The sequence below is a fragment of the Nocardioides panacihumi genome (assembly GCF_039530925.1).
Lineage (GTDB): Bacteria > Actinomycetota > Actinomycetes > Propionibacteriales > Nocardioidaceae > Nocardioides > Nocardioides panacihumi.
In genome coordinates this window covers 871,040-927,485 of the sequence record NZ_BAAAPB010000002.1, presented here as the reverse complement: position 1 = coordinate 927,485, position 56,446 = coordinate 871,040, and the positions used below count along the sequence as shown (strand labels likewise).

At 70.4% G+C, this 56,446-nt stretch carries 54 protein-coding genes and 1 tRNA gene (2 of these 55 cut by a window edge); 27 read left to right on the top strand and 28 right to left on the bottom strand.

What is annotated here, in order from left to right:
* The 10 genes from meaB to ABD205_RS13655 all read left to right on the top strand — a co-directional run.
* A protein-coding gene (meaB, locus tag ABD205_RS13700) for a methylmalonyl Co-A mutase-associated GTPase MeaB (protein WP_344045536.1) crosses the window boundary here: on the top strand, positions 1-391 show its final stretch. The gene continues 593 nt to the left of window position 1, outside the view; only the last 391 of its 984 coding nucleotides appear in the window; its start codon lies beyond the left edge, outside the window; the stop codon is at positions 389-391.
* Between the two features lie 10 nt (positions 392-401).
* The gene (locus ABD205_RS13695) at positions 402-1,592 is read left to right on the top strand and encodes an amidohydrolase (RefSeq protein ID WP_344045534.1); all 1,191 of its coding nucleotides are present in this window, start codon (positions 402-404) and stop codon (positions 1,590-1,592) included.
* Positions 1,593-1,748: 156 nt separating this feature from the next.
* On the top strand, positions 1,749-2,807 hold the full coding sequence (locus ABD205_RS13690) for a BMP family lipoprotein (protein WP_344045532.1): 1,059 nt from the start codon (positions 1,749-1,751) through the stop codon (positions 2,805-2,807).
* A gap of 101 nt (positions 2,808-2,908) precedes the next feature.
* Positions 2,909-4,435: an ABC transporter ATP-binding protein gene (locus ABD205_RS13685; protein ID WP_344045530.1), complete on the top strand. Its 1,527-nt coding sequence runs from the start codon at positions 2,909-2,911 to the stop codon at positions 4,433-4,435.
* Positions 4,432-5,529, top strand: coding sequence for an ABC transporter permease (locus ABD205_RS13680; protein WP_344045528.1), 1,098 nt, complete (start codon positions 4,432-4,434; stop codon positions 5,527-5,529). The genes ABD205_RS13685 and ABD205_RS13680 overlap by 4 nt, the downstream gene beginning before the upstream one ends.
* Positions 5,526-6,770, top strand: a complete 1,245-nt coding sequence (locus ABD205_RS13675) for an ABC transporter permease (protein WP_344045526.1) — start codon at positions 5,526-5,528, stop codon at positions 6,768-6,770. The genes ABD205_RS13680 and ABD205_RS13675 overlap by 4 nt, the downstream gene beginning before the upstream one ends.
* Before the next feature lie 10 nt (positions 6,771-6,780).
* Entirely contained in the window at positions 6,781-7,170 is a 390-nt protein-coding gene (locus ABD205_RS13670; protein WP_344045524.1) for a cytidine deaminase, read from the top strand.
* Complete coding sequence (locus tag ABD205_RS13665; RefSeq protein WP_344045522.1) at positions 7,142-8,296, top strand: cytochrome P450; 1,155 nt, start codon at positions 7,142-7,144, stop codon at positions 8,294-8,296. The genes ABD205_RS13670 and ABD205_RS13665 overlap by 29 nt, the downstream gene beginning before the upstream one ends.
* Entirely contained in the window at positions 8,293-9,576 is a 1,284-nt protein-coding gene (locus tag ABD205_RS13660; RefSeq protein ID WP_344045520.1) for a thymidine phosphorylase, read from the top strand. The genes ABD205_RS13665 and ABD205_RS13660 overlap by 4 nt, the downstream gene beginning before the upstream one ends.
* A gap of 1 nt (position 9,577) precedes the next feature.
* Entirely contained in the window at positions 9,578-10,642 is a 1,065-nt protein-coding gene (locus tag ABD205_RS13655; protein ID WP_344045518.1) for an adenosine deaminase, read from the top strand.
* Positions 10,643-10,939: 297 nt separating this feature from the next.
* Here the strand turns inward: ABD205_RS13655 and ABD205_RS13650 are convergent, their stop codons facing one another.
* Genes ABD205_RS13650 through deoC form a run of 5 tightly spaced genes read right to left on the bottom strand, consistent with a single transcriptional unit; the run spans position 10,940 to position 15,365 of the window.
* A complete protein-coding gene (locus ABD205_RS13650; RefSeq protein ID WP_344045516.1) occupies positions 10,940-11,467 on the bottom strand; it encodes a hypothetical protein in 528 nt (175 codons plus the stop codon).
* Position 11,468: 1 nt separating this feature from the next.
* The gene (locus ABD205_RS13645; protein ID WP_344045514.1) at positions 11,469-12,077 is read right to left on the bottom strand and encodes a uridine kinase family protein; all 609 of its coding nucleotides are present in this window, start codon (positions 12,075-12,077) and stop codon (positions 11,469-11,471) included.
* Entirely contained in the window at positions 12,074-12,943 is an 870-nt protein-coding gene (locus tag ABD205_RS13640; protein ID WP_344045511.1) for an aldehyde dehydrogenase family protein, read from the bottom strand. The genes ABD205_RS13645 and ABD205_RS13640 overlap by 4 nt, the downstream gene beginning before the upstream one ends.
* On the bottom strand, positions 12,940-14,367 hold the full coding sequence (locus tag ABD205_RS13635; RefSeq protein WP_344045509.1) for an aldehyde dehydrogenase family protein: 1,428 nt from the start codon (positions 14,365-14,367) through the stop codon (positions 12,940-12,942). Before ABD205_RS13635 ends, ABD205_RS13640 begins: the two co-directional genes overlap by 4 nt.
* A gap of 11 nt (positions 14,368-14,378) precedes the next feature.
* Positions 14,379-15,365 (bottom strand): deoxyribose-phosphate aldolase, encoded by a 987-nt coding sequence (gene deoC / locus ABD205_RS13630; protein WP_344045507.1) that lies wholly within the window; start codon positions 15,363-15,365, stop codon positions 14,379-14,381.
* Between the two features lie 36 nt (positions 15,366-15,401).
* Between deoC and ABD205_RS13625 the strand changes: the two genes are divergently transcribed.
* The gene (locus ABD205_RS13625) at positions 15,402-15,953 is read left to right on the top strand and encodes a hypothetical protein (RefSeq protein WP_344045505.1); all 552 of its coding nucleotides are present in this window, start codon (positions 15,402-15,404) and stop codon (positions 15,951-15,953) included.
* Positions 15,954-15,962: 9 nt separating this feature from the next.
* On the opposite strand, the gene ABD205_RS13620 is transcribed toward ABD205_RS13625, so the two are convergent.
* On the bottom strand, positions 15,963-17,594 hold the full coding sequence (locus tag ABD205_RS13620) for a phospho-sugar mutase (RefSeq protein ID WP_344045503.1): 1,632 nt from the start codon (positions 17,592-17,594) through the stop codon (positions 15,963-15,965).
* A 42-nt stretch (positions 17,595-17,636) separates the two neighbouring features.
* On the opposite strand from ABD205_RS13620, the gene ABD205_RS13615 reads away from it, so the two are divergent.
* Positions 17,637-18,077 carry an SRPBCC family protein gene (locus ABD205_RS13615; RefSeq protein ID WP_344045501.1) on the top strand — a complete coding sequence of 147 codons (441 nt, stop codon included), beginning with the start codon at positions 17,637-17,639 and terminating at the stop codon, positions 18,075-18,077.
* Here the strand turns inward: ABD205_RS13615 and ABD205_RS13610 are convergent.
* Positions 17,988-18,674 carry a lysoplasmalogenase gene (locus tag ABD205_RS13610; protein ID WP_344045499.1) on the bottom strand — a complete coding sequence of 229 codons (687 nt, stop codon included), beginning with the start codon at positions 18,672-18,674 and terminating at the stop codon, positions 17,988-17,990. The genes ABD205_RS13615 and ABD205_RS13610 overlap by 90 nt on opposite strands.
* A gap of 152 nt (positions 18,675-18,826) precedes the next feature.
* Here ABD205_RS13610 and ABD205_RS13605 point away from each other — a divergent pair, with 152 nt between their 5' ends.
* On the top strand, positions 18,827-20,113 hold the full coding sequence (locus ABD205_RS13605; protein ID WP_344045497.1) for an HNH endonuclease: 1,287 nt from the start codon (positions 18,827-18,829) through the stop codon (positions 20,111-20,113).
* Between the two features lie 160 nt (positions 20,114-20,273).
* Here the strand turns inward: ABD205_RS13605 and ABD205_RS13600 are convergent, their stop codons facing one another.
* The gene (locus ABD205_RS13600) at positions 20,274-21,077 is read right to left on the bottom strand and encodes a hypothetical protein (protein ID WP_344045495.1); all 804 of its coding nucleotides are present in this window, start codon (positions 21,075-21,077) and stop codon (positions 20,274-20,276) included.
* Positions 21,070-22,752, bottom strand: a complete 1,683-nt coding sequence (locus ABD205_RS13595; RefSeq protein ID WP_344045493.1) for a hypothetical protein — start codon at positions 22,750-22,752, stop codon at positions 21,070-21,072. The genes ABD205_RS13600 and ABD205_RS13595 overlap by 8 nt, the downstream gene beginning before the upstream one ends.
* A 304-nt stretch (positions 22,753-23,056) precedes the next feature.
* Here ABD205_RS13595 and ABD205_RS13590 point away from each other — a divergent pair, with 304 nt between their 5' ends.
* Positions 23,057-23,260 carry a hypothetical protein gene (locus ABD205_RS13590; RefSeq protein WP_344045491.1) on the top strand — a complete coding sequence of 68 codons (204 nt, stop codon included), beginning with the start codon at positions 23,057-23,059 and terminating at the stop codon, positions 23,258-23,260.
* Between the two features lie 173 nt (positions 23,261-23,433).
* Here ABD205_RS13590 and ABD205_RS13585 read toward each other — a convergent pair whose 3' ends face one another.
* Positions 23,434-23,862, bottom strand: coding sequence for a hypothetical protein (locus tag ABD205_RS13585; RefSeq protein ID WP_344045489.1), 429 nt, complete (start codon positions 23,860-23,862; stop codon positions 23,434-23,436).
* The gene (locus ABD205_RS13580) at positions 23,859-24,317 is read right to left on the bottom strand and encodes a hypothetical protein (protein WP_344045487.1); all 459 of its coding nucleotides are present in this window, start codon (positions 24,315-24,317) and stop codon (positions 23,859-23,861) included. The genes ABD205_RS13585 and ABD205_RS13580 overlap by 4 nt, the downstream gene beginning before the upstream one ends.
* A 307-nt stretch (positions 24,318-24,624) precedes the next feature.
* Here ABD205_RS13580 and ABD205_RS13575 point away from each other — a divergent pair, with 307 nt between their 5' ends.
* Positions 24,625-25,113 carry a hypothetical protein gene (locus tag ABD205_RS13575; RefSeq protein WP_344045485.1) on the top strand — a complete coding sequence of 163 codons (489 nt, stop codon included), beginning with the start codon at positions 24,625-24,627 and terminating at the stop codon, positions 25,111-25,113.
* A gap of 248 nt (positions 25,114-25,361) precedes the next feature.
* On the opposite strand, the gene ABD205_RS13570 is transcribed toward ABD205_RS13575, so the two are convergent.
* The gene (locus tag ABD205_RS13570; protein ID WP_344045483.1) at positions 25,362-26,381 is read right to left on the bottom strand and encodes a toll/interleukin-1 receptor domain-containing protein; all 1,020 of its coding nucleotides are present in this window, start codon (positions 26,379-26,381) and stop codon (positions 25,362-25,364) included.
* A gap of 477 nt (positions 26,382-26,858) precedes the next feature.
* A complete protein-coding gene (locus ABD205_RS13565) occupies positions 26,859-28,250 on the bottom strand; it encodes an NAD-dependent malic enzyme (protein ID WP_344045481.1) in 1,392 nt (463 codons plus the stop codon).
* Between the two features lie 137 nt (positions 28,251-28,387).
* On the opposite strand from ABD205_RS13565, the gene ABD205_RS13560 reads away from it, so the two are divergent.
* A complete protein-coding gene (locus ABD205_RS13560; RefSeq protein WP_344045479.1) occupies positions 28,388-29,053 on the top strand; it encodes an adenylate kinase family protein in 666 nt (221 codons plus the stop codon).
* Between the two features lie 157 nt (positions 29,054-29,210).
* On the opposite strand, the gene ABD205_RS13555 is transcribed toward ABD205_RS13560, so the two are convergent.
* The gene (locus ABD205_RS13555; RefSeq protein WP_344045477.1) at positions 29,211-30,038 is read right to left on the bottom strand and encodes a purine-nucleoside phosphorylase; all 828 of its coding nucleotides are present in this window, start codon (positions 30,036-30,038) and stop codon (positions 29,211-29,213) included.
* 10 nt (positions 30,039-30,048) lie between these two features.
* Positions 30,049-30,507, bottom strand: a complete 459-nt coding sequence (locus ABD205_RS13550) for a gamma-glutamylcyclotransferase family protein (protein WP_344045475.1) — start codon at positions 30,505-30,507, stop codon at positions 30,049-30,051.
* 95 nt (positions 30,508-30,602) lie between these two features.
* Between ABD205_RS13550 and ABD205_RS13545 the strand changes: the two genes are divergently transcribed.
* The gene (locus tag ABD205_RS13545; protein WP_344045473.1) at positions 30,603-31,568 is read left to right on the top strand and encodes a nitroreductase family protein; all 966 of its coding nucleotides are present in this window, start codon (positions 30,603-30,605) and stop codon (positions 31,566-31,568) included.
* 76 nt (positions 31,569-31,644) lie between these two features.
* The gene (gene lpdA, locus ABD205_RS13540; RefSeq protein WP_344045471.1) at positions 31,645-33,045 is read left to right on the top strand and encodes a dihydrolipoyl dehydrogenase; all 1,401 of its coding nucleotides are present in this window, start codon (positions 31,645-31,647) and stop codon (positions 33,043-33,045) included.
* A 75-nt stretch (positions 33,046-33,120) separates the two neighbouring features.
* Here the strand turns inward: lpdA and ABD205_RS13535 are convergent, their stop codons facing one another.
* Together ABD205_RS13535 and ABD205_RS13530 are read right to left on the bottom strand one after the other, a co-directional pair.
* Entirely contained in the window at positions 33,121-35,397 is a 2,277-nt protein-coding gene (locus ABD205_RS13535; RefSeq protein ID WP_344045469.1) for an ATP-binding protein, read from the bottom strand.
* Positions 35,398-35,466: 69 nt separating this feature from the next.
* Positions 35,467-36,213, bottom strand: a complete 747-nt coding sequence (locus tag ABD205_RS13530; protein WP_344045467.1) for an RNA polymerase sigma factor — start codon at positions 36,211-36,213, stop codon at positions 35,467-35,469.
* A gap of 110 nt (positions 36,214-36,323) precedes the next feature.
* Here ABD205_RS13530 and ABD205_RS13525 point away from each other — a divergent pair, with 110 nt between their 5' ends.
* Together ABD205_RS13525 and ABD205_RS13520 are read left to right on the top strand one after the other, a co-directional pair.
* Positions 36,324-37,730, top strand: coding sequence for an NAD(P)H-quinone dehydrogenase (locus tag ABD205_RS13525; RefSeq protein ID WP_344045464.1), 1,407 nt, complete (start codon positions 36,324-36,326; stop codon positions 37,728-37,730).
* 109 nt (positions 37,731-37,839) lie between these two features.
* Positions 37,840-39,036, top strand: a complete 1,197-nt coding sequence (locus ABD205_RS13520; protein ID WP_344045462.1) for a SpoIID/LytB domain-containing protein — start codon at positions 37,840-37,842, stop codon at positions 39,034-39,036.
* Positions 39,037-39,053: 17 nt separating this feature from the next.
* Here ABD205_RS13520 and ABD205_RS13515 read toward each other — a convergent pair whose 3' ends face one another.
* The gene (locus ABD205_RS13515) at positions 39,054-42,431 is read right to left on the bottom strand and encodes a pyruvate carboxylase (RefSeq protein ID WP_344045460.1); all 3,378 of its coding nucleotides are present in this window, start codon (positions 42,429-42,431) and stop codon (positions 39,054-39,056) included.
* A 44-nt stretch (positions 42,432-42,475) separates the two neighbouring features.
* Positions 42,476-43,399 carry an NAD-dependent epimerase/dehydratase family protein gene (locus ABD205_RS13510; protein ID WP_344045458.1) on the bottom strand — a complete coding sequence of 308 codons (924 nt, stop codon included), beginning with the start codon at positions 43,397-43,399 and terminating at the stop codon, positions 42,476-42,478.
* A 127-nt stretch (positions 43,400-43,526) separates the two neighbouring features.
* On the opposite strand from ABD205_RS13510, the gene ABD205_RS13505 reads away from it, so the two are divergent.
* Positions 43,527-44,222 (top strand): TetR/AcrR family transcriptional regulator, encoded by a 696-nt coding sequence (locus ABD205_RS13505; RefSeq protein WP_344045456.1) that lies wholly within the window; start codon positions 43,527-43,529, stop codon positions 44,220-44,222.
* A 3-nt stretch (positions 44,223-44,225) separates the two neighbouring features.
* On the opposite strand, the gene ABD205_RS13500 is transcribed toward ABD205_RS13505, so the two are convergent.
* A complete protein-coding gene (locus ABD205_RS13500; protein ID WP_344045454.1) occupies positions 44,226-45,266 on the bottom strand; it encodes a DNA polymerase IV in 1,041 nt (346 codons plus the stop codon).
* A 23-nt stretch (positions 45,267-45,289) separates the two neighbouring features.
* Positions 45,290-46,153: a LysR family transcriptional regulator gene (locus tag ABD205_RS13495; protein WP_344045452.1), complete on the bottom strand. Its 864-nt coding sequence runs from the start codon at positions 46,151-46,153 to the stop codon at positions 45,290-45,292.
* An 83-nt stretch (positions 46,154-46,236) separates the two neighbouring features.
* Here ABD205_RS13495 and ABD205_RS13490 point away from each other — a divergent pair, with 83 nt between their 5' ends.
* Complete coding sequence (locus ABD205_RS13490; protein WP_344045450.1) at positions 46,237-47,154, top strand: EamA family transporter; 918 nt, start codon at positions 46,237-46,239, stop codon at positions 47,152-47,154.
* Between the two features lie 195 nt (positions 47,155-47,349).
* Here ABD205_RS13490 and ABD205_RS13485 read toward each other — a convergent pair whose 3' ends face one another.
* Entirely contained in the window at positions 47,350-49,131 is a 1,782-nt protein-coding gene (locus ABD205_RS13485; protein ID WP_344045448.1) for an acetyl/propionyl/methylcrotonyl-CoA carboxylase subunit alpha, read from the bottom strand.
* A gap of 113 nt (positions 49,132-49,244) precedes the next feature.
* Here ABD205_RS13485 and ABD205_RS13480 point away from each other — a divergent pair, with 113 nt between their 5' ends.
* Together ABD205_RS13480 and ABD205_RS13475 are read left to right on the top strand one after the other, a co-directional pair.
* Complete coding sequence (locus ABD205_RS13480; protein ID WP_344045446.1) at positions 49,245-50,423, top strand: acyl-CoA dehydrogenase family protein; 1,179 nt, start codon at positions 49,245-49,247, stop codon at positions 50,421-50,423.
* A gap of 20 nt (positions 50,424-50,443) precedes the next feature.
* The gene (locus ABD205_RS13475; protein ID WP_344045444.1) at positions 50,444-50,953 is read left to right on the top strand and encodes a GtrA family protein; all 510 of its coding nucleotides are present in this window, start codon (positions 50,444-50,446) and stop codon (positions 50,951-50,953) included.
* Here ABD205_RS13475 and ABD205_RS13470 read toward each other — a convergent pair.
* The 3 genes from ABD205_RS13470 to bcp all read right to left on the bottom strand — a co-directional run bounded on the left by ABD205_RS13470 (position 50,943) and on the right by bcp (position 52,280).
* Positions 50,943-51,548, bottom strand: a complete 606-nt coding sequence (locus ABD205_RS13470; protein ID WP_344045442.1) for a Maf family protein — start codon at positions 51,546-51,548, stop codon at positions 50,943-50,945. The genes ABD205_RS13475 and ABD205_RS13470 overlap by 11 nt on opposite strands.
* A gap of 1 nt (position 51,549) precedes the next feature.
* Positions 51,550-51,622, bottom strand: a tRNA-Leu gene (locus ABD205_RS13465).
* A gap of 193 nt (positions 51,623-51,815) precedes the next feature.
* The gene (bcp, locus tag ABD205_RS13460) at positions 51,816-52,280 is read right to left on the bottom strand and encodes a thioredoxin-dependent thiol peroxidase (RefSeq protein ID WP_344045440.1); all 465 of its coding nucleotides are present in this window, start codon (positions 52,278-52,280) and stop codon (positions 51,816-51,818) included.
* 30 nt (positions 52,281-52,310) lie between these two features.
* On the opposite strand from bcp, the gene ABD205_RS13455 reads away from it, so the two are divergent.
* Together ABD205_RS13455 and ABD205_RS13450 are read left to right on the top strand one after the other, a co-directional pair.
* The gene (locus tag ABD205_RS13455; protein WP_344045438.1) at positions 52,311-52,565 is read left to right on the top strand and encodes a DUF3618 domain-containing protein; all 255 of its coding nucleotides are present in this window, start codon (positions 52,311-52,313) and stop codon (positions 52,563-52,565) included.
* On the top strand, positions 52,562-52,885 hold the full coding sequence (locus ABD205_RS13450; RefSeq protein ID WP_425572992.1) for a GroES family chaperonin: 324 nt from the start codon (positions 52,562-52,564) through the stop codon (positions 52,883-52,885). Before ABD205_RS13455 ends, ABD205_RS13450 begins: the two co-directional genes overlap by 4 nt.
* On the opposite strand, the gene ABD205_RS13445 is transcribed toward ABD205_RS13450, so the two are convergent.
* Positions 52,876-53,532, bottom strand: a complete 657-nt coding sequence (locus ABD205_RS13445) for a class F sortase (RefSeq protein WP_344045436.1) — start codon at positions 53,530-53,532, stop codon at positions 52,876-52,878. The genes ABD205_RS13450 and ABD205_RS13445 overlap by 10 nt on opposite strands.
* Positions 53,529-54,797 carry a hypothetical protein gene (locus ABD205_RS13440; RefSeq protein ID WP_344045434.1) on the bottom strand — a complete coding sequence of 423 codons (1,269 nt, stop codon included), beginning with the start codon at positions 54,795-54,797 and terminating at the stop codon, positions 53,529-53,531. The genes ABD205_RS13445 and ABD205_RS13440 overlap by 4 nt, the downstream gene beginning before the upstream one ends.
* A gap of 167 nt (positions 54,798-54,964) precedes the next feature.
* Here ABD205_RS13440 and ABD205_RS13435 point away from each other — a divergent pair, with 167 nt between their 5' ends.
* Complete coding sequence (locus tag ABD205_RS13435) at positions 54,965-56,245, top strand: hypothetical protein (protein WP_344045432.1); 1,281 nt, start codon at positions 54,965-54,967, stop codon at positions 56,243-56,245.
* A gap of 19 nt (positions 56,246-56,264) precedes the next feature.
* Here ABD205_RS13435 and ABD205_RS13430 read toward each other — a convergent pair whose 3' ends face one another.
* Positions 56,265-56,446: the end of a PPOX class F420-dependent oxidoreductase gene (locus ABD205_RS13430; protein ID WP_344045431.1), read on the bottom strand. 238 nt of this gene lie beyond the right edge of the window; 182 of the gene's 420 nt are visible here — the last part of the coding sequence; the start codon falls outside the window, past its right edge; the stop codon is at positions 56,265-56,267.

Below are 56,446 nucleotides of genomic sequence, written 5' to 3'. Positions count from 1 at the left end.
CGTCGCCGTGAACAAGGCCGACGGCGATCGGGAGGGGGAGGCCCGGGCGGCGGCCCGTGAGCTGGCCGGTGCGCTGCGCCTGGTCAGGGGCCGCGGGGAGTGGGCGCCGCCGGTCGTGACCGCGAGCGGACTGCAGGACATCGGCGTCGACGGGGTCTGGGACCAGGTGCTGCGCCACCGCGAGCACCTCGGCGACGAAGGGCTCCGCGAGAAGCGGGCGCGCCAACAGCTCGACTTCACGTGGGCGCTCGTGCGCGACGAGCTCGAGCAGCGGCTGCGCCACGACCCCGCCGTGCGCGCGGTCCGGACGGAGATCCGGGAGCAGGTGCTGGCCGGTGAGCTGCCCGCCACGGTTGCAGCCGACCGCATCCTTCAGGCCTACGACGGATAACCTGCAAGGGATGGACACCGCTGCACTGATCACCCAGATCGTCGACGAGAACGCCGACGAGCTCGTGCTGCTGCGCCGTGACCTGCACGCACATCCGGAGCGCTCCTGGGAGGAGCAGCGGACCACCCGGATCGGCGCTCACCACCTCGACCGGCTCGGCTGGAGGGTGACGCCGATGCCGCGCTCGGGGCTGGTCGCCGAGCTGGGCCTGGAGCCGGGTCCGGACGTGCGGACGGTCGCGCTGCGCGCCGACATGGACGCCCTGCCGGTCCAGGACGAGACCGCCGACCCCTGGTCGAGCACCGTCGACGGCGTTGCTCACGCCTGCGGGCACGACGTGCACGTGACGTCGTTGCTCGGTGCCGCGCACGCGCTGACCGAGCTGCACCGCAACGGGATGCTCGGGGGTCGCGTCCGGCTGCTGCTCCAGCCGGCCGAGGAGTCGATGCCCGGCGGTGCGCTGCACCTGATGAACCAGGGCGCCCTCGACGGCGTCGAGCGGATCTTCGCGCTGCACGCCGATCCGACGGTCGACGTCGGACAGGTCGGCCTGCGCCCCGGGCCGATCACGAGTGCCTCCGACCAAGTCACGGTGCGGGTGAGCGGGCCCGGCGGCCACACCAGCCGTCCCCACCGCACCGGCGACATCACCTTCGCGCTGGCCAACCTGGCCACCACCCTGCCCGGCATCCTGTCGCGGCGGCTCGATCCGCGGGCCGGGGCGAGCATGGTGTGGGGGATGATCCGGGCCGGCTCGGCCGCCAACGTCATCCCGCAGGAGGGGCTGCTGAGCGGCACCCTGCGCATCCTCGACGCGGTCGCCTGGGCCGAGGCCGAGCCGATCGTGCGCGAGGCGGTCGCCGACATCGTCCACCCGTACGCCGTCGAGGCGGTCGTCGACTACCAGCGCGGCGTGCCCCCGGTGGTCAACGACGACGCGTCCCACCAGGTGCTCGTGCGGGCGGTCATCGACGTGCTCGGCCCGGCCGGCCAGGTGGCGACCCACCAGAGCCTCGGGGGAGAGGACTTCGGCTGGTACCTCCACCGGGTCTCCGGCGCGATGTTCCGGCTCGGCACCCGCACGCCGGGCGGTCCGACGTACGACCTGCACCAGGGGAACCTGCGCGTCGACGACCGCGCGGTGGCGGTCGGCGCCAAGGTCCTCGCAGCCGCGGCCGCGGAGGCACTGGCGAACGCCTGAGCCGCCAGGCGGTCGTCGAGCCACGTCGGCCGCCAGGCGAAGCTCAACCGCTAGGTAACAACTTGATTGCGGCTCTGCGCGGTTCGGGCGAATCCCCCTAGGGTTCGTCCATGCGTCCCCGCCTCAGGGGGTGCCAGGAGGATCCAAGGAGGCGTCTTGCGACGCAGCACGAAGTTTGCGGCAGTGCTGACTGCCGGCATCCTGTCCCTCGCGCTCACCGCGTGCGGCGGCAGCGACAACAAGAGCGCCAACGAGCCCAGCGGCTCGGCGACCGGCGGCAAGTCCGACATCAAGGTGGGCATGGCCTACGACATCGGTGGCCGTGGTGACCAGTCGTTCAACGACATGGCCGCTACCGGTCTCGACAAGGCCAAGTCGGAGTTCGGCATCAAGACGTCCGAGTCCGAGGCGACCCCCGACGAGGCCGAGTCGGCCAAGGAGGACCGCCTCATCCAGCTCGCCGACGGTGGCTACAACCCGGTCATCGCGGTCGGCTTCGCATACTCCGAGGCGGTCGGCAAGGTCGCCAAGCAGTACCCGAAGATCCAGTTCGCGATCATCGACGACACCGCCAACACCGACGCCAACGTGACCAACCTGGTCTTCGCCGAGGAGCAGGGCTCGTTCCTGGTCGGCGCCGCGGCCGCGCTCAAGTCCAAGACGGGCCACATCGGCTTCGTCGGTGGCGTCAACGTCCCGCTGATCAACAAGTTCGAGGCGGGCTACGACGCGGGTGCCAAGGCGGTCAACCCGAACATCAAGATCGAGTCGCAGTACCTCACCCAGCCGCCGGACTTCACGGGCTTCAACGACCCCGGCAAGGGCAAGACCGCTGCCGGCGGTGAGTTCGACGCCGGTGCCGACGTCGTCTACCACGCCGCCGGTGGCTCCGGCCTCGGCGTCTTCCAGGCCGCCAAGGCCGCCAAGGGTCTCGCCATCGGCGTCGACTCCGACCAGTACAAGACGGCCTCGGCCGACCTGCAGCCGTTCATCCTGACCTCGATGATCAAGCACGTCGACGTCGCGGTCTACAGCATGATCAAGTCGTTCGTCGACGGTAAGCCGCTGACCGGCACCCAGACGTTCGACCTCAAGGTCGGCGGCGTCGACTACTCCACCAGCGGTGGCCAGGTCGACGACATCAAGTCGAAGCTGGACGACTACAAGAAGCAGATCATCGACGGCACCATCAAGGTCCCGACGACGGTCAAGTAACACACCCCTGCATGATCCCGGGCCCGGGCCGGACGCGGTAGCGTTCGACCCGGGCCCGGGCCATGCTGTCCAGCCTTCGCCAGCAAGGAACAGGAGGGTTCGTGAACGACACGAGCGAGCCGAACACGACGGCGGTCCGACTCACCGACATCGGCAAGCGGTTCCCGGGTGTCATCGCGAACGACCAGGTCAACGTGACCGTGCGACGAGCCACGGTGCACGCCCTCGTCGGTGAGAACGGCGCCGGCAAGTCGACGCTGATGAAGATCCTGTACGGCGTCCAGAAGCCCGACTCCGGCACGATCGAGGTCGACGGCCGGCAGGTGTCCTTCTCCTCGCCCTCCGACGCGATCGCCGCTGGCATCGGCATGGTCTTCCAGCACTTCATGCTGGCCGACAACCTCACCGTCCTCGAGAACGTCGTGCTCGGGGCCGAGAAGCTCCACGGGAGCGGCGACAGGGCACGCGACCGGATCCACGAGCTCGCCAGGTCCTACGGCTTCGACCTGGACCCCGACCGCCTCGTGGAGGACCTCGGCGTCGGTGACCGGCAGCGCGTCGAGATCCTCAAGGTGCTCTACCGCGGCGCCCACACGATCATCCTCGACGAGCCGACCGCGGTCCTGGTGCCGCAGGAGGTCGAGGAGCTCTTCGACAACCTGCGCGGCCTCAAGGCCGAGGGCGTCACCGTCATCTTCATCTCCCACAAGCTCGACGAGGTCCTCGCGATCGCCGATGACGTCACCGTCATCCGCCGCGGCCGCACTGTCACCACCGTCGACCCGAAGCACACGACCGCCCGTCAGCTCGCCGAGCTGATGGTCGGCTCCGAGCTGCCCTCCCCGAGCACCGAGAGCTCGACCGTCACCGACGTCGTGGAGCTGTCGGTGCACGACCTGAGCCTGGCCGACCCGCTCGGCGGTCGGGACCTGCTCACCGATGTCTCGTTCGACATCCACCGTGGTGAGGTCGTCGGCATCGCCGGCGTCGAGGGCAACGGCCAGGCCGAGCTCGTCGAGGCCATCATGGGCATGCGCAAGGGCACGGGCACCGTCGGGCTCAGCGGCGAGGACATCTCAGGCTGGTCGACCGCGCGGCGCCGCGAGGCCGGCATCGGCTACATCCCCGAGGACCGCCAGCGGCACGGTCTGCTGCTGGACGCCCCGCTGTGGGAGAACCGCATGCTCGGGCACCAGACCCGTGAGCCCAACCGGAAGGGCCCGTTCATCGACCGGGGCGGCGCCCGCAGCGACACCGAGCGCATCGTCGCGGCGTACGACGTCCGCACGCCCTCGATCGACACCACCGCCCGCGCCCTGTCCGGCGGCAACCAGCAGAAGCTGATCGTCGGTCGGGAGATGTCGGGCGACCCCGTCGTGCTCATCGCCTCGCACCCGACGCGCGGGGTGGACGTCGGCGCCCAGGCCGCCATCTGGGACTACATCAAGACCGCCCGACGGGAAGGCCTCGCCGTGCTCCTGATCTCCGCGGACCTCGATGAGCTGATCGGCCTCTCGGACACCATCCACGTGATGCTCCGTGGGCGCCTGGTCGGCACCGTCGACCCGCAGACCGTGACCCCCCAGCAGCTGGGCTCGGCGATGACCGGTGCGGAGGTGCCGGCATGAGGTTCGACGCCCGCCGCGCGGTCCTGACCCTGGCCGCGCCGCTGCTCGCGATCGTCGTCGCGATCATCGTCACGAGTCTCGTCCTCGCCATCGCCGGCGACCCGGTCGGGACGGTGTGGTCGACGATCTTCAGCAAGCCCAAGCCCCGCAACGTCGTCAACATCCTCAACCAGGGCACGGTGCTCTACCTCTCGGCGTTGGCCGCCGCGGTGGGCTTCCGGATGAACCTGTTCAACATCGGCGTCGACGGCCAGTACCGCTTGGCGGCCTTCGTCGCGGCGTACGTCGCGGGCGAGGCGTGGCTCCCGGGCAAGCTCAACGTCCTCTTCAGCATCCTGGTCGCCGTCGCCGTCGGAGCCCTGTGGGCCGGCATCGCCGGCCTGCTGAAGGTGACCCGCGGCGTCAGCGAGGTCATCTCGACGATCATGCTGAACTCGATCGCGACCGCGCTCGTGGCCTACTTCCTGCGGCAGGTCGCACAGAAGGGCAGCAACAACATCCACACCACCGACATCCCGCTCAGCAGTCAGCTGCAGGGCTTCAGCCTCATCCCGAACGCGCCGAACAACGTCTACACGCTCTCGGTGCTGGCGGTGCTCGCGGGCATCTTCTTCTGGGTGATGCTCAACCGCACGGTGTTCGGCTTCAACCTGCGCGCGACCGGCCAGTCGGAGTCGGCCGCCGTGGCCAGCGGCGTCAACGTCCGGAAGATGGTCGTCGTCTCGATGCTCATCAGCGGCGGCATCGCCGGACTGATCGGCATGCCGCTGCTCTTCGGCGACGCCCACAACTACGGGCTGACGTTCCAGACCGGGCTCGGCTTCGCCGGCATCCTGGTCGCGCTCCTGGGGCGCAACCACCCGGTGGGCATCGCCTTCGCGGCGCTGCTCTTCGCCTTCCTCAACGAGCAGTCCAACGCCCTGCAGCTCAAGGCGGGCGTCTCCAACGACATCGTCAACATCATGCTGGGCGTGATCGTGCTCTCCGTCGTCATCGCCTACGAGCTGGTCCGCCGCTACAACAACGCCGCTGAGCAGAGGAAGGTGGCCGCACAGCTGGCCGCCTCGCGCCAGCCCGAGGAGGTGGCGGCATGACACAGCTGCTCGACAAGGCGACCACGACGGTCCGCAAGGTGCGCCCGACGTGGCCGGTCGTGCTGCTCCTGATCGCGGCGGGGATCCTGCTGCTCGCCCTGCTGCGGGTCATCACGGGGGCCGAGGACGTCGCGTCCTCGGGCACCGTCCGCGCCGCGGTGCGCGCCGCGATGCCCCTCGCGCTCGCCGGTCTCGGTGGTCTGTGGTCGGAGCGCTCCGGCGTCGTGAACATCGGCCTCGAGGGCATGATGATCATGGGCACCTTCGGCGCCGGCTGGGCCGGCTACCAGTGGGGCATGTGGGCCGGCGTCGGCTTCGCGCTGCTGTTCGGTGCGATCGCCGGCCTCCTGCACGCCTTGGTGACCGTCGGCTTCGGGGTCGACCACATCGTCTCGGGCGTCGCCATCAACATCATCGCGCTGGGAGCGGCGCAGTACTTGGCCGGACTCGCGTTCACCGGCCACCCGGGTGGTGGTCCGACCCAGTCGCCGCCGGTCCGCCCGCTGTCGACGTTCGACATCCCCGGCATCTCGAACCTGGCGCAGTCGCTGGCCGACAAGCACTGGTTCTTCGTCTCCGACCTCGGCGCGCTCGTCGCGGGGTTGACGACCCAGCTCACGTTCCTCACGATCGGTGGGCTGCTGCTCTTCCCGCTGACCTGGTTCGTGCTCTGGCGCACGACGTTCGGTCTGCGCGTCCGCTCCTGTGGGGAGAGCCCGGCGGCCGCCGAGTCGCTCGGGGTCAACGTCTACCTGTACAAGTACATCGCCGTGATCATCTCCGGCTCGATGGCCGGCCTGGCCGGTGCCTTCCTGGTCCAGGACGCCTCCGTCTACCGCGAGGGGCAGACCGGCGGGCGCGGCTACATCGGTCTGGCCGCGATGATCTTCGGCAACTGGCGGCCCGGCGGCCTGCTCGCCGGCGCGGGATTGTTCGGCTACACCGACGCGCTGCGGCTGCGCTCGGGCGGCCAGTCGGTGCACGCGCTGGTCCTGCTGCTGGCGGTGCTGCTGCTCTTCTACGCGATCTACCTGCTCCGCACCCGTCGCAACCAGGCCGTCGCCGGCCTGGCGATGGGCGTCGGCCTCCTGGCGATCTACCTCTTCACCGACACGATCCCGGGCGACTTCACCGGCATGACGCCGTACCTCACCACGCTGCTGGTGCTGGCGCTCTTCTCGCAGCGACTACGCATGCCGAAGGCCGACGGTCAGGTCTATCGCAAGGGCGCGGCCGGATAGTGGGTCTCGCATGACGGACTTCGACTGGGACGGGCTGCGGGACAAGGCGATCGAGGCCGCGACGCACGCCTACGCGCCGTACTCGAGCTATCCCGTGGGCGTCGCCGCGGTGGTCGACGACGGCCGGGTGCTGCAGGGCTGCAACGTCGAGAACGCGGCGTACGGCGTGGGTCTGTGCGCCGAGTGCGGACTCGTCTCCCAGCTGCACCTGACGGGCGGCGGCCGGCTCACGCACGTCGTCTGCGTCAACGGCAAGGGCGACGTGATCATGCCGTGTGGGCGCTGCCGCCAGCTGCTGTGGGAGAACGGTCGGCCCACGACGCTGCTGTGGACGGTCTCGGGCGTGAAGCCGATGAGCGAGGTGCTGCCGGATGCCTTCGGTCCCGACGACCTCGCTTGACCTTCGCGCACCCCTCTTCGCAGCCGACCCCTACCCGTTCTTCGCCGACGAGCGGGGCCGGCACGCGATCGCGTGGTCGGAGTCCGCAGGGATGTGGCTGACCTTCAGTCATGCCGCCGCCTCGGCCGTGCTGCGGGACCGGCGGCTCCAGCGACTCTGGCGCGACCGCAGGCCCGCCGACTACCTCGAGCCGTTCAACCTGCTGCACCGCAACCAGATGATGGAGAACGAGCCGCCGGTGCACACCCGGCTGCGGCGGCCCGTCGCGGCCGCCTTCAACCGTGGTCACGTGGACCGGCTCCGTCCCCGGGTGTGCGCCCTCGCGGCGCAGCTGCTCGACGAGGTGGACCCGGCCGGCTTCGACGTCATCGGCTCGTTCGCCGAGCCGCTGCCGGTGCTGGTCATCGCCGAGCTCCTGGGCGTGCCGGCGTCCTACGCGCCGCAGCTGCGCGACTGGTCGCAGGCGATCGTGCGGATGTACGAGATGTCGCCGTCGCAGGAGGTCGTGGACGCGGCCGTCGCGGCGGCCGGAGACTTCGCGGGGCTCGTCCGCGAGCTCGTCGCCGAGCGGAGGGCCGCGCCGGCCGACGATCTCATCTCCGACCTCGCCTCGACGGAGCTGTCCGAGGACGAGGTGGTCGCGTCGGTCGTCCTGCTGCTCAACGCGGGGCACGAGGCCTCCGTCAACGTCTTCGGGAACGGCCTGGTGGCGCTGCTGCAGGCCGGGGCACGGCCGGCGGCGGACACCGCGCTCACCGTCGAGGAGATGCTGCGCTACGACTCGGCGCTCCAGCTCTTCGAGCGTACGGCGACCGAGCCCGTCCGGCTCGGGGACATCGTCATCGAGCCCGGCCAGAAGGTCGCCGCGCTGCTCGGCTCGGCCAACCGCGACCCGGAGCAGTTCGAGGATCCGGACGTGTTCCGGCCGGACCGCGACCCCAACCCGCACCTCGCGTTCAGCGCGGGGATCCACTTCTGCCTCGGAGCTCCCCTGGCGAGGATGGAGCTCACGGAGTCGCTGGCCGCGCTGACGGCCCGCTTCCCGGGGCTCTCGCTCGCGGCCGAGCCCGAGTCGCGTGGGACATTCGTGCTCAAGGGCTACAAGAAGGTGGAGGTGTCGGCATGAGTCACGACGCGGTCGAGGTCATCCTGGCCAAGCGCGACGGGGGCGAGCTGAGCGACAGCCAGATCGACTGGGTCATCCGCAACTACACCGACGGCGTGGTCGCGGACGAGCAGATGGCCGCGCTCAACATGGCCATCCTGCTCAACGGCATGAACCGTCGCGAGATCGCCCGCTGGACCGCCGCCATGATCGCGACGGGGGAGCGGATGTCGTTCGACTCGCTGTCGCGGCCGACGGCGGACAAGCACTCCACGGGCGGTGTCGGCGACAAGATCACCCTGCCCCTCGCCCCGCTCGTCGCGGCCTGCGGCGTCGCCGTGCCGCAGCTGTCCGGCCGCGGCCTCGGCCACACGGGCGGCACGCTCGACAAGCTCGAGGCGATCCCCGGCTGGCGTGCCGCGCTCTCCAACGAGGAGATGTTCCACCAGCTCGAGGAGGTCGGCGCGGTGATCTGCGCGGCCGGCTCCGGGCTCGCACCTGCCGACCGCAAGCTCTACGCGCTGCGCGACGTGACCGGCACGGTCGAGTCGATCCCGCTCATCGCCTCCTCGATCATGTCGAAGAAGATCGCCGAGGGCACCGGCGCGCTGGTGCTGGACGTCAAGGTCGGCACCGGCGCGTTCATGAAGGACCTGGCCGCGGCGCAGGAGCTCGCCCGCACGATGGTGGACCTCGGCACCGACGCGGGCGTCCACACCGTCGCGCTGCTGACGGACATGTCGACGCCGCTCGGTCACACGGCCGGCAACGGCCTCGAGGTCGCCGAGTCGGTCGAGGTGCTCGCCGGCGGTGGCCCGGCCGACGTCGTCGAGCTGACGGTCGCGCTCGCCCGCGAGATGCTCGCCGGAGCCGGCGTCACCGACGTCGACCCGGCGGACAGGCTCGCCGACGGCTCCGCGATGGACGCGTGGAAGGCGATGATCCGTGCCCAGGACGGCGACCCCGATGCGCCTCTGCCGCTCGCGGCCGAGCAGCACGTGATCACGGCGCCCTCGTCCGGCGTACTGACCCGGCTCGACGCGATGGCCGTCGGGCTCGCCGCCTGGCGCCTGGGTGCCGGCCGGGCGCGCAAGGAGGATCCGGTCTCGCCCGGGGCCGGCGTCGTCTGGCACGCGCGGCCCGGCGACACCGTCACCGAGGGCGCGCCCCTGCTCACCCTGCACGCCGACGACCCTGCGCGCTTCGAGCGTGCGCTGGAGTCGCTGGAGGGTGGGTTCGACATCGCGCCCGCCGGCACGGCGTTCGCGCCCGGCCCCCTCCTGATCGAAAGGGTGTCCTGACATGGCGACGCTTCCGTGGGACCAGATCCAGGCCGCGCCGAAGGTGGTCCTGCACGACCACCTCGACGGCGGACTTCGCCCGGCGACCGTCCTCGAGCTCTCGAACGCGATCGGCCATGACCTGCCGGCCAACGACGCCGAGTCGCTCGGCCAGTGGTTCCGGGACAGCGCGACGTCGGGGTCGCTCGAGCGCTACCTCGAGACGTTCGTGCACACGATCGCGGTGATGCAGTCGGCGGAGAACCTCACCCGCGTCGCGCGCGAGTTCGCCGAGGACCTCGTCGCCGACGGGGTCGTGTACGCCGAGGTGAGATGGGCGCCGGAGAACCACCTGCAGGGAGGGCTGTCGCTCGACGCCGCCATCGCGGCCGTGGCCGCCGGCTTCGCCGAGGTCGAGGCGGGTGGCCGGATCGTCGTACGCCAGCTGCTGACCGCGATGCGCCAGTTCGCGCGCGCCCGCGAGATCGCCGAGCTGGCCGTCTTCTGGCGTGACAAGGGTGTCGCGGGCTTCGACATCGCGGGGCCCGAGGCTGGCTATCCGCCGACCCGCTTCCTCGACGCGTTCGACTACCTGGCCGGGGAGAACCTGCGCTTCACGATCCACGCAGGCGAGGCGTTCGGGCTGCCGTCGATCTGGGAGGCCGTGCACCCGTGCGGGGCCGACCGGCTCGGGCACGGCGTGCGGATCGTCGACGACATCACGGTGGCCGCGGACGGTTCGGTCGAGCTCGGCCGGCTGGCGGCGTACGTCCGCGACCGGCGGATCCCGTTGGAGCTCTGCCCGACGTCCAACGTCCAGACCGGTGCGGTCGGCTCGATCGGGGAGCACCCGTTCGGCCTGCTCGCCTCGCTCGGCTTCCGGGTCACCATCAACACCGACAACCGGCTGATGAGCGACACGTCGATGACGAAGGAGTCGTACCTGCTGGCCGAGGCCTTCGGCTACGGGTGGGGCGACCTCGAGCGGTTCGCCGTGAACGCGATGAAGTCGGCGTTCCTGCCGTACGACGAGCGGGTCGAGCTGATCCACCGGGTCAAGGACGGGTACGCCGCCCTGCGCGGGTGACTGTCACGGTGATAGTTGGGCGGGCCGGGGTCCGTGCCGCCTAACTGTCACGGTGATGGTTGGGCGGGCTGGGGTCCGTGCCGCCTAACTGTCACGGTGATAGTTGGCGGTGTGGGTGATAGTTCGTAACTGTCACCGATCGCGCTAACTGTCACGGTGATAGTTGGGCGGGCTGGGGTCCGTGCCGCGTAACTGTCACGGTGATAGTTGGCGGTGTGGGTGATAGTTCGTAACTTTCACCGATCGCGCCAACTGTCACGGTGATAGTTGGGCGGGCCGGGGTTGAGCGTCCCCGCCTCAGGGACCCGCCACCACGAACCACGGCACGTTCCACCCGGCGATCCGCAGCGAGGAGCCGACGAACGCCTCCTGGGTGACCGTGACGAGGCCGCCCGAGGCCGGGTCGTACACCGACAGCCCGGCCGAGCCGGCGGAGACGGCGAGCACCACGTGGCGCGGCATCAGCGACGACCCGATGTAGAGCGCCACCGGGTGCGTCGCGACCGCGGTGACGACGATCGCGTACGCCGACGACGCCGACCACCTGGCCACGCGCGTCCTGTAGGGGACGCCCTCGATGTCCTGCAGGGCCTTCGCGACCGCCCAGGGCGGCGTGCCGAGCGCCGGCGGCCACGGGACCTGCGCGCGACCGACCGCGTCGACCGGCTGGACGAGCCGGCGATGCGTGTCGAGCACGTCGTGCGCGAACGACGCCGCGGTCGGCGCGGCGGCGGGGGATCGGAGCAGACCCGCGACGACGACGCACGCCGCGCCGCAGGACGTCTGGTCCGGCTGTCGGAGCGCGGGCCCGTACGGCGGCGTCATGTCACCCAGTGTGGAGCAGGTGCTGCACCGCGGCGTACCCCTCGTCGGGTCTGACCACGACGCACCCCTTCGCCGTCGCGTCCGCGACGACCCGCGACTGCCCGCGCATCAGCGCCCAGCCGCGGCGGACCAGCACGAGCGGAGGCTTGCGCCGCTCGCGCAGGTCGCGGACGAGACGGCGCCAGAAGGTGACGAGCGGGTGCTGCGTGACGCAGTACGCCGCCGCGAGGATGCCCGCATCACGACAGGCGGCCACGATGTCCTGCGCGAAGATCCCCTCCGCCAGGAACAGCCGGTGCCCGTCGAGCTCGAGCACGTGGTGACCGGTGCGCCCGTCATGCGCGATGTCGTAGACCGGGACGTCCGCGCAACCCTGTGCGCACAAGGCGCGCAGGGCGGCGACGGCGTCATCCGGCAGCCAGGAGTCCGGGTGGTCCCAGTCGACCAGGCCGGCGTTGGGGCCGTCCTGGATCCGCGGGAGCGTCGGGTCCGAGCCGTTCTTGTAGAAGTCGTCGAGTCGCAGGACCGGCAGGCCGATGCGTCGCGCGAGACGCGACTTGCCTGCCCCGGACGGTCCGGCGAGGACGACGACCTGGGCGCGCAGGCTCACAGGCCGATGGGGTGCCAGACCGTCTTGGTCTCCAGGAACGCGGTCAACGCGTCGAGCTCCGGCTCGACCGTCCAGTCCGGCTCGGCGGCCGGCGCACGGCGCACCCGCTTGAGGTTGTCGGCGGCGGCGACCTCGAGCTGCGTGGCCAGGTCGGCGCGCCCCGCCACCCCGGTGAGGTCGATGGCGTTGACGTCCATGTGGGAGGCGAGCCACGGGCCGATCGCGGCGGCGTCGCCCGTGAGCAGGTTGACCACGCCGCCGGGCACGTCGGAGGTGGCCAGCACCTCCGAGAGGGTGACCGCCGGGAGCGGACGGGCGAACGACGACACCACGACGCAGGTGTTGCCGGTGACGATGACCGGCGCCACCACGGAGACGAGGCCGAGCAGCGAGGACTCCTGCGGCGCGAGGACGGCGACGACACCGGTGGGCTCGGGGCTCGAGAGGTTGAAGTACGGGCCCGCGACCGGGTTGGCGTTGCCGAGCACCTGGGTGACCTTGTCCGCCCAGCCGGCGTACCAGACCAGCCGGTCGATGGCGGCGTCGACGACCTTGGCGGCCTGGCTCGCGGTCGCACCCTCGGCCAGCATGACCGCGTCGGCGAACTGCGGGCGCCGGTCCTCCATGATCTCTGCGACGCGGTAGAGGATCTGGGCACGGTTGTACGCCGTCCGCCCGGCCCAGCCGCCGAACGCCTTGCGTGCCGCGACGACCGCGTCACGGGCGTCCTTGCGCGAGGCGAGCGCCGCGTTCGCGGCGAAGCGACCCTTGGCGTCGGTCACCTCGTAGGAGTGGCCCGACTCCGAGCGGGGGAACGCGCCGTCGATGTAGAGCTTGTACGTCTTGCGGACATCGAGACGGGTCATCGCAGGTAGGCCTCCAAGCCGTGGCGGCCGCCCTCGCGGCCATAACCGGACTCCTTGTAGCCGCCGAAGGGCGACGTCGGGTCGAACTTGTTGAACGTGTTGGCCCACACCACGCCGGCGCGCAGCTTGTCGGCGATCTTGAGGATGCGCGAGCCCTTCTCGGTCCAGACACCCGCGGACAGGCCGTACGGCGTGTTGTTGGCCTTCTCGACGGCCTCGGCCGGCGTGCGGAAGGTCAGCACGGACAGCACGGGCCCGAAGATCTCCTCCCGGGCGATCCGGTGCGCCTGCGTGACGCCGGTGAACACCGTCGGGGCGAACCAGAAGCCCTGCGACGGCAGCTCGCACGGCGCCGACCACGCCTCGGCCCCCTCGGCCGCGCCGACCTCGGAGAGCTCGCGGATGCGGGCGAGCTGGGCGGCGGAGTTGATCGCGCCGACGTCGGTGTTCTTGTCGAGCGGGTCCCCGACCCGCAGGGTCGCCATCCGGCGCTTGAGCCGGCCGAGCACGTCCTCGGCGATGTTCTCCTGCACGAGGAGGCGCGAGCCCGCGCAGCAGACGTGACCCTGGTTGAAGAAGATGCCGTTGACGATGCCCTCGACCGCCTGGTCGATGGGGGCGTCGTCGAAGACGATGTTGGCCGCCTTGCCGCCGAGTTCGAGGGTGACCCGCTTGTCGGTGCCGGCGACGGACCGGGCGATCGCCTTGCCGACGTCGGTCGATCCCGTGAAGGCCACCTTGTCGATGCCCTCGTGCTCGACGAGGGCCTGTCCGGTCGCGCCCGCGCCGGTCACGATGTTGACCACGCCCGGCGGAAGGTCGGCCTGCTGGCAGATCTCGGCGAACAGCAGCGCGGTCAGCGGCGTCGTCTCGGCCGGCTTGAGCACGACCGTGTTGCCGCAGGCCAGTGCCGGCGCGATCTTCCACGCGAGCATGAGCAGCGGGAAGTTCCACGGGATGACCTGGCCGGCCACGCCGAGGGGGGTGGTGCCGAACCCGGCGTACTTCAGCTTGTCGGCCCAGCCCGCGTAGTAGAAGAAGTACGCCGCGACGAGCGGGACGTCGACGTCGCGCGACTCCTTGATCGGCTTGCCGTTGTCGATCGACTCGAGCACGGCGAGCTCGCGGGACCGCTCCTGGATGATCCGGGCGATCCGGTAGAGGTACTTCGCCCGCTCGGCGCCGGAGAGCTTCGACCAGACCTTGTCGTAGGCCCGGCGTGCGGCCTGCACGGCCCGGTCGACGTCGGCGGCGTCCGCCTCGGCGACCTCGGCGAGCACCTCCTCGGTGGCCGGGTTGATCGTCTTGAACGACGACCCGCTCCCGTCGACGAACTCGCCGCCGATGAACAGGCCGTACGAAGGCTTGATGTCGACGATCGAGCGCGACTCGGGCGCCGGCGCGTAGTCGAACACGTTGCTCATGGTTGTTGTCCTCAGTCCAGCGTGAAGTAGTCGGGGCCGGAGTAGCGGCCGGTCGTCATCTTGGTGCGCTGCATCAGCAGGTCGTTGAGCAGCGTCGACGCACCGAAGCGGAACCAGTCCGGGTCGAGCCAGTCGGGCCCCGCCACCTCGTTGACCATCACCAGGTACTTGATCGCGTCCTTGGCGGTCCTGATGCCGCCGGCCGGCTTGACCCCGACCATCTGGCCGGTCGCCTCGCGGAAGTCGCGGACGGCCTCCAGCATCACGAGGGTCACGGGGAGCGTGGCGGCCGGCTGGACCTTGCCCGTCGAGGTCTTGATGAAGTGGGCGCCGGCAAGCATGGCGAGCCACGAGGCACGGCGGACGTTGTCGTAGGTCTGCAGCTCGCCGGTCTCGAAGATGACCTTCAGATGCGCGTCCTGCCCGTCGGGTCGGGCGCACGCCTCGCGCACCGCGGCGATCTCCTCGAAGACCTGGAGGTAGCGGCCCGCCAGGAAGGCGCCACGGTCGATCACCATGTCGATCTCGTCCGCACCGGCCTCGACCGCGTCCCGGGTGTCGGCGAGCTTGATGTCCATCGCGGCCCGGCCGCTGGGGAAGGCGGTCGCGACCGCGGCGATGTGGACGCCACTGTCGCCGAGGACCTGCTTCACGTCGGCGACCATGTCGGGGTAGACGCAGACGGCCGCCGTGCTGGGGCAGGTCGGGTCGGCCGGATCGGGTCGCATCGCCTTCGCGGCCAGCGCGCGCACCTTGCCGGGGGTGTCCTGACCCTCGAGCGTGGTGAGGTCGACCATGCGGATGGCGAGGTCGAGCGCATAGGCCTTGGCGGTGGTCTTGATCGAGCGTGTCCCGAGGCCCGCGGCGCGCGCTTCGGCGCCGACCTGGTCGACTCCGGGGAGACCGTGGAGGAACCGATGGAACGTGGCGTCGGAGCGGGTCAGGTCGGCCACGAGACCGTCGAGATCGGCACTCCGCGCCGGTGAAAAGGCTGTCACCGCACCAGCATAGGGCCGCACATAGGGTGGGGCCTCATGAGCGATGACCAGGTGACGTGGTTCGGTGCGACGAACGGACGGGTGACCGGTGTCATGGGACTGGCGATCGGGCTGGTCGTCCTCCTGATCGGCGTCTTCCACGCCTCCGCGGTGTGGGTGATCGCGGGCCTTCTCGCCGGGCTGGTGAGCTGGATGGTGCTGCTTCGGCCACGTGTCGGCACGCGCGGCACGGACCTGGTGCTGCGCGGCATCGTCTCCACGGTGGTCGTCCCGCTCGCCTCGATCGAGAACATCGCCCTGCGTCAGGTGCTCGCCGTGTGGGCCGGCGGACGGCGATACGTCAGCGCCGCGGTCGGCCACACCTACCGGGAGATCAACCGCCAGCGCCGGGGCGGCGGCCAGGTGGAGGAGGTCCCCGCCGCGGACACCAAGTACGCCGAGCAGGTGCTCGAGCTGATCACCGAGCGCGGCCGGGAGGCCCGTCGCGACGGCGCCCCGATGGGCCCGGCCCACCGCGAGTGGGCGTGGCTGGAGATCGGGGCACTCCTCGTGCTCGTCGTCGCGCTCCTGGTGTCGCTGGGGCTCTAGGCCCCGGGGTCAGATCCCCGCCGCGGCCTTCACGTCGTCGCGGAGCGCGTCGAGCCGGCCGACGGCCGCGATCCGGGCGGCGTCGACCCCGTCCGCGGGGTCGACCGGGACGACCACCTCGAGGTAGCACTTCAGCTTCGGCTCGGTGCCGCTCGGCCGGACGATCACGCGCGCGCCTCCCGCGAGGCGGTAGCGCAGCCCCTCGGTCGGCGGCAGGTCGGCCGAGCCGAGGGAGAGGTCGTCCACCGCCTCGACGGCGAACCCGCCGAGTGACGCGGGGGGCGTCGCCCGCAGCCGGGTCATCGCGGCGCCGATCTCGGCGATGTCCGTGACCCGCACGGAGAGCTGGTCGGTGGCGTGCAGCCCGTGCGCCTCGGCGATCTCGTCGAGCAGGTCGACGAGGGTGCGGCCCTCGGCCTTGAGCGAGGCCGCCAGCTCGCAGAGGAGGAGCAGCGCGGAGATGCCGTCCTTGTCCCGCACGCGGCCGGGGTCGACGCAGTAGCCGAGCGCCTCCTCGTAGCCGTAGACCAACCCCGGGACACGGCTGATCCACTTGAACCCGGTGAGCGTCTCGGCGTACGGCTGGCCGGCGGCGGCCGCCAGCTTGGACAGCAGGGTGGAGGACACGATCGAGGCGGCGTACGTGCCCGTCGCGCCGCGGGTGAGGAGCGCGGTGCCGAGCAGAGCGCCCACCTCGTCCCCGCGCAGCATCCGCCAGCCGTGAGGGCCCATGACGGCGGCGGCGCACCGGTCGGCGTCGGGGTCGTTGGCGACCACCAGGTCGGCGCCGGTCTCCGAGGCGAGCGCCATCGCGAGGTCCATCGCGCCCGGCTCCTCAGGGTTCGGGAACGCGACGGTCGGGAAGTCCGGGTCCGGCTCGGCCTGGGCGGCCACCACGTGCGGCGTGGGGAAGCCGGCGGCCTCGAGCACCTGCATCGTCAGGTCGCCCCCGACGCCGTGCAGCGGCGTGTAGACGATGGCGAGATCACGCGGGCCGTCACCGGCCAGGCCGACGACCGAGCTGAGGTAGCGGGTGACGATCGACTCGTCGAGCACGGTGCCGCCGTCGCCGCGCGGTACGTCGGCCAACGCCCCCACCGCCGCGATCCGGGCCGCGATCTCCGCGTCCGCCGGCGGCACGATCTGCGAGCCGTCGCCCAGGTAGACCTTGTAGCCGTTGTCCTGCGGCGGGTTGTGGCTCGCCGTGACCATGACGCCGGCCGAGCAGCCCAGGGTGCGGATGGCGAACGCGAGCAGGGGAGTGGGCAGTGGACGCGGCATCACGAGGGCGTCGAAGCCGGCGCCCGTCATCACCTCGGCGGTGTCGCGCGCGAACACGTCGGAGTTGTGCCGGGCGTCGTACCCGATGACCACGGGACCGGTGGCGCCCGTGTCGCGGAGGTACGCCGCCAGGCCGGCCGCCGCCCGGGTCACCACGACCCGGTTCATCCGGTTCGGGCCCGCCCCGAGGGCGCCGCGCAGTCCGGCCGTGCCGAACTCCAGCGTGCCCGCGAACCGGTCCTGGAGGTCGGCGAGGCTGTCCGGGTCGCTCGCCTCGAGCAGCGCCGACAGCTCGGCACGGGTCTGCGGGTCGGGGTCCTCGGCGAGCCAGTCACGAGCCTGCGAGAGCACATCGGTCATGTCCGCACGCTAGAGCATGGGACCGCCGAGCATGATGGTCGCGTGTTCGCCTTCCGTGACCGCTGGTGGCTACCGGCGCCTCCACCCGCAGTGCGGGACGTGCTCGTCGACCTGGAGCGCTATCCGCTGTGGTGGCCGCAGGTCGTCGCCGTCGCCTCGCTCGGCCCGGACGACGCGCGCGTGCTCTGCCGCTCGGCACTGCCCTACACGCTGGACCTGGCGATGCACGCGGTCAGCCGCGAGCTGCCGCTGCTCGAGGTGGCGCTGGCAGGTCACCTGCGCGGATCGGTCCGCTGGCGGCTCTCCGAGGAGCGCGGGGGCACCGGGCTCGACATCGCCCAGGAGGTCACGGTGCACGGACCGGTCGCCCCGTTCGCGTCCGTGCTCAGGCCGCTAGCCCGCTGGAACCACGGACGGATGATGGCCGGCGGCCTGGCCGGTCTCCGGCGACGCCTCGCGGAGCACCCCGAGCACCAGCAGTAGCTGGGCGAGGCAGTAGGTGGCCATCACCCAGAAGTCGTGCCCCGGCTGGGTCCAGACGTCGAACGCGTCCATCGCGATGAGGCTGTCCGAGACCATGAAGATGGTCCCGCCCGCCCAGGTCAGCGGGTTCACGCCGGTCGCGAGCACGGCCATCACCGCCAGGCAGCACCCGTAGACGACGACCGCCGGGGCCAGCACGCCGGCGGCGGGGACGCAGAGCCCGAGCAGGACCAGCAGCGCCACGGCGTACGGCGCCAGGGCGGCGCGACGCACCCGGAGCACGCTGCGGTCGGCGTACGGCCGGAACCCCCGGATGTAGCAGACCTGCGCCACCAGGAAGCAGCCGAGCATCGCGCCGAACGCCGCATCGCCGTCGAGCAGTCGCGGCACGGAGTCGCCGAGCCAGGAGAAGAGCAGCGCCCACCGCGTCAGGCGCACCAGCCGGGTCGGCTGCCGGGCCGAGGCGACCAGGAAGAGCGCCAGCGCCGGCATCAGGAGGACCTGGGTGACGGACGCCAGGGTGTCCCAGCCCGCGGCGTCGCAGGTGAGGTGGAGCGCCGTGACCACGAGGTACGGCGCCAGCAGGGCACGGCGCATGGCCGCACCCTAGTGACAGGGGACCGGCTCGGGCGAGGAGTGCGCTCTCAGGGTCACGCCGACCGCGTTTGTCCACAGCCGCTCGGATCGAGGTTGACAAGCATTATCCGAACACACGTACGATCCAATCAGACCGAATGATCGGAGTGCCCATGACCAGCGTCGACGCTGAGCCGCCTCGCCGGGCCGCCTCAGCGCGGCGGCATGGGGTGCACCGGTTCCTCGGGCGTCTGCACGAGGCCTTCGACGAGCTCAGCACCGACACGATGTGGGCCTTGACGCCGCGGGAGCTGGGGGAGTGCCTGGAGGAGGTCTTCGCGGGTCAGGCGCGGATGGCGGCACTGGCCTTGGGGCTGGTAGCGCAGGCCGACCGGTCCGACCTGCCTACGCATGACGCCCAGCCCACGATGGTGTCCTGGCTGCGCGATCGGGTGCGGCTGGCGCCGACGGAGGGGAAGCGGCTGGTCCGCCTCGCTCGGGCGCTCGAGGACTATCGGGTCACCCGGGGAGCGCTGGCGGCGGGATCGTTCCCGGTCGCATCGGCGGCGGTGATCGCGCGGGCCCTCGACGCCCTCCCGGCCGGAGTTGACCCGGATGTGCGGGCGGAGGCAGAGGAATACCTGGCCGGGGAGGCCCATGCTCACGACACCCACGCGCTGCGGCGGCTGGCCGACCATCTCGACGAGGTGATCGACCCAGACGGAGCCGACGCCCGGCGGGCCGCGCAGTTGGCCCGTGCGGAGGCGAAGGCTGCCCGGGAGGCGTTCTTGACGCTTCGTCACGACGAGGCGACCGCGGTCACCGAGGGCTCCTTCCGGATCCCGCTGGTCTCGGGGGTGAAGCTGGGCAGGATGCTGGAGTCGCTGACCAACCCGGGCCGACCCGATCCCATCGCGATCGACGATCCGACGACCGGAGTCCGACTCTCGGCCGAGGAGCGCCGCGGTCACGCCCTGGTCGAGCTGGTGGACCGCTTCCCCGTCGGCAAGCTCCCCAAGCTCGGCCGTAGCGACCCCACCCTTGTGGTCACGATGAGCCTGGCGACCCTGATGGGCGGTCTCGCAGCGGCTGAACTCGACACCGGCCAGGTGATCAGCCCCGGCCAAGCCCGGCGCCTCGCCGCCCGCGCCGGTGTCATCCCTGCCGTGCTGGGCACCGACGACGAGGTGCTCGACCTCGGCCGCCGAGCCCGCTTCCACAACCGGCCGCAACGCCTGGCGATGCTCCTCCAGCAGAAAGGGACCTGCGCGGTTCAGGACTGCACTCGACCGGCCGCCGGCGGCGACGGAGCACACCTGGTCGCATGGAGTGAAGGCGGGCCCACCGACCTCGCGAACAGTGCCCTGCTCTGCCCCCGGCACCACACCCTCGCCGACCATCCCGACTACGCCGTCACCCGGCTGCGTCCCGGACGGATCCGTATCAACCGCCGATGCTGAGTCGACGTAGGGGCGCGGCACTTCGCCCAGTTAGACGCAAGGTCGCAAGACCCTCTCCGTTGCGATCTAGTATGGAGCGCTCAACAAAGACCGCCGCGAGCACGTGAGGTAGTTCTGTCCCTCCCGCCACAAGCGGTGCACACGCTCGCGAGAGTGGTCCCTAGACGGCATCTACCGACTCGGTGATGCGCTTGGTAACGACGGACTTAAGGCGCTTCTCGGCGAACATCGCGGATAGTGCTTGACATCGGGCGCGGTTGTCCGCTTGGGAGACATCAGGTCCCAAGTACCCCTCGTCCAGCCATCGCTTCAACGTGTGATCGAAGAGCACTTGGTTCGAGGTTCTCACAAGGAAGTCGCAAGCAGCCAAGCTGTCTTGGATCGCCCTAAGGTCAAGGCTGACCCCATATTGCGTCTTGCTTAAGACGTCGATCTGGAGTGCGCCATGCGCCCGAGTATCGAACCGTCCAGACCAGTGCACCGCTGCATGTCGGATCGCGCATACCGAGTCAAACGCATTTATAGCTTTGCCGAGCGTTGAGTCGTCGTTTACTCGATACTTGGTAAACCGCTTCATCTGGGCAGAAATCACGCCTCTGGAACTAAACAAGACGCCCTCAACTAATCCGTATCCGGCCTTTCCTGATGCGAATGTACGCACCGCGGCGAACGGAATCGAATCAGCGGCGACGTTGCGTGCAACCCAAGGACAGGTGTTCGCAAGATCGGCAAATACAGTCCGATAGTAGTTTTCGGTTGAACCGACCATCTGCGCCACGAGCATCTGAGCCACGGTGACGTCATGGTCTCCACGCATCAGCGATGTAGAAAGTCCGTTGATCAGAATAACGTCGTCCACCCACTGGGAAATCGCGGATTCCCGAGAGGCTTCAACCTCGCACACGCAGGAGCGAATGTCGATTTGCGACGCGACGCCCGGATCGTTGACGACGACGTCACTCATAGATGAACTCGTCTGCTACGGCTTTGATTTGAGCCGCTCGCTTCGGGCCAATGTATTCCGCTGCGAGCAGCTTGACGTTCTCCTCATCCGTGAGGATGTCCTGGACGGTACGTACCTCACCAGCGGCGATGATTCGATCGAGCTGCTTCTGGCTGATCGGCAATTTTTCAATGCTTGTGGCGAGTAGCTCCTCGTAGATCGAAGCGTCCGTCAGAGGAGCCCCGCAATGCGAACAGAACCGCGCTTCTGGAATCTCCCTGGGGGTGCCGCATCGCTGACAGGCGGCCATGTCCAACTTGCAGCGACTCAAGAAATCTTTACCGAGGAGGCTTGTCAGCGTTCTACGTACGCGCGCCGGCGACGAGTCGCGCTGGGTGATGCCTTGCACTGCCTGCTCGACAGACGGGTTTCGGCCCAAGGCCAAAGCGCCGTTGCTCAGCAGCAAAGAGTAGTGAATCGCGACCTGGCGGAACGACTTTGGGCCCATGCTGAGATTGCTAGACCGCCGCACCACGCCTGCGTACTCCAGCAGACCTAGGATACGGTCGATCTCCGAAGGGATCGGCTCCTGGAGGAGGACGGATACAACTTTGGCTGAACCTGCGCGGCGGGAATTGTACTCAGTAATCGCGTCGATGCATGCGCCGACAAGGTCGCTCCCCACCGCGACGAAGTTCTTGTACCGCGGCAATTTCTCTTCTAGTGAGAGGAATACCTTGATCGTCGCCGCTGCGGAGTCTCTAACCGCAGAGTCGCATAGTTGTGTCGTGTTCTTGAGCGAAGCATCGTCGTCTTCCTCAAGAAACTGCGAGAGCATCGAAAGCAGGTTTCGCGGCAGTCCAAAACTGGCGAGCGCGAGGTACTCGAGTGCGCCACGTCGCGAGCGAAGACGAGAGAACGAGTCGGGGTCAAGTCGCTTCTCACATACTTCACTCATCATGGGGATGAAGTCAGGGTCCGAGGGATCGAGCCACACGTCCGACACCTGCACGTCGTGGCCGACTTGAAAGCGCGGCGTGTAAGTCGTCACGCCCGGGTAAACGGCGGCCTTGGCACTGACGACTCTGGACCGCAAGTTGCCGAAAATCTCAAAGAACTCACGCTGCTGCTCCGGAGAAAAGGCATGGGCCGCGTCATCCAGAAGCAGTACCACGCGTCGCCTTCGAGCAACTTCAGAAACAACCTCAAGTGTTTCCAGGACCTCCGTTAACGTGAAGTCGCTAGGCGGCGCCTGATCAACGCGACGACGCTCGACGGCATCCGCCACCTGCGTCGCAAGTCGCATCCGACTAGTTTGGGTATCGGCCAGCTCGAGCTCCAGAGTCGCCGTGGCCTGTGACAGCCCTCGGAGGATCAGGGCAAGGACCCACTGTCGGAAGAAGGCGAGGGCGCTGGGATCCCGCCGCAATTCTGGCTCGAGCGACAGTGACTTGGCGTAGTTGACGTAGATGGGCAGCGCCACGCCTTCGTCCTGAAGTTGGTAGCGCGCCAACCGAAGATACGTGCTCTTGCCGCTGCCGCGAGGGCCGATAAGCAGCCTCTGGCCCGGACTCTTCAGTTTGCGCAAGAGGCCCTCCTCTCGCGCCGTCAAAATCGTGCACCGTTCGAGCTCTTGCCGGCTCATGTCTTCGGCCCGGTAGCCGAGGTCGATGAGGTCGTCAGACGTAGCACTCACGGAGTCATCCTTCCATCTCGTGTGACCCGGCGCGTCGACATTGCGCTGCGAGGTCGGGAGAACCCGCGGCCAGCGACCCCAGTACGGCCGGAAGCTGTTCTCGAGGGCAGCGTCCGCACGGCGCCGACCACAACGGCTGCATCGCTGCGTCGGGGAGGGCTACAGCAGACTTGCGTCTATCCGGCGGCTTCGATGTGCGTCACATCGCCTTTGTCTCGACACGTCTCAGGAGATGTGCCTCCAGACTGCGCTCGACTTGCCGATGGAGTGTGCACCCCATCAACCACATCGAAGGCAGAAGCGTGTGGACCTCCAGCCGAAGATCAGCGACGACGGCAAGTTCTATTGGGATGGCCAGCGGTGGCAGCCACTCGCGTCGCAGAGCCCGTTGACCATTGAGCACTCAACGAAGATGCCTGGCCAGCGGTTGCCCGGTTGGGCGATCGTGACGATCGGCGTCGTGATGCTTTTCGGCCTGCTCTTCTGGATCGGTGCAGCGTCGTCCTGATCGCACGTGGGGTCAGCGTTCGGTCCACTAGTCGGTGCCAGTCCCGCGCGTGAACCACCTGATTACTGTCGTCCTCGAGGCGCGTCATATCGCCGCGTTGCGGCGCTACGAGCCGACCGGATCTGACGGCCGAGATGCGGGCGGGGCTGTCGACGGCGGATCGGCCAGGGGCGTCAGTTGGTAGGACGAACGTCCAGGAACGCGAGGGCGCTCCCTGTATCTGCCACGATCGAGGGGTGTGAGTCGAGAAGCGCCTCCTCGGTAGACGTTAGGACCCGGGAGATGACTTCACCTCGCGTCTTGACCAGGAGCAGGTTCCCAACTCGAATGACGGCCTCCGGTGTATCCGCGAGAGACCCACTCAGATTCTGTACGGCCTCCAAGTATTGCTCTTTAAGGTCTCGACCGTCTGACTTGGCTTGGCGTGCTTGCAGCTCGCGAGCAAGCTTTTCGACGCGATCAGCACTTTCAGCCACCATTCGAGCCTCGCGCTTGCGACGCTGGAGAAGCGACGCGGATCTCTTAAGAACGTCTACCGCCGCCCCACTCGCTACGGCCACGCTAATGCTTGCCAGGAGCTCCGGAAGGAGGATCGCGCTCATCCGCCTACACCCTCACCACGGACGTTGATTACGAGAGGTTGTAGTTGCCCGCTAGCCGCCAAGCGCGCGTCCACGACCGATACCGAGATCGAGACCACGGTTGCAGCGAGCAGGAGGAGAAGGCCGACGCAGGAATTGAACATTGCATGCGTTGGCTCCCCGCTCAGCGTCGCTTGACCGGCCATCACGCCCCACGCACCAGAAGAGAACAACAACACAAGCATCGTCATCCCGCCCAGAGAATGCGGATCACCCCGCTCATTAGACAGCGAGAACCCTGGCTTACGGGTGAGAGCGTGGGCCCCGACGGCCAGCGCGACGCCCATGAACGCGAAGTCGCCCCGACCCCCGATCCCCTTGAGGCTGACAGGGTTGTCGCTTTCTACCAAGGAGAGGATCACTACGAAGACGGGTAGCACCACTACGGGAGCGAACGAATACAGAAGCCAGGCCATGAACCCATCGATCCTGTGACTTCGCCGCTTCGCCACGGGTGAGTCTCCAACCGATCTAGAGGTAAGGAACTCAGGTGAGACTAGACCATGACGAACCCTCCATCGCGCCTTCCGACTTGTCGCGCAATGGGCGCTGGGGCCGAGCACGCACGTGCCGCTGACAGCGCGCTCAGAAGCTGCGTCACACCGCCGCCTGCCGGCCGCATAGGTCTACCTGCCCGGGCGCTCCCAGGTGCCTGGTCAGCCATGCTGGGCAAATTGCGGCTCAACTCGGCTCGCGGACTTTGGGCAGTGACACCTTCGGGCTATGGACGCTGACGAGCCCGGGCCGCAACGCGAGGTTCAGCCGGAGCGAGACTGGGATCACATCTTCGATGCCCTGAGTCTGGAGTACGGCACCCTCCGCGAAGAGTTGCTCGAGAAGACCACCCGCAGGGCGCAGACGACGGCTTTCATGTCTGCTGCCGCGGCCGCGTTGGTCGCGATCGCCTCGGCGAAGGACGCCGATTGGGTGCCTCTCCTCGTCGCTGTCGCGGCTGTCTTCGGCGTCCTCGCGGCACTGACGTGGGTGCAGAACAGCCGTACCATCGGGCGGCTATCTACCCATGTCGCCCAGCTCGAGCTCGACATCGATGAGGCCGTCAACCGCAATCTCGCGGCCACGCAGTACCTTCGCTGGGAGACCGAACACCAGAAACGCAACTGGTGGTACAAACTCTGGTACGGAGCGGGCCGGGCGCCGCAGTCACGAGCTGATCCGGAGAAGGACGAAGCCGAGAACGGCGGCCACGCGTGACCTGCGTCATCGCGACCGAAGCAACCGGCGTCGCCCTGCTTCGACCGAGTTGGTCCCTCCGCCGCCTGTCGGCGCCGGCTACCAACCGGGTCCCCAGATGAGCGTGCACGCAGCGAGAGCGAAATGCGCTATCCCTCGAGCTGCCGTTCAGCCTCGGAGCACCGTCAATGGGCGCAGTAGCGCTGATGTTGCCGAACCCGAGTCGGCAGTTTGAGCGCGCCACGGAGGTCGCAGGTTAGGGCTCCGTCCTACTCCGCCGCCAACGTCGGCAAGTCGTCAAGGCTGAGGGCGGCGGTGCGGTCGGTGGCGATGACGTAGCGCATCACCGCGACCGGTTCATAGCCGTTGGGGCCGGGACGGAAGATGACGTCGTCGAGCATGAGGAGCGCCCAATAGCCCCCTCGGTTCATCATGACCAACACGTCGCCGGGCGCGGTTCGCTCGATGCGATTGGACATCGGCAGGGCGGCGAGGTCGGCGAACGTTTCGGGGCGTTCAGCAGCCACAGCCACCAAGCCGATGTTGCCGATGCCGTCTTTGAGGTGGCGGACTCCCTTTGGTCCACCGGGTTGAACCGCGCCACCGTAGGGGTAGTCCATCTGCAGTTCGAAGCGGGCCTCCTCGCTGCCGAGGGCGAACTGGCCGGAGTTCTCGTTGAGATTCACCTGAACCAACCCGCTCGTTCGGCCATCGTGCCAGCGGGCCGGGTCGTTGCGGATCGCAGCCCGGGCCTGTGCCTCCGTAGTGCCGACGAACGGGTTCGGACCGAGCGGCGGGGCGGCCTCGATCGGCGCCCCGTGCAGTTCGCGCAGCAGTCGCTCGTACGCAGCTTCGTGGTCGCCACGAAAGTCGATCCAGGTTCTGCCCACAAGATACGTGGGCACAACGGGATGGTCAGCCACCGTGCCGGAGTCCGGGACAACCGGTATGACCCGGTTGCCACCCAAGTCGCGGTAAACGGTCGGAGAGACGATGGTCGTCTCGGTGCCGACACCGGAAGACTGCTCGGCGCGGCGGTCTGCCTTGGGGCCGTAGTCGTCGGAGAGCACGATTAGGACACGGGCCGACGGATCGGCGTACCGCTCCATGAACAGGTACAGGTCGTGGCCGAGGCGCACGTCCCACCGGTCGAGATGGACGTCAACACCGTTCGCGCGCAATCGACGAGCCAGGTTAGTGACCCACGCGACATGCTGGTCGCTGGCCCAGGAGTATGAAACGAAGGCCACCGGCGGCTCGGGCTGCTCAGGAGTCGGTGAGGTCTGCACGCAGACACCTTGCCCGAATCGACGCGTCGGCGGGCGCTGTTCATGGCTGCGCGACGTCCAATCACGGCATTGACAGCGCGCTCACCGAGTTGCGTCACACCGCCGCTAAAGCATCCGAAGAGCGAGCCCGACCCTCAGGCTTCAACGCCGGTGAGTAGCGCCCGGGCCGTCCACGCATGTCGGACGCAGCTGGCACGTTAGTCAGGGCCGCACATACCGCGTTGTCATGCTTGTCGATGATCGCCTCCTGCGTATCGGCGCATCGAAAGTAGGCGATCAGGAGCACATCGACACTGGACGAATCAGGGAGCCGCGCACTTGAGGTTGAGGTGTCGGGAAGCCAGCATCACAGCGCGCCCGGACTCACAGAACATCATGTGTCGCCGGCCGGCGAAGCCGGGGCCGGCAGCGGCATCCGGACTTTGCGACGGTGTCAGATCCCACCGGACGATCGTCCACCTCTGGACGGCTCGTCGCTCACGCGTCCCCGGCAGTGGCTCCCTGACGGACCGCGGCAGCGACTGCACCAGCGACATTCGGGTCGAAGACCGAGGGAACGATATAGCTGGCGTTGAGGGCCGAGGGCTCGACGGCGTCGGCGATGGCTCGGGCCGCTGCGACCATGAGCTCTTGGGTGATCCTGTGCGCGCCGGCGTCGAGCATCCCGCGGAAGAACCCGGGAAAGGCGAGGACGTTGTTGATCTGGTTCGGGTAGTCCGAGCGACCGGTCGCAACAACCGTCGCGTACTGGGCAGCCTCACCTGGATCGACTTCGGGGTCCGGGTTCGATAGGGCGAACACGATCGCGTCTTCGGCCATCGTCGCTACCTCCTTGCCGGTGAACAGGTTCGGGCCGGAGACGCCGATGAACACGTCGGCCCCGGCCAGCGCGTCGACGAGCGTGCCCTCGAATCGGTCCTCGTTGGTGCGTTCGGCGATCCAGCGCTTGGCTTCGGGCAGGTCCGGCTTGCCCCGGTGGATCGCGCCGTTCCGGTCACACGCCACGATGTGTCGGGCGCCCTCTGCCTGGAGGAGGGTGATGATCGCATGCCCGGCCGCACCCGCGCCGCTGATCACGATCCGCACGTCGGGGAGTCTCTTCCCGACCACGCGCAAGGCGTTGGTGAGCGCCGCCAGGACGACGATAGCGGTGCCGTGCTGGTCGTCGTGGAAGACAGGGATGTCGAGTTCGGCCCGCAGCCGGGTCTCGATCTCGAAGCACCGCGGTGCCGCGATGTCCTCGAGATTCACCCCGCCGTACACCGGGGCGATCGCCTTGACGATCTTGATGATCTCCTCAGTGTCCTGGGTATCCAGGCAGACCGGCCAGGCGTCGACCCCGGCGAACTGCTTGAACAGCGCCGCCTTGCCCTCCATCACCGGAAGTGCGGCAGCGGGGCCGATGTTGCCCAGTCCGAGGACCGCGGATCCGTCAGTGACCACGGCAACCGTGTTCCGCTTGATCGTGAGGCGACGGGCGTCGTCCGGATTCGCAGCGATCGCCAAGCACACTCGAGCCACGCCCGGGGTGTAGGCCCTCGAGAGGTCATCTCGATGCTTGAGCGGCACCTTCGGCACCACCTCCAGCTTGCCGCCGAGGTGCATCAGGAAAGTCCTGTCGCTGACCTTCCGGACGTGCACGCCCTCGAGCGCGTCGAGAGCGGCTGTGATGAGGTTCGCATGGTTCGCGTCGACCGCGTCACAGCTGAGGTCGACCACGAGACGATCGGTGTGAGATTCAGCGATGTCGAGCGCGGTGACCGAAGCTCCGGCCTCGCTGACTGCTGCAACGAGTCTCCCGGTGGAGCCTGCTGCGGCCGGGGCATCGAGACGAACGGTGATGGCGTATCCCGGGCTCGGCGTGACCATGAATGGATCCTGGCACTTGCAGCGTAGGCCCGTCACCACCGTGTCAACGTCGGCTGCGCCAGAGTGGGCCACACCGCCGCAAGAGCCCTCTCAGGACCACGTCCGCGGCTCTGCCCTCGGCGCCCTACGATGCGGTAGTGCGCAAGTACGTGATCATGGGAGTGCAGGGCAGCGGTAAGGGCACACAGGCCGCGCTGCTGGCAGACGACCTCGACCTGGTGCAGATCAGCGTCGGCGACCAGATGCGCTGGCACGTTCAACACCACACGAAGATGGGTGCACAGGTGCGCCGGGTCATGGCCGCCGGCGAGCTGATCGACGACGAACTGGTCGCCTCCGTGGTGAGCGACCGCCTCGCGATGCACGACTGGAACTTCGGATTCATCCTCGACGGGTTCCCTCGCAACCGGCGCCAGGCGGAGTTCTTCTTGGAGAGTTACGACATCGACGGCGTCATACATCTAGACCTGCCTGACTCCGAGGTCCGCCGTCGTGTGCTGGCCCGCCGGCTGTGTGGCCGGTGCGGCATGGACTACAACCTGATCGCACACCGACCGCGCGACGAGGGCCGTTGCGACGTGTGCGGCGGCGAGCTCCTCAGCCTTGAGGACGACACCGAACACGCGCTGGCCGCCCGGCTGCGCGACTACTACGCCAAGACCGACCCCGTGCTCGACCTGTTCCGACGCAAGGAGTTCGTCGCGACCGTCGACGCCCGACCAGACCGCGATGCCGTGCAGCAGGACATCCGGAGGCAACTTGGCCTGCCCGATTACCAGCCCGGACACACGGACACCACCTGATCCCTTCACCCCAGCGTGCACCGTCAGCGAGGCGCGTCACACCGCCGCGAGTGCATCAAGCCACCCCGCCGAAGCGCGCTTCAGAGCGAGATCAGAGGCTCAGAGCTCGTCTCGGAATCGGCGGCCTCGGCGATGCCGATGCCCGCGCGGGCCGGCGTCAGAGGCGCGGGACGAGCCTGCTGAGGAGGTCGCCCATCCGAGATGCCGCGGCGCGGCCGGCCTCCAGGACCTCCTCGTGGTTCAGCGGCTGGTCGCTGATCCCGGCGGCGGCGTTGGTGACCAGGCTGATGCCGAGCACCTCCATGCCCGCCTCGCGTGCCGCGATCGCCTCGAGGGTCGTGCTCATCCCGACCAGGTCGCCGCCGATGATGCCGGCCATCCGCACCTCGGCCGGCGTCTCGTAGTGCGGGCCGGGGAACTGCACGTAGACGCCCTCGTCGAGGTCGGGCTCGAGCTCCTTCGCGATGCCGCGCAGGCGGGCGCTGTAGAGGTCGGTGAGGTCGACGAAGTTGGCGCCGACCAACGGCGAGGCGCCGGTCAGGTTGATGTGGTCCTTGATCAGCACCGGGGTGCCGGGCGCCCAGGCGGGGTTGAGTCCACCGCAGCCGTTGGTGAGCACGATGGTGCGGCACCCGGCGGCGGCCGCCGTACGCACCCCGTGGACGACCGCGTTGACGCCCCGGCCCTCGTAGTAGTGCGTCCGGGAGAGGAAGACCAGCGCGTTCTTGTCGCCGACCCGGATGCTCAGGATCCTGCCGGAGTGGCCGGCCACCGCGGCGGCCGAGAAGCCCGGGAGGTCGGTGGTGGCGACCTCCGCCGTCACGCCCTGCTCGCCTCCGGCCAGCATCTCGGCGGCCGGGAGCCAGCCGGAGCCGAGCACGAGTGCGAGGTCGTGCCGTTCGACGCCGGTCGCCTGGGCGAGCTGCACGGCTGCCTGCTCGGCGAGCGTGTAGGGCGAGGGGTCGTACGTCGAGAGCGCGTTCACGCGCGTCAGCCTAGTGGTCCCAGTCGGTGGACCGGCACGGCCGCCGACGGAGCTCGGCGACGTAGTCCTCGGGTGCGTCGGCCGCCTCGGCGGCGTTGGCGAGGGTGCCGAGCAGGTGGGCCGAGGGGAGGCCGCCCTCGTAGGCGTCCAGCACGTAGGTCCAGGCGACGACGTCGCCGGCCAGGGTGTTCACCCGGACCTTCGTCTTGCGGTAGAGCCCGGTGTCGGTCGACTCCCACTGGTCGAGAGCGCCCTCGTCCTGGGGCGTGACGTCGAAGACGGCGACGTACACCTCGCTCGTCGGGTCCTGCACGATCGTCGGCAGCGCGCCGTCCCAGCCGTGCTCCTCGCCGCCGAACGTGAGCCGCCAGCCGATCAGCCAGCCGGTCGTCCTGAGCGGGGAGTGTGGGCATCGCTCGCCCATCAGCGCCGGATCGAGGTTGGTCCCGTAGGCGGCGTACGACGTCACGGCGCACAGCGTACGGAATGGCCGCCGCGAGGCATCCGCGGTGTTAGGTTTCGCGAAAGCGAACTGCGGGTGCTGGAGAGATGAAGGTCGGCCGGATGGCTGTTGTGAGAACGACCCCGGCACGTCGGGGTCCGTGGCGGTCGGCGAGGGACCAGTACGAGCTCGTCCGGGAGTTCCTCCGCGACGCGCGACGCTACGTCCGCCACTCCATCCCGCGGGGTGGCCCGGACCGGTTCGACACCCTCGACGGCATGTACCTCGACGCGGCGACGACACGTCTCTACCACCGCATCGAGAAGGGGATGACCCATCCGGCGCCGCGGCGACCGTTCGGCGACAGCGTCGCCAGCCGCGTCTCGCGCGCGATCGCGAGCCCCGGCGCGGCCGGCGAGCACCAGGGCTTCTTCGTCGAGCACGCCCGCCGGGCGCTCGACGCCCTCGACCGGTGGAACGCCGACGGCGAGATGACCGACGACATCGCGCCGCTGGGTTCGGCCCTGCCCGCGAACCCGCTCGACCCGGCGACGCTCGCCGCGTTCCTCGAGTCGCGGCACAGCGTGCGCAGCTACGACCCCGACCTGCCCGTGGACCGGGCGGTCATCGAGGAGGCCGTCCGGCTGGCCGGCACGGCGCCGTCGGTCTGCAACCGCCAGGCCGCGCGTGCCTACTACTTCGACGACAGGGCCGACATCGCGCGCGTGCTCTCGGTCCACGAGGGCTCGGCCGGATTCGGCAAGCTGCTCCCCGGACTGTTCGTCGTCACCTACGACCTGCGCGCCTTCGAGGCGGCCCGCGAGCGCAACCAGGGCTGGATCGACGGCGGCCTGTTCGCGATGACGCTCCTCCTCGCCCTGCACGGTCTCGGGCTCGGTGCGATCCCGCTCAACTGGTCGCGGCGCAACGAGGCCTCCGACCTGCTGCGCGAGAAGGCGGCCATCCCGGAGCACGAGAACATCGTCATGCTCGTCGGCGTCGGTCACCCCGCCCCCGGCCACCGCGTGGCGCGGTCGGCCCGGCGCCCGCTGTCGCAGGTGCTCCGCATCGGGATGCCACCCGCCTGAGCCGCCTTCCCCGGACAGGCCGGAGAGTGGCGAAGGCGACGTACGGCACCGCCTCCCGGCGGTCTAGGCTTGGACCGTGACCCACTTCGATGTCCTCGTCCTCGGCGCCGGCCCCGGTGGCTACGTCGCCGCCATCCGTGCAGCCCAGCTCGGCAAGTCCGTCGCCGTCGTGGAAGACAAGTACTGGGGCGGTGTCTGCCTCAACGTCGGCTGCATCCCGTCCAAGGCCCTGCTGAAGAACGCCGAGCTCGCGCACACGCTGACGCACGACAAGGAGAAGTTCGGCATCGAGGGCGACGCCGTCATGTCGTTCGGTCCGACGTACGCGCGCTCGCGCCAGGTGAGCGCCGGCATCGTCAAGGGCGTCCACTACCTGATGAAGAAGAACAAGATCACCGAGATCGACGGGTGGGGCACCCTGACCGGTCCGAAGGGGATCGACGTCAAGGGCAAGGACGGCGCCACGACGTCGTACTCCTTCGACAACCTGATCATCGCCACCGGCGCCACCGTGCGCAGCGTGCCGGGCGTGGTGCCGAACGGGCAGAACATCGTCACGTACGAGGAGCAGATCCTCACCGACCAGCTGCCGAAGTCGATCATCATCGGCGGCTCGGGCGCGATTGGCGTCGAGTTCGCGTACGTGCTCAAGAACTTCGGCGTGGACGTCACGATCATCGAGTTCCTCGACCGCATGGTGCCGACCGAGGACGCGGACATCTCCAAGGAGCTGCTGCGTCACTACAAGAAGCTCGGCGTCAAGGTCATGCTGTCGACGGCGGTGAAGGGTGCGGAGGACACCGGCAACGGCGTCCGCGTGACCGTCGCTCCCGCGGCCGGAGGTGACGAGCAGGTGCTGGAGGCCGACAAGTTCCTCGCGGCCTTCGGCTTCGCGCCGCGCGTCGAGGGCTTCGGTCTCGCCGAGATCGGCGTCGAGCTCACCGACCGCAAGGCGATCGCGATCGACGAGCGTGGCCGCACCAACGTGGAGAACGTCTACGCCATCGGTGACTGCACCGGGAAGTTCATGCTCGCCCACGTCGCCGAGGCCATGGGCATCGTCGCGGCCGAGACGATCGCCGGCGCGGAGACGCAGGAGATCAACTTCGACATGGTGCCGCGCGCGACGTACTGCCAGCCGCAGATCGGCTCGTTCGGCTACAGCGAGCAGCAGGCACGCGACAAGGGGTACGACGTCAAGGTCGCGACCTTCCCGTTCTCGGCCAACGGCAAGGCCCAGGGCCTCGGTGAGGGCGTCGGCTTCGTCAAGGTGATCGCGGACGCCAAGCACAACGAGATCCTCGGCGCCCACATGATCGGCCCGGACGTGACCGAGCAGCTGCCGGTGCTGACGCTGGCCCAGCAGTGGGACCTGACCGCTGACGAGGTCTCGCGCAACATCTTCGCGCACCCGACGCTGTCGGAGGCGGTCAAGGAGGCCGTCCACGGCATCGCGGGGCACATGATCAACCTCTGATCCACCATCGTCAGCGCCCCCGCCGGAAGCATCCGGCGGGGGCGCTGGCGCTTTCCGCGGCTCGGGCGGCCGGGCCTACTGGGGCGTGGAGCGCCGCACGTACCAGGTCGCGATCGCCGCACGCGAGGTCGCGTGCAGCTTGTCGAGGGTGTTCTGGACGTGGCCCTGGACCGTGCGCTCCGAGAGGAAGAGGCGTCCGGCGATGGCCCGGTTGCTCAGCCCGTCGGCGACCAGGGCGGCGACCTCCGCCTCACGGCGTGTGAGCGGGGCGTACGGGTTCGCGGCGGTCCGGGGATCCTTCCCGGTGATCGCGAAGGCGACCAGCGACTCCAGGGGCGCCTCGGCGCCGGCGGCGAGGGCCTGCTCGAACCGCGCGGGGCCGAGAGCGGCCTCGGCGGTCGCCATGCCGGCGTCCCTGAGCTCGCTGAACACCGGGGCGACCTGCACCCGGTCGAGCTGCCGCGTCGCGCCGCCGAAGAGTACGGCGCCGTCGACGGCGCGTCCGGCGGCCGCGTTCACCCAGGCGATGACGTCAAGGGTCAGCGTGACCACGGCGTCGTACCGGAGCTCCCACGCCGCTTGCAGGGCCTCGCGCTCGTGCTGGAGCGCCGCGTCCAGGTCGCCGGTGCGGAGGAGGAGGATGCCGAGGACCCACAGGTAGCTGGCACGGACGAAGCGCTCACCGGGGTTGCGGCTGCTGGCGTCCATCGCCTCGTCGATGAGGCATCGGGCCTCGTCGAGACGGCCGAGGATGCCGAGGGCCAGGGTCTGCCAGTAGGCGGCGTGGAGGTGGTCGTAGCTCTCGCGCCGGCCGTCCGAGCGCAGGGCCGTCATCGCCGCCCGGCCACGCTCGAGGGCCGTTTCGAGGTCCTGGCCGTAGAAGGCGACGGCGCAGGCCGCCGTGTCGTACCGGGCCCGCGTCTGCGGGGTCAGCGCGGAGTCGAGGATGCTCGCGGCGTGAGCGAGGAGGCGGTCGGCGTACGCCGTGTCGAGCTGCATCGCTCCGAACCAGGCCGCCATCGACGCCGCCTGGACCTCGCTGTCTCCTGCGCCGGCGCTGACGGCGAGGGCCTGGTCGATCCAGTGGCGGGCTTCGGTGACGAGGCCGTCGCACAGCCAGTAGACGTCCAGGTCGCGGCACAGCTGCAGCGCGGTCCGGGCGTGCCGCGGGTCGGTGACGGCGTACTCGAGGGCGGCGCGGATGGTGGCCTGCTCACGGCGGATCCTGCGCATCCAGGCCGCCTGGTTGGAGCTGAGCCACTCAGCGGCCAGGTCGCGGGCCAGTGAGGCGGCCCACGCCAGGTGCGCGTCCTGCCAAGGCGTCAGCTGGTCGGCGGCGGCCAGCTGCCTGATGCCGAACTGGCGCACCGGCTCGAGCATGCGGTAGCGGCCCGGAGTCGTCGCGTCCTGGGCGAGGATCGACTGGCCTGCGAGGGCCGAGACCAGGGTCAGCACGTCGGCGGCGTCGATGCCGTCCCCAGCGCCGACGGCCTCGGCGGCCTCCAGGTCGAATCCGCTGGGGAAGACGGCGAGGCGGCACCACAGCGCCTGCTCGTCGGGCGTGCACAGCTCATAGCTCCACTCGAGGTTGGCCGTCAGCGACCGGTGCCGTTCGGGCTGGTCGCGGTAGCCGGAGTCGAGCACGGAGAGCTGGTCATCCACCCGGGCGAGCAGGGTCTCGGGGGCGACCTCGCGCACCCGCGCCCCGGCGAGCTCGAGCGCGAGCGGCAGGCCGTCCAGGGCCCTGACGAGGCCGGCCACGGCCGCAGCGTTGGCCGTGGTGAGCTCGAACCTCGCCGAGGCCGATCGCGCCCGATCGACGAAGAGCTGCACGGCCGGGACCTCCGCGAGCTCGTCGGGCGACAGCACCGAGACGCCGGGCAGCTCCAGTGGCGGGACGTCGTAGACGACCTCGCGTGCGAGGCCGAGCGGGGTGCGGCTCGTGGCGAGGACCGTCACCGCCGGACATGCGTCGAGGATCCGGGCGGTGAGCGCCGCCACGGCGTCGAGGAGGTGCTCGCAGTTGTCGAGGAGCAGCAGGACGTGCTGGTCGCCGAGATGGTCGATGAGGATCTGCGGGTCCCATCCGGACCCGGGGACGTGGACGCCCAGCTCGGCCGCGACGACGTGGCCGAGGAGCGAGGCGTCGGTGAGCTCGGACAGGGCCACGACGACGGCCCCGTCGCGGAACCTCGTCTCGAGGTCGTCGAGCGCATGCACGGCGAGGCGCGTCTTGCCCGCGCCCCCGAGCCCCACGAGCGTGACCAGCCGGCGGCCCATGACCAGCTCGACGACCTCGCCGGCCTCGCGCTCCCTGCCGACGAGACGAGTCCCGGAGAGCACCATCGCCATAGTCGCTCAGACTATTTCGTCGGACGGCTCCTGTCTGCGTCGCCCTCCCGGGACGGCGACCGAGCCCAGCTAGGCGATCAGCCGCTCCAGCTCGACGGGGCGGTGGAGGGATGCGCCGACGGCGGCCAGCTCGGTCGTCGCCGTCCGGCACGACTCGCACTCGCCCACGTGCTTCGCCACCCGCTGACGCCGCCGGGTCGAGGTCCCGCGGACGTGCTTCGCGAGCTCGGACCTGATCGAGTCGCAGGCGGCCGGGCCCGGTGCGGTCAGGTGCTGCTCCAGGTAGGCGACCCGCAGGGCCTCGCGCGCCCGGGAGCTGAGCTGCGTCGCTGCATCGGGGCTGACTCCCAGGAGCTCGGCCACCTCCGTGGCGGGCCGGCCCTCGACCAGCCCGAGCCACAGGACCGCACGCCACCTCGGCGGAAGCGTCCTGAAGGCGTCGCGGACGAGCATGCTGTCCAGGCGGTCGGGGGTCTCGGGCTGCGGGACGCGCGAGTGGTCGTCGGCGACGTCGCGGATGTCGGCGACGGGGCTGACCCTGCGGTTGGTGCGTTGGTCGCTGATCCGGCCGTTCCGGACCGCGGCCACGAGGTAGGGCCGCACGGGGCCGGTGGGGCCGGCACCCTCGCGGATCAGTCGGAGGGTCCGCGTGAACGCCTCCGCGGCCAGGTCCTCGGCGTACCGCGGACCGACGGTCTGGAGGGCGATCGCCAGCACCGTGCCGTGGTGGCGGCGGTACAGCTCGGCGTACGCATCGGCGTTGCCGTCGCGGGCACGGAGCAGGAGGTCGGAGTCGGTGGGGGCCGGGTCGTGCATGACGTCGTCCTTGGTGAGCAGTGGGGTGGCCTACCACGGTGCCGTCGCCGGCCCCTCCCGCGGCACCGCCGAAATACCTGGTTTCGCCACCCGCTGCAAGAATGTTGCCCATGAGCAGCGTGGTGATCATCGGTGGCGGTCCCGGCGGCTACGAGGCGGCGCTGGTCGCCAACCAGCTCGGTGCTGACGTCACCGTGGTCGACCGCGACGGACTCGGCGGCAGCGCGGTGCTCACCGACTGCGTCCCGAGCAAGACGCTGATCGCGACCGCCGAGGTGATGACCGACATGTCGTCGGCCGCGGAGCTCGGCATCAACTTCCACGACGCCCAGGGCGACACCGCGACGGGCATCCGCGTCGACCTGGCCAAGGTGAACGCCCGCGTCAAGGCGCTCGCGAACGCGCAGTCGGCCGACATCGAGGACCGGCTCACCCGGCGCGGCATCCGCATCGTCAAGGGCGTCGGCCGGCTCGGCAAGGGCGAGGGCCGGGGCGGCGGCGAGGTCGTCGCCACCCGGCCGAACGGCACCGAGGAGTCGATCCACGCGGACGCCGTACTCGTCGCGACGGGTGCGCACCCTCGCGTCCTGCCCACCGCGCAGCCCGACGGCGAGCGGATCCTGACCTGGGAGCAGGTCTACGACCTCACTGAGACGCCGTCGCACATGATCGTCGTCGGCTCCGGCGTCACCGGGGCCGAGTTCGCCAGCGCGTACCTCGCCCTCGGCGTCCCCGTCACCCTGGTCAGCTCGCGTGACCGCGTGCTGCCGGGTGAGGACGCCGACGCCGCCACCGTCCTGGAGGACGTGCTCGAGAGGCGCGGCATGACCATCCTGGGCCGCTCGCGCATGCAGTCGGTGACCCGGGACGGCGACACCGTGACGGTCACCCTCACCGACGGCCGCACCGTGACTGGCTCGCACTGCATCCTCGCGCTCGGCTCGATCGCGAACTCGGCCGGTCTCGGCCTCGAGGAGGCGGGCGTCCAGCTCGACGACGGTGGGTTCATCCGCGTCGACAAGGTGAGCCGTACGACGGCCCCGGGCGTGTACGCCGCCGGCGACTGCACCGGCGGCTTCATGCTGGCCTCGACCGCGGCCATGGCCGGCCGCATCGCGATGCGGCACTTCCTCGGCGACGCCGTGCAGCCGATGGACCTCAAGCAGATCGCCTCGAACGTCTTCACCTCGCCCGAGATCGCCACCGTCGGCTGGTCGCAGGCGGCCGTTGACAGCGGCGAGATCCAGGCGGACGTCGTGAAGCTCGACCTGCGGGGCAACCCGCGGGCCAAGATGCAGGGCATCCGCGACGGCTTCGTGAAGCTCGTCGCGCGCCCCGGCACCGGCGTGGTCATCGGTGGCGTCGTGGTCGGCCCGCGCGCCAGCGAGCTGATCCACCCCATCACGCTGGCGGTCGCGGCGAACCTCACGGTCGACCAGGTCGCGAACGCGTTCACCGTCTACCCGTCGCTGAGCGGGTCGGTCGCCGAGGCCGCACGGAGGCTGCACCAGGTCTGACCGGCGGTGGCCGGCGGTGTGGCCGGGGCATGATGAACTAGGAACCGGAGACGTCGGGCGCGACACGCCGTACACTCCCAGGAGTTTTCAACTTCCCCTGGAGTCACACATGTCACGCACGACACTCCTCGCGGCGACGCTCGCACTCGGCCTGCTCGCGCCGGGAGCCGCGGTAGCGCGGACGGCGGAACCGGTGGTCGCCGTACCGGCCGGTGGGTCCCTGACGCTGACGGGCCACGGCTACGGCCACGGCCGGGGGATGTCGCAGTACGGCGCCGAGGGAGCCGCCCGTCAGGGGCTGACGTCGGCGCAGATCCTCGCGTTCTACTACCCGGGCACGACCGTCGCCCGTGTGGGCGGGAACATCAGCGTCCGCATCGGCTCCGACACCACGGCCGACACGATGGTGGCCGCGCGGGACCGGCTCGTCGCGCGGGTCGTCGGCCGCCCGTCGCAGACGTTCGCCCTCACGGGCCTCCAGCGCAGCGCGACCCGCTGGCGACTCAAGCCACTCTCGGCCACGCGCACCGCGCTGTCCTACCAGATCCCGGGGCACGCCTGGGCGCGTGCGCGGGTGCTCGACGGGCCGGCCGAGTTCTTCGCTGGCGGCGCCCCGATCACGCTCTACGTGCCGGGCGGCTCGGCGGCCTACCGCGGCGCGCTTCGCAACGCGCCGACCGCCGCCGGCGGCCGGGACCGCGACACGGTCAACGTGCTCGGACTGCAGAACTACGTCCGCGGCGTGGTCGCCCGCGAGATGCCGGCCGGGTGGAGCCCGGCGGCGCTGCAGACCCAGGCCGTCGCGGCGCGCACCTTCGCGGCGTACGACCGCGCGCACACTCCCGCGGGCCGGTCCTACCAGACCTGTGACAGCACGTCCTGCCAGGTCTACGGCGGCGTCGCCGCGGAGACGCGCGCGACCGACGCAGCGGTGGCCGCGACGAACGGCCAGGTCCTGACGTACGCCGGCCAGCCGGCGTTCACCCAGTTCAGCTCCTCGAGCGGTGGTTGGACGGTGCGCGGCTCGGTGCCCTACCAGGCCGCGAAGGCCGACCCGTACGACGCCTGGCCGGGCAACCATGTCCACGACTGGACCACGACGGTCGCCGCCGGCAAGGTCCAGGCGGCCTGGCCGTCGATCGGGACCCTGACCGGCGTCCAGGTCCTCGACCGCGACGGCAACGGCGACTGGGGCGGCCGGGTCAACAGCGTCCGGCTCACCGGCAGCAAGGGCTCCGTCACCGTCGACGGCACGGACTTCCGGATGACCCTCGGTCTGCGCTCGACCTGGTTCCGGATCGGCTGACGCCGAGTCGGCGAGTGTCAGCTGAGGACGAGGATCAGGTCGCCGCCGTCGACGGCCTGCGTGCTGCTGAGCGCGAGCCTCTCGACCGTCCCGTCGAGGGGCGCCGTGATGGCCGCCTCCATCTTCATCGCCTCGATGGTCGCCACCGTGTCGCCGGCCTTGACCTTGTCGCCGAGGGACACGCCGATCGTGACGACGCCCTGGAACGGCGCGGCGATCTGGCCGGGCACCGAGGGGTCGGCCTTCTCGGCGGCGGCCGCCTCGGCCTCCACCGACCGGTCGCGGACGGCGACGGGCCGCATCTGGCCGTTGATCGTGCACATGACGGTCCGGTAGCCGCGCTCGTCGGGCTCGCTGATGGCCTCGACGCCGAGGTAGAGCTGCTTGCCCTCCTCGATCTCGACCACGTGCTCCTCGCCGAACCGCAGCCCGTAGAGGAACTCGAGCGTCGGCAGGACCGCCACGTCGCCCCACTTCGAGCGTGCCTCGATGAACTCACGCGTCGGACCGGGGAAGAGCAGCCGGTTCAGCGTCGCACGGCGGTCCGAGGACAGCAGTGCCTCGTCCTCGGCCGAGAGCTCCTCGGCGGGTGCGGTCCAGGACCGGCCCTCGATGGCCTTGCTGCGGAACGGCTCGGGCCAGCCGCCGGGCGGGTCCCCGAGGTCGCCGTGCAGGAAGCCGATGACGCTCGCCGGGATGTCGTAGGACGACGGGTCGGCCGCGAACGCCTCGGGGTCGGCCCCGGCGGCGACGAGTGCGAGCGCGAGGTCGCCGATGACCTTCGAGGACGGGGTGACCTTGGGGATGCGGCCGAGGATGTCGTTCGCGGCGGCGTACATGTCCTCGATCTGCTCGAACTTCTCTCCGAGGCCGAGCGCGATCGCCTGCTGGCGCAGGTTGGAGAGCTGGCCGCCGGGGATCTCGTGGCGGTAGACCCGGCCGGTGGGCGCGGGCAGGCCGGACTCGAAGGGCGCGTAGACGCGGCGGGTGGCCTCCCAGTAGGGCTCCAGCGCATTCACGGATCCGAGCGAGAGCCCGGTCTCGCGCGCGGAGTGGTCGGTGGCGGCGACCAGCGAGGAGAGCGGCGGCTGCGACGTCGTCCCGGCCATGGCCGAGCAGGCCGCGTCGACCGCGTCCACGCCGGCCTCGATCGCAGCGGTCAGCGTGGCGAGCTGGCCACCGGCGGTGTCGTGGGTGTGCAGGTGCACCGGCAGGTCGAAGCGCTCGCGCAGTGCGGTGACCAGGGTGCGTGCGGCCGGCGCGCGGAGCAGGCCCGCCATGTCCTTGATCGCGAGCACGTGCGCACCGGCGTCGACGATCTGCTCGGCCAGCCGCAGGTAGTAGTCGAGCGTGTACAGCTTCTCGTCGGGCGAGGAGAGGTCGCCGGTGTAGGACATGGCAACCTCGGCGACCGCGGTCCCGGTCTCCCGCACGGCCTGGATCGCCGGCGTCATCTGCGAGACGTCGTTGAGGGCGTCGAAGATCCGGAAGACGTCGATGCCGGTGGCGGTCGCCTCCTCGACGAAGGCGCGGGTGACCGAGGTCGGGTACGGCGTGTAGCCGACCGTGTTGCGGCCGCGCAGCAGCATCTGCAGGCAGATGTTCGGCACGGCCTGGCGCAGCTCGGCCAGCCGCTCCCACGGGTCCTCGGAGAGGAACCGCAGCGCGACGTCGTACGTCGCACCGCCCCAGCACTCCAGCGACCACAGCTCCGGCGTCAGCCGGGCCACGTGACCGGCGACCCCGAGCAGGTCGCGGGTCCGCACCCGCGTCGCGAGCAGCGACTGGTGGGCGTCGCGGAAGGTGGTGTCGGTGACGGCGACCCGGTCCTGCGCGCGCAGCTCGGCGGCGAAGGCCTCCGGGCCGATCGCCAGGAGCCGCTGCCGGGTGCCGTCGGGCGCGGGCACGGCCAGCGAGACGGGAGGCAGCTTCGTCGCGGGGTCGAGGGTCACGGGTGCGACGCCGTGCGGCTGGTTGACGGTGACGTCGGCCAGGTAGGTCAGCAGCCGGGTGCCGCGGTCGCCGCTCGACCGCGCCGTCAGGAGGTCGGGGTGGGTCTCGATGAAGCTCGTCGTGATCCGGCCGGCCTCGAAGTCCGGGTCGTCGAGCAGTGCCTGCAGGAACGCGATGTTGGTGGCGACGCCGCGGATCCGGAACTCGGCGACGGCGCGACGGGCGCGGCGTACGGCGTCGTTGAAGGTGCGGCCCCGACAGGTGAGCTTGGCGAGCATGGAGTCGAAGTGCGCGTTGATCTCTGCGCCGGAGTAGGTCGTGCCGCCGTCGACGCGGACGCCGGCTCCGCCGGGGGAGCGGTACGTCGTGATGACGCCCGTGTCGGGCCGGAAGTTGTTGGCCGGGTCCTCGGTCGTGATGCGGCACTGCAGCGCCGCGCCCCGGAGCTGGACGGTGTCCTGGGAGAGGCCGAGGTCGGCCAGCGTCTCGCCGGAGGCGATGCGCAGCTGCGACTGCACCAGGTCGACGTCGGTGACCTCCTCGGTCACGGTGTGCTCGACCTGGATGCGGGGGTTCATCTCGATGAAGACGTAATTGCCCTCGGGGTCGAGCAGGAACTCCACCGTGCCGGCGTTGCGGTAGCCGATCTGCTGGGCGAACCGGACCGCGTCGGCGCACATCCGCTCCCGCAGCTCCTGGGGCAGGTTGGGTGCCGGGGCGATCTCGACGACCTTCTGGTGCCGGCGCTGCACCGAGCAGTCACGCTCGAAGAGGTGCATCACGTTGCCCTCGCCGTCGGCCAGGATCTGCACCTCGATGTGGCGCGGCTCGACGACGGCCTGCTCGATGAAGACCGTCGGGTCGCCGAAGGCGCCCTCGGCCTCGCGCATGCAGGTCTCGACCGCCTCCCGCAACAGCTCCGGCTGGTCGACCCTCCGCATGCCGCGGCCACCCCCACCGGCAACGGCCTTCACGAACAGGGGATAGCGCAGACCCTCGGACGCCGTCACGAGCTCGTCGACGTCGCGCGACGGGTCGATGCTCGCCAGGGTCGGCACCCCGGCGGCCTTCGCGGCAGCGATCGCGCGCGCCTTGTTGCCCGTCAGGGTCAGCACCTCGGCGGTCGGGCCGACGAAGGTGATGCCCGCGTTGGCGCAGGCCTCGGCCAGCGCCGGGTTCTCCGACAGGAAGCCGTAGCCCGGGTAGACCGCGTCGGCGCCGGCCTGCAGCGCTGCCTGCACGATCGCCTCGGGATCGAGGTAGGCGCGGACCGGGTGGCCGCGCTCGCCGATCTCGTAGGCCTCATCCGCCTTCAACCGGTGCTCCGAGCCGCGGTCCTCGTAGGGATAGACCGCGACCGTCTTGGCTCCGAGCTCATAGGCCGCGCGGAAAGCTCGGATCGCGATCTCTCCACGGTTGGCCACCAGGACCTTGTTGAACATGCCGCAACGCTAGCGGCGACCCAAGTTACCGGTCAGTCGGTGTCTCACCTTGTGCGAGCCCACCAGTCGACGGTCGCCCGCGCACCCGCCGCGATCGGGGTCGGCTCGAGGCCGAGGCGCTGCTGGCTGAGCGAGGAGTCGATGACGAACGGCCGGGCGAACTGGTACGACATCTCGGCCAGCTCGCGGGTGTCGCGGTGGACCAGTCCGATGGCCTTCAGCATCCAGGTCGGGATGCCGCGGACGGCGGGGGCGGCGACACCGGCTGCCCCGGCGTACGCCGCCACGAGCTCGCGTTGGCTCAGCGGCGCGGCGGTCGGGGCGAGCAGGAAGCTGTTCCACAGCGCCTCGGCGTCAGCGGCCGCGATCATCGCGTCCGCCAGGTCGGGGACGTAGGTCCAGGAGTGGCGTGCGTCGGGGTCGCCCATGACCCACATCGTGTGGCCGTCCATCACGGTCGGGACCATCCGCTCGCCCGCGTGGGCGTTGCGGACGAGCGGGCCGTAGAAGTCGGAGGCCGCCACGCTGACCGTGGGCGTCGCCGACTCCTCGCGCTGGCGGAGGAGCTCGACCCGCACGGCGGGCTTGCCGCTCGTCGCCGTGCGCGGGGTCGACTCGGTGATCGGGGCGTCGACGTGGCCGAACGAGTAGAGGCTCTCGGGGAAGACGACGACGGCGCCCGCCCGGCCGGCAGCGTCGAGGACGGCCCGCTCGGCACGGGGCAGCTCGGCTCGCCAGGTGTCGGCGCGGTAGGCGCTCGCGTGCATGCAGTCGAAGACGGCGGTGGCTCCGCTCAGGTGCTCGGCCAGGGCCGTGGCGTCGCTCGCGTCGGCCGGCCGGCGCTCGATGAGCGGGTGGTCCGGACCGCTGCCGGACCGGGTGAGCAGCCGGACCTTGCGGCCCTGCTCGGCGAGGCGGAGTGCGACGGTGGCGCCGACCGGACCGGCGCCGATGACGATGGCGTTCATGGGGATCTCCTCGTAGTGAAGCGAGAGCACTGCTCTCTGACTCCGAGGATGACATCGCCGTTCCCGAAATGCAAGAGCAGTGCTCACATTTGTTGACGGTGCTCTCACTTCCCGGCAACATGGCGTCATGCCCGGCACCCCTCGCGACCGCGCTCGCGCCCAGACGATGTCCGAGATCGTGCGGATCGGCCGCCAGCACCTCGCCACCGAGGGCGCCGCCGCGCTGTCGCTGCGCGCGGTCGCCCGCGACCTCGGGGTGGTCTCGTCGGCCGTCTACCGCTACGTGAAGAGCCGCGACGAGCTGCTCACCCTGCTCGTGGTCGACGGGTACGACGAGCTCGGCGACGCCGTCGACGCGGCCGTCGGAGCCGTTGCGGACGGCGACTACATCGGCCGGCAGGCGGCCGTCGGCCGGGCGGTCCGGGCCTGGGGGCTGGCCGAGCCGGCGACGTACGCGCTGCTCTTCGGCAGTCCCGTGCCCGGCTACGAGGCGCCGGCCGAGCGCACGATCGGTCCGGGCACGCGCGTGGTGCGGGCGCTGGTCACCCTCTGGAGCGACGCGTACGCCGCCGGCCGGCTCGCCCCGCCCGAGGTGACGGTGACGTCCCCGGGCCTGCTGGCGGGTTTCGCGACCGCGCGCGAGGAGCTCGGCGTCCCGGTGCCCGACGGTGTCATCGCGGCGGGGGTCTTCGGCTGGGCCGCGTTGTTCGGGTGCATCAGCTTCGAGATCTTCGGGCAGTACGGCAGCGACGGGCTCGGCGACCCCGCCGCGCTCTTCGAGCACCACCTGGAGCTGCTGGCCCATGCGGTCGGGCTCACCTGAGCGCTAGTAGCCGCCGTCAGGCGGCACCATCTCGCCGCGCACCCCGAGCAGGCGGATCGGCCGCGCGTCCTCGAGCCGGTCGAGCAGGTCGAGCGCGGTCGCGGCGATCAGCTCCACGTCGTACGTCGGCTCGGCGAGCTTGCGGCTGCGGTTGGTCGTGAAGAAGGGGGCGAAGCGGACCTTGAGGTGGACGCGCAGGCACGGCCGCCCCTCGCCCCGCAGGTCCTCGACGACCTGGGCCGCCAGCGCGCGCACGGCGGCGACGATCTCGGCCCGCTCGACGAGGTCGTGCTGGTACGTCGTCTCGCGCCCGTGCGCCCGTGGAACCCACGGGGTGGGGTCGACGGTGGTGTGGCCGCCTCCGCGGCCGAGCCGGGCGTAGTGCGGGCCCATCGTCGGCCCGAACTCCGGCACCAGCGCGTCCTCGTCGGCGCGTGCGAGGTCGGCGACGGTGTCGATGCCGAGCTTGGCCAGCCGGCCTGCGATCCGCGGGCCGATGCCCCAGATCGCCTGGGTCGGACGGTGCCCCATCTCCGCCATCCAGTTCTGGCGGACGAGGGTGTGGGTGCCGCGTGGCTTGCCGAAGTCGGTGGCGATCTTGGCCCGCGTCGTCGTGTCCCCGATGCCGACCGAGCAGTGCAGGCCGGTCGCGGCGAGCACGTCGGCCTGGATCCGATGCGCGACCGCCTCGGGATCGTCGGTGTCGACACCGACGAAGGCCTCGTCCCAGCCGAGCACCTCGACCGTCGCGCCCGGCACCGCTCGCAGCGTGTCCATCACCACCGCCGAGGCGGCCTCGTAGACGGGCCGGTCGACCGGCAGGAAGACGGCGTCGGGGCACTTGCGCGCGGCCAGCCGGAGCGGCATGCCGGAGCGGATGCCGAACTCTCGGGCCTCGTACGACGCCGTCGACACGACCGCCCGCTCGGTCGGGTCGCCACGACCGCCGACCACCACCGGCAGCCCGGCGAGCTCGGGACGGCGCAGCACCTCGACCGCGGCCAGGAACTGGTCGAGGTCGACGTGCAGGATCCACGACGTCACGGGGCCATCCTGACCTGTCGGGATCAGTGGCCGGCCAGCCGCTCGACCACCGCCCGCAGGGGCGGCCACGAGCGGCGGCCGCGGCGGGTGACGGCGTACGCGCGCAGGCGCACCCGGGGATCGGTGAGCGGCAGCACCTTCACGCCACGACGCGACGCCCGACCGCGGGGCAGGAGGGCGATGCCGCGTCCCGCGACCACGAGGTCGTCGACGAGCTCGAGGGAGTCGATGCGGTGCACGACCCGCGGTGCGAAGCCAGCCATCGAGGCGAGCATGCGCAGCACCTCCTCGTCGGCGGTGTTGCGGGAGTTCACGATCCAGTCGCGATCGGCGTACGTCGCGAACGGTGCCCGGTGCTCGTGGCTCGGCACGCCCAGCCCCCAGTCCATCTCCCACAGTGGCGTGACCTCGTGGTCCCGGCTCCACGAGGCGGGCGCGACGTTGTAGTCGTAGGTGAGCGCGAGGTCGACGGCGTCGCGGGCGAGCAGGTCGAACGCCTCCGGGGGCTCGTGCTCGTGCACCCGCACCTCGACGCCTGGCCGACTCCGGGCCAGATCCTCGATGACCGGCAGCAGGGATCGCCGGATCGCGGTGGCGAAGCCGGCCACCCGCAGGATGCCGGCAGGCTCGGCCGCGGGATCGAGGTCGAGCCGCGCGGCGTCGACGGCTGCGAGGATGGTGCCCGCGTGCTCGGCCAAGCGATGACCGGCGGGGGTCAGACGGACCCGGCGCCCATCAGGCTCGACCAGCGGCGTGCCGACCTCGCGCGCCAGCGCCGCGATGCCCTGCGACACGCTCGAGGTGGTGGTGCCCAGCTCGGCGGCGACCTCGTGCATCGAGCCGAGCCGGGAGAGCTCCAGCAGCAGTCGCAGACGTCGTGGGTCCATCCTCAGATTGTGTGGAAACCGTGAACGATATGTCCAGGAAAGTCACGTGGACGCGAACGGATTTCGTGGGTTGACTGGGCGACATGTCTCGAACCTCGGCCCGCACCGGCGTCGCGATGGCCATCGCGTCGATGCTCTGCGTCCAGCTCGGCCTCGCCGCCTCCGTCGGGCTCATCGACACGATCGGGCCGGAGGGCACGGCCTGGCTCCGGCTCTCCTGGGCCGGTCTGCTGCTGCTCGCCCTCCTGCGGCCGCGCCCCTCGATGTTCGACCGGCGTTCGTTCGCAGCCACCGTCGCGCTCGGCGTGGCCACGGGAGGCGTGACGCTGCTCTTCATGGCGTCCATCGCGCGGCTGCCGCTCGGCACCGCCAGTGCTCTGGAGTTCCTCGGGCCGCTGGGTGTGGCGGTCGTCCGCAGCGCCGGCCTGGCGCGCGTCTGGGCGCTGCTGGCGGGCGTCGGGGTCGTGCTGCTGACCGAGCCGTGGGCCGGGACGGCCGACCTGCTCGGCGTCGCGTTCGCGCTGGGCGCCGCGGTGTGCTGGGCGGCGTACATCGTGCTGACCCAGCGGGTCGGCGACGAGGTCAGCGGCATCGTCGGCCTGTCGGTGTCGATGCCGGTCGCAGCGATCGTCGCGACCGTCGTCGCCGGCCCGGAGGTCTTCGGTCGCCTGACGCCGGAGATCGTGATCGTCGGGCTCGGCCTGGCGATCCTGCTGCCGGTCGTGCCCTTCTCCCTGGAGCTCCTCGCCCTGCGCCGGCTCAACGCCGGCGCGTTCGGGACACTGATGGCGCTCGAGCCCGCGTTCGCGCTCCTGATCGGTCTACTCGTCCTGCACCAGGTGCCCAGCGCCCTGGGCGTGGTCGGCGTCTGCTTCGTGGTCGCCGCCGGGGTCGGCGCCGAGCGCAGCGGCGCTCGTAGTGCGCACGGCACGGCGGCCGCGGGCGCCAAGGAGTCGGCGGTCCGGGCGATGGTCGGGTCGCCGCCGCAACTGTCACGGTGATGGTTGGGGCGATCGGTGACAGTTGCTAGGTGTCACCGATCGCCGGAACTGTCACGGTGATAGTTCCGGCGATCGGTGATAGTTGCTAGGTGTCACCGATCGCTGGAACTGTCACGGTGATAGTTCGGGGCGCGACTCAGCTGTCACGGTGATAGTTCGGGGCCGATGCAACGGTCCCGTGTGAGCGTCGGCCCGTCAGTCCTTGATCTCGCAGATGACGGCACCGTTGGTGACGGTCTCGCCGACGGTGGCGGTCAGTCCGGTGATGGTGCCGGCCTTGTGGGCCTTGAGGGGCTGCTCCATCTTCATGGCCTCGATGACGACGATGGCGTCGCCCTCGGCCACGGTCTGGCCCTCCTCGACGACGACCTTGACGACGGTGCCCTGCATCGGCGAGGTGACCGCGTCGCCGGAGACGGCTGCACCGGCCTTCTTGCCGGCCGCGCGCTTCGGCTTCTTCGCGCCCGCGCCGCCGCCGTTCGACAGGCCGCCGAGACCGGCGGGGACGACGACCTCGATGCGCTTGCCGCCGACCTCGACGACGACCCGCTGCTTGTCCTCGGCCTCGGGGGCGTCGGCGTGGTCGCCGGCGTACGGCGTGATCTGGTTGTCGAAGTCGGTCTCGATCCAGGTCGTGTAGACGGTGAAGTCGCCCTCGCCCGTCGGGTTGGAGGCGCCGACGTACGCCGGGTCGTCGATGACGGCCTGGTGGAACGGGATGACGGTGGGCATGCCGTCGACCTTGAACTCGGCCAGCGCCCGGCGTGAGCGCTCCAGGGCCTGGGTGCGGTCGCGGCCGGTGACGATGAGCTTGGCGATGAGGGAGTCGAAGGAGCCCGGGATGGTCTCGCCCTGCTCGTAGCCGCCGTCGAGGCGGATGCCGGGGCCGTGCGGGGGAGCCCACTCGGTCAGCGTGCCGGGGGCGGGCATGAAGTTGCGCCCGCCGTCCTCGGCGTTGATGCGGAACTCGATGGAGTGGCCGCGCACCTCGGGGTCGTCGTAGCCGAGCTCCTCGCCCGCGGCGATGCGGAACATCTCGCGCACGAGGTCGATGCCGGTGACCTCCTCGGAGACGCAGTGCTCGACCTGGAGGCGGGTGTTGACCTCGAGGAAGGAGATGGTGCCGTCCTTGGCGACCAGGAACTCGCACGTGCCGGCGCCGACGTAGCCCGCCTCGCGCAGGATCGCCTTGGACGACTCGTACAGGCGGGTGATCTGGTCCTCGGTGAGGAACGGCGCGGGGGCCTCCTCGACGAGCTTCTGGTGGCGGCGCTGCAGCGAGCAGTCACGCGTCGACACCACGACCACGTTGCCGTGGGAGTCCGCCAGGCACTGGGTCTCCACGTGGCGCGGCTGGTCGAGGAACTTCTCCACCAGGCACTCACCACGACCGAACGCACCCACGGCCTCACGGGTGGCCGACTCGAACTGCTCGGGGATCTCCTCCAGTGTGCGGGCGACCTTCAGGCCGCGGCCGCCGCCGCCGAAGACGGCCTTGATCGCCACCGGCAGCCCGTACTCGCGGGCGAAGGCGACGATCTCGTCGGCGTCCTTGACCGGCTCCTTGAGGCCGGGCGCCAGCGGCGCGTCCGCCTGCTGAGCGATCTGCTTGGCCTTGGCCTTGTCGCCCAGCGCCTCGATCGCCGAGGGCGGCGGCCCGATCCAGGTCAGCCCGGCGTCGATGACCGCCTGGGCGAAGTCGGCGTTCTCGGCCAGGAAGCCGTAGCCGGGGTGGACCGAGTCGGCCCCCGACTGCTTCGCGGCGTCGATGATCTTCTCGATCGAGAGGTAGGACTCCGCCGGCGTCGCACCGCCCAGCGAGTAGGCCTCGTCGGCCAGCCGCACGTGCAGCGCGTTCGCGTCAGGCTCGGCATAGACGGCGACACTGCCGATGCCTGCGTCCTTCGCGGCACGGATGACACGCACGGCGATCTCGCCCCGGTTCGCGATCAGGACCTTGGACAGCGGCTTGCTCAACTCGACGACTCCTCCAACTACGGGCGCGGGCCGTCCCACTCTAGGGGAGTGCCGCTTCGGCGTGGTGTGAGCATCGTCTCGCGGATCAGGTTAATGAACGCTAACCTGTGGTCATGTCTTCGAATGGATACGGCGAGCTGTCGCGCGAGCACGAGGAGTTCAGGCGCGTCGTCCGCGACTTCGCCGAGGCCGAGATCGCGCCGCACGCCGCCCAATGGGACCGTGACCACCACTTCCCGGTCGACGTCGTGCAGAAGATGGGCGACCTCGGCCTGTTCGGGCTCACCGCGCCCGAGGAGTACGGCGGCGCCGGCGGCGACTTCACCTCGCTCTGCGTCGCCATCGAGGAGCTCGGGCGTGTCGACCAGTCGATGGGCATCACGCTCGAGGCCGGGGTCGGCCTCGGCATCAACCCGATCCTCACCTACGGCACCGACGAGCAGAAGAAGCAGTGGCTGCCCGAGCTCGTCGCCGGCCAGGCACTGGCCGGCTTCGGCCTCACCGAGCCGGGTGCTGGCTCGGACGCCGGCGCGACCCGCACGAAGGCCGAGCTCGTCAACGACGAGTGGGTCGTCGACGGATCCAAGCAGTTCATCACCAACTCCGGCTCGTCGATCACGAAGCTCGTCACGGTCACCGCGCGCACCGGCGTGAAGGCCGACGGCAAGCCGGAGATCAGCGCGATCATCGTGCCCTCGGGCACTCCGGGCTTCACCGCCGAGAAGGCCTACGACAAGCTCGGCTGGCACGCCTCCGACACCCACCCGCTCACGTTCGAGGGCGTGCACGTGCCGGCGGAGAACCTGCTCGGCGAGCGGGGTCGCGGCTACGCGCAGTTCCTCGCGACCCTCGACGACGGGCGCGTCGCGATCGCTGCGCTCGCCGTCGGCCTCATCCAGGGCTGCCTCGACCTGTGCGTCGCCTACGCCGGCGAGCGTCAGACCTTCGGCGGCCCGATCGGTCGCAAGCAGGGCGTCGCGTTCCAGATCGCCGACCTCGAGGTCATGCTCCACGCCGGCCGGCTGCTGACCTACCGCGCCGCGGCGCTCAAGGACGCCGGAGCGCCCGTCAAGCAGTTCAAGCAGGCCGCGGCGATCGCGAAGCTGCACACGTCGGAGTCGGCGGTCACCGCGACGCGCATCGCGACCCAGGTCTTCGGCGGCTACGGCTTCATGGAGGAGTACCCCGTCGCGCGGTTCTACCGCGACGCCAAGATCCTCGAGATCGGCGAGGGCACCTCCGAGGTGCAGCGGATGCTGATCGCGCGGGGGCTCGGCCTGCCTGTCGAGTGAGGCCACTTAGAGTTGGCCCCATGCCGTCCCGCCACGTGATCGCCGAGGCGGGGCGGTTCATGGCGGTCGGCGCGGTGTCGACCGCCGTGGCGATCGCCCTCTACAACTGGCTGGCCTACGAGCCGTACGACCTGTGGTCGCCACTGCACGACCACGTCACCTGGTCCTACATCGTGTCCCACGGCGTCGGCATGGTGGTGTCCTACGAGCTGTCGCGCCGCTGGACCTTCAAGCAGCGGTCGGGCACGAAGGCAGGCGAGGGCTTCCTGTCGTACGCCGTCATCAACATCCTCACCATGACGACGATCCCGCTCACCTGTCTGTGGTTCAGCCGGCACGCGCTCGGCCTGACCTCGCAGCTCGACGACAACCTGTCGGGCAACGTCGTCGGGCTGCTGCTCTCGCAGGTGGCGCGGTTCTACCTGTTCCGGCGCTTCGTCTTCCACCGGCCGATCCGCTACACCGAGGTCTACGACGACCCCTCCGAGGAGTGGGACGAGCCGGTCGGCGAGCCGCAGCTCACCGAGTAGCGGCCCACAGGCCCGGCCACTCGTGACCGAGCTCGCGCACGAGGTCGCGCAGCAGCGGCAGGCTGACGCCGACCACGTTGTGGTGATCGCCCTCGATGCGCGTGACGAAGCCGCCTCCGAGCCCGTCGACGGTGAAGGCGCCGGCGACGTGCAGCGGCTCGCCCGTGGCGACGTACGCCGCGATCTCCTCGTCGGTGACCTCCGCGAACTCGACCGTCGTGCTCGCGGTCGCCGCGGCGATGCGGCCGGTGGCGACGTCGACGAGGCAGTGTCCGGTGTGCAGGACGCCGGCGCGGCCGCGCATCGCCTGCCAGCGCCGCGTCGCCTCTTCCGGCGTCCCCGGCTTGCCGAGGGCCAGGCCGTCCAGGTCGAGCACCGAGTCGCAACCGAGCACGAGCGCGCCGCCCGGCACCTCGGGCCGCGGCGCGACCGCCCCCGCCTTGAGCCGGGCGAGCTCCAGGGCGAGCTCGGCCGGGGCCAGATCGGTCAGCTGGTCCTCGTCGACGCCGCTCACGATCACGACCGGCTCGATGCCGGCGTTGCGGAGCGTCTGCAGGCGGGCGGGGGACTGGGAGGCCAGGACGAGCGTGGTCATGTGCGCCCGGAGAGATTCGAACTCTCACTGGCCAGGACCTAAACCTGGTGCCTCTGCCGTTGGGCTACGGGCGCTCGGCGGTCAGTCTAGGGAGCGCGGTCGGTCGTCGGCGTACGGCCTGGCGTCGCCTTGCTGGTCGCCCCGCCGCCGAACTGTCACCGTGATAGTTGGCGCGGTCGGTGATACCTCGTAACTGTCACCGACCGCTCGAACGATCACGGTGATACTTCGCAGATGTCACGGTGACACTTTGCGCGAGGGGCGGAGTCAGATCCCGAGGTCCTTGCGCAGCTTCGCCACGTGACCGGTCGCCTTCACGTTGTACGCCGCGTACTCGACCTTGCCCTCCTCGTCGACGACGAACGTCGACCGGATGACGCCCTCGACGACCTTGCCGTACAGCTTCTTCTCGCCGAAGGCGCCCCACGCGGTCAGCACCGACCGATCGGGGTCGGAGAGCAGCGTGATGGTGAGCGAGTCCCGCTCGCGGAACTTCGCCAGCTTCTCCGGCTTGTCCGGCGAGATGCCGAGCACCTCGTAGCCCTGCGCCTTCAGCGCGTCGAGCGAGTCGGTGAAGTCGCACGCCTGCTTCGTGCAGCCGGGCGTCATCGCGGCCGGGTAGAAGTAGACGATCACCTTGCGGCCCGCGAGGTCGCCGAGAGAGACGCTCTCACCGGTGTCGGAGGTCAACGTGAACGCGGGCGCGGTGTCTCCGGGCTGCAGGCGGCTCATGCTCGGAAACCTACTTGGTAACCTCAGGGCATGACCAAGGTTGATCGTCAGAGCTCCCTCGAGCACGAGATCGAGGCGACGCGCGAGCGTCTTGCGGGGACCATCGACCAGCTGCTCTACCGCTCGAGCCCGAAGACGATCGCGCAGCGCCAGGTCGCGGCCGTCAAGGCGACGTACGTCGACCCGCTGACCGGCCAGCCCAACACGGCCAACATCCTCAAGACCGTCGGTGTGGTCGCGGGAGTCGTCGGCCTCATGGTCGCGCTCCGCAAGCTGTCGAAGTGAGTGACAAGACCCCGATCAAGATGCTCCACGACCGGATCCTCGTGGAGCTCGACCGGGAGGCCGGGGAGCGTCGCTCGTCGGGCGGCATCGTGATCCCGGCGACCGCTGCGATGGGCGCCCGGCGGCTCTCCTGGTCGCGGGTCGCCGCCGTCGGCCCGCACGCGCGGTCGGTGCAGGTCGGCGACCGGGTCCTCTTCGACGCCGACGACAAGTCGGAGGTCGAGGTGTCCGGCGAGGTCTACATCGTCATGCGCGAGCGCGACGTGCACGCCGTGGCGGCCGAGCGGGTCGGCGAAGAGGCGACCGGCCTCTACCTCTGACGGTCGCCCTGCCTGACCGGGGCGCCCAGCGGCTTGGCGGTGACGACGACGTTGCTCTCGTACGCCGTGCCGTTCCAGTCGGTGCAGGTGATCAGCACCAGCCGACCGCGGCCGTGGTCCTGCCCGAAGAGCTCCTGGGCGTGCTGGGCGATCGCCGCACGGCTGTAGACCTTCGTCCGCTGGACGACGTACCGCATCGTGCCGCGCCTGGAGATCACGTCGACGAAGTCGCCGGCGGCGAGCTCGCCGAGCCGGTTCATGCTCGCGCCGCCCGTGTGCACGGTGTGGCCCGTGATCACCGTCTGGCCCTGCGCCGAGCCGGGCTTGGCGCTGGCGGCCCACCAGCCGACCTCGTGGTAGTCGCGGGGTGGGTCCAGCGTTCGATCGACCATCCCGATCGGCACGATCGGCGCAGTCACTCCGAGCTTCGGCATCGAGAGGCGGATCGGTGCCGCCGGGCTGATCGCGCTGTACTGCGGTGAGCCGGCCGCGGCGTCGCTGCCCGGCACCAGGAACGAGCCGACCACGGAGCCACCGGCGAGCACGCCGACGAGCAGCTGCAGGCCGGTGACCGTGGCGACCGCGTAGCGCCCGAGCCGGCCGAGCCGCCCGCGGCGCTCGAGCCGCCCGACGGCCGGGGCGGTCACGAGCGCAGGCTGCGCCGGAAGCCCCATGCCCCGGCGCCGACCCCGACGGCGACCAGGCCGCCGAGCGCGGCGAGGGCGAGCGGCGACGGGCCGTCCTCGAAGGATCCCGCACCGGACTCCACCGCGGTCGGGACGGCGGCGCTGGGAGTCCCCGGGTGGGTGTGGACGGCGGGGCTGGCCGGCGGCGCGGCCACTGCGCGAGCGTTCGGACCGCAGGTGACCTGGCCGATGACCAGGCTGGCCAGGTCCGCGTGCACGAACTGCTGCGCGGCCGGGAGGAGTCGCAGGTCGAGCGCGGTCACCTCGATCTCGTGGGGAGCCGGCCGCGACTGCTTGTTGAGCACGATGTCGAGGACGTTCTGCTCGAGCGGGGCGAGCTGAGGGCCGAGCGCATTGGTGACGTTGGCCTTCACCTGGTCCAGGACGGTCGCGACCGTCGTACCGGCCGGCAGGGTCAGCGCTCCGAGGGGCCCGCTCGGACCGCCGAGCATGGTCCCGAGCTGGCTGGCGACCGCGCCCTGCACGGCCGTGACGACGGCGCTCAGGTCGGTCAGGACGTGCGTGTTCGGGGCCGGGTGGACCGGCAGGGAGACGAGGTCGACGCGACCCATCGGGGCCGCGCCCTGCACGTACGCCGACGCGTCGGCGACCGTTGCCGCGCCCTCTGCGCCCGTCGGGTCGGCGCTGCAGGCGGACTGCACGGCGCCCAGGTCGATGCCGAGCGTCGCGTCGCCGAGCCCCGCGAGGACCTGGTCCACCACCGGGGCGACCGCACCGGCGACCGCGGCGGCGATCGTCGTGTCGACGCCCCGCGTGATGTCGGCCGGGAGCACGTGGAGGTGGCTGAAGTCGGCGGTGGCCGCGTCGAGGGTGATGGTCTGACCGCCGTGGAGGCAGCTGGTGCCGTCGCCGACCTGGGCCAGCGTGGCGCCTTCGCCGGCGACCCCGGAGCACGCCACCGAGTGGCCCTGGCCGCCGCTCACGCGCGTCGCGGCGTCCTGGGCGAGCGTGCCGAGGTTGGTCATGTGCTGGCCGGCGAGGACCGGCAGCGCGGGGGAGTTGTTGCCCGAGGTGGTCTCGCCGTGACCGTCGTCGACGGCGGTGTAGGTGCCGGTGTCGGTGCCCTGGCCTGCGATGCCGAGCTGGAGCGCCGTCGCCGAGGCCCGGGCGAGGTGGTCGGCTGCGAACGCCGGCCCGGTGGCCAGCACGGCGAGGGACACGGCCGCGAGAGCGCAGCCGGTGCGGACGAACAGACGGTGACTCAACGCATCCTCCAGGGCAATCGGTCGCCCGCCGCCTCCGAGTGCGACGGACAGCCGATCAACGCCGGGAGGACCCAGAAGTTACGCGCCAGTAATACAAGCCGACCACAAGTGAACGGCAAGCCGTCGGCGACAGGGTCCCTCTCGTCAGCACGCCAGAGGAGAGCCCCATGTCACGTTCCCGTTCCATCGCTCGGGTCACGCACGCCGCCGTCGTGACCGCCCTGCTCGTCGCATCGTTCGTTGCACTGACCGTCGTGGCGCCCAGCCGGGCCGCGACCGTACCGGCCGGGACGATCGTGTTCGTCAGGGACCACAACGTCTGGATCGCGCGCTCGGACGGCTCCGGCGCACGCCAGATCACCACCGGCGGGTCGTACGGCGACCAGTGGTTCTCGCCGAGCCAGTCGGACTCCGGGATCGTGGTCGCGAGCCGCGGGCAGCTGATCTACCGCATGGACCAGTGGGGCCGCGTCCTCAACACCCTCGACCCGCCGCCGCTGCGCAACTCCGCCGGGCAGCCGATGGACGGCGTGCCGGTGCAGGTCGCGATCTCGCCGGACGGGGCGCGGATCGCCTACACCTTCGTCACCTACTCCTGCCCGGTCGGCACGAGCTGCTCGACCCGCTACGCCACCGGCTACACCTCTGCCACCAGGCTCACGCCGCCGGAGCAGTCGGGGACGACGTACTTCGCCCACCCGTCGTGGGTCGGCACCACCCGCACGCTCCAGTCGGGCGGCTACGGCTCGGAGATGAACCTGCACGACGTCGGCAGCACCACCGCCCGCCACTGGTTCGACGACAGCGACTACGCCGACCCCAGCACCGACCTGAGCGACGGCGAGGTGTCGCCCGACGGCACCCGGCTCGCGCTGGTGCGCGGCTACGGCAGTGACACCCAGATCGTCTGGTACGACGTCACGGGCGACGTGCGGACCGGCACGACCGTGCCGGTGCCGACCGCGCTGTGCGCGACGAGCACGGCCGCAGGCTTCGCCAGCCCGACCTGGTCTCCCGACTCCCAGTCGCTCGCCTGGCAGGAGCCGGACGGCGTCTGGCTCAAGACCGTCGCCGGCGACTGCGACAGCCCGCAGCCGCGCCTGCTGCTGCCCGGCGCCAGCGAGCCGGACTGGTCGGCCGCCGCGTTGTCGACGACGCGGCCGAGCACGACGCCGGCGCCGATCGCCCTGCGCGCGCTCGGCCCGGTGCGCGTCCTCGGCACGGCGAAGGTGGGCAAGCGGCTCACGGCGAAGCTGCCGGCCTGGTCGACTCAGCCCGGCTCGGTCCGGGTGCAGTGGCTGCGCAACGGCCGCGCGATCGCGGGCGCGACGCGGCCGACGTACAAGGTCGGCAGGGCTGACCGCCGCAAGCGGGTCGCGGTGCGGGTGACCGCCGTGCGAGGAGCGTCGCGGGTGGTGCTCACGTCGGCGAGCGTCAGGGTCCGGTGACGGGCGACGGCCTGCCGCGTCAGCGCAGCAGGCCGTAGGCCCGGGTGGGACGCAGGCGCACCACCACGCGCTCGTCGGCCACCATCGCGCGGCGGTAGTCGTCCCAGTCGTCGTGCTCGCCCTTCAGGCTGCGGAAGAGCTCGACGAGCTCCTCCACGACGGCATCGGCGGGATCGGCAGCCACGGGGGTGAGCTCGGCCT

Coding starts and splice junctions, on each gene's coding strand:
- ABD205_RS13695 (WP_344045534.1), top strand. CDS start 402: ATGGACACCGCTGCACTGATCACCCAGATCGTCGACGAGAACGCCGAC.
- ABD205_RS13680 (WP_344045528.1), top strand. CDS start 4,432: ATGAGGTTCGACGCCCGCCGCGCGGTCCTGACCCTGGCCGCGCCGCTG.
- ABD205_RS13675 (WP_344045526.1), top strand. CDS start 5,526: ATGACACAGCTGCTCGACAAGGCGACCACGACGGTCCGCAAGGTGCGC.
- ABD205_RS13670 (WP_344045524.1), top strand. CDS start 6,781: ATGACGGACTTCGACTGGGACGGGCTGCGGGACAAGGCGATCGAGGCC.
- ABD205_RS13665 (WP_344045522.1), top strand. CDS start 7,142: ATGCCTTCGGTCCCGACGACCTCGCTTGACCTTCGCGCACCCCTCTTC.
- ABD205_RS13660 (WP_344045520.1), top strand. CDS start 8,293: ATGAGTCACGACGCGGTCGAGGTCATCCTGGCCAAGCGCGACGGGGGC.
- ABD205_RS13655 (WP_344045518.1), top strand. CDS start 9,578: ATGGCGACGCTTCCGTGGGACCAGATCCAGGCCGCGCCGAAGGTGGTC.
- ABD205_RS13650 (WP_344045516.1), bottom strand. CDS start 11,467: ATGACGCCGCCGTACGGGCCCGCGCTCCGACAGCCGGACCAGACGTCC.
- ABD205_RS13640 (WP_344045511.1), bottom strand. CDS start 12,943: ATGACCCGTCTCGATGTCCGCAAGACGTACAAGCTCTACATCGACGGC.
- ABD205_RS13635 (WP_344045509.1), bottom strand. CDS start 14,367: ATGAGCAACGTGTTCGACTACGCGCCGGCGCCCGAGTCGCGCTCGATC.
- ABD205_RS13625 (WP_344045505.1), top strand. CDS start 15,402: ATGAGCGATGACCAGGTGACGTGGTTCGGTGCGACGAACGGACGGGTG.
- ABD205_RS13620 (WP_344045503.1), bottom strand. CDS start 17,594: ATGACCGATGTGCTCTCGCAGGCTCGTGACTGGCTCGCCGAGGACCCC.
- ABD205_RS13610 (WP_344045499.1), bottom strand. CDS start 18,674: ATGCGCCGTGCCCTGCTGGCGCCGTACCTCGTGGTCACGGCGCTCCAC.
- ABD205_RS13605 (WP_344045497.1), top strand. CDS start 18,827: ATGACCAGCGTCGACGCTGAGCCGCCTCGCCGGGCCGCCTCAGCGCGG.
- ABD205_RS13600 (WP_344045495.1), bottom strand. CDS start 21,077: ATGAGTGACGTCGTCGTCAACGATCCGGGCGTCGCGTCGCAAATCGAC.
- ABD205_RS13585 (WP_344045489.1), bottom strand. CDS start 23,862: ATGAGCGCGATCCTCCTTCCGGAGCTCCTGGCAAGCATTAGCGTGGCC.
- ABD205_RS13580 (WP_344045487.1), bottom strand. CDS start 24,317: ATGGCCTGGCTTCTGTATTCGTTCGCTCCCGTAGTGGTGCTACCCGTC.
- ABD205_RS13575 (WP_344045485.1), top strand. CDS start 24,625: ATGGACGCTGACGAGCCCGGGCCGCAACGCGAGGTTCAGCCGGAGCGA.
- ABD205_RS13565 (WP_344045481.1), bottom strand. CDS start 28,250: ATGGTCACGCCGAGCCCGGGATACGCCATCACCGTTCGTCTCGATGCC.
- ABD205_RS13545 (WP_344045473.1), top strand. CDS start 30,603: ATGGCTGTTGTGAGAACGACCCCGGCACGTCGGGGTCCGTGGCGGTCG.
- ABD205_RS13535 (WP_344045469.1), bottom strand. CDS start 35,397: ATGGCGATGGTGCTCTCCGGGACTCGTCTCGTCGGCAGGGAGCGCGAG.
- ABD205_RS13530 (WP_344045467.1), bottom strand. CDS start 36,213: ATGCACGACCCGGCCCCCACCGACTCCGACCTCCTGCTCCGTGCCCGC.
- ABD205_RS13525 (WP_344045464.1), top strand. CDS start 36,324: ATGAGCAGCGTGGTGATCATCGGTGGCGGTCCCGGCGGCTACGAGGCG.
- ABD205_RS13520 (WP_344045462.1), top strand. CDS start 37,840: ATGTCACGCACGACACTCCTCGCGGCGACGCTCGCACTCGGCCTGCTC.
- ABD205_RS13515 (WP_344045460.1), bottom strand. CDS start 42,431: ATGTTCAACAAGGTCCTGGTGGCCAACCGTGGAGAGATCGCGATCCGA.
- ABD205_RS13510 (WP_344045458.1), bottom strand. CDS start 43,399: ATGAACGCCATCGTCATCGGCGCCGGTCCGGTCGGCGCCACCGTCGCA.
- ABD205_RS13505 (WP_344045456.1), top strand. CDS start 43,527: ATGCCCGGCACCCCTCGCGACCGCGCTCGCGCCCAGACGATGTCCGAG.
- ABD205_RS13495 (WP_344045452.1), bottom strand. CDS start 46,153: ATGGACCCACGACGTCTGCGACTGCTGCTGGAGCTCTCCCGGCTCGGC.
- ABD205_RS13490 (WP_344045450.1), top strand. CDS start 46,237: ATGTCTCGAACCTCGGCCCGCACCGGCGTCGCGATGGCCATCGCGTCG.
- ABD205_RS13480 (WP_344045446.1), top strand. CDS start 49,245: ATGTCTTCGAATGGATACGGCGAGCTGTCGCGCGAGCACGAGGAGTTC.
- ABD205_RS13475 (WP_344045444.1), top strand. CDS start 50,444: ATGCCGTCCCGCCACGTGATCGCCGAGGCGGGGCGGTTCATGGCGGTC.
- ABD205_RS13470 (WP_344045442.1), bottom strand. CDS start 51,548: ATGACCACGCTCGTCCTGGCCTCCCAGTCCCCCGCCCGCCTGCAGACG.
- bcp (WP_344045440.1), bottom strand. CDS start 52,280: ATGAGCCGCCTGCAGCCCGGAGACACCGCGCCCGCGTTCACGTTGACC.
- ABD205_RS13455 (WP_344045438.1), top strand. CDS start 52,311: ATGACCAAGGTTGATCGTCAGAGCTCCCTCGAGCACGAGATCGAGGCG.
- ABD205_RS13435 (WP_344045432.1), top strand. CDS start 54,965: ATGTCACGTTCCCGTTCCATCGCTCGGGTCACGCACGCCGCCGTCGTG.